Raw genomic sequence first — 56,830 nt, 5'->3', positions numbered from 1 at the left:
TTCTGTTCCGCGACCTTAATCACGCCTACAAGGTAATTGATGGTCCAGTCGGTACCAAGCTTGATGAACTGGCCAACGCGAAGGGGTTGGTGGTGTTGGCACTGTGGGACAACGGCTTCCGTCACGTCAGCAATAACAAGCGTCCGATCTTCAAGCCAGAAGACCTTCAAGGCATCAAAGTACGCACCCCGCCTGACACCATGACAATTGACATCTTCAATGCGCTCGGCGCCAATCCAGGGCCGCTGGCTTTCTCTGAGTTGTACATCGCGCTGCAGCAAGGTGTATTCGATGGCCAGGAAAACCCGCTGATGAATGTGTATTCGTCCAAGCTTTACGAAGTGCAGAAGTACATTTCGTTGACTGGACACAAATACGAAACAACGCCACTGTTGGCCAGCAAGATGATTTGGTCGACGCTATCCAAGGAAGATCAACAGGCAGTCAAGGAGGCTGCAATCGAAGCGGGCAAACTCAATCGAGAGATGTCCCATACCGCGGATATAGATCTGCGCACCAAACTTACCGACGCTGGGGTGCAGATCAACGAGATAGATCAGACTGCATTCGCCGAGAAGACCAAGCCAGTTTATGACAAGTGGTCCAAGCAGTATCCCGAGCTGGTCAAACTGATCGTCTCGGAAGCGAGCAAGCTATGATGACTGCCCATATTTCTAACAAACAATTGGGGCAGGTCAGCTTTCTGGTGCCACTGGTGATCTGGGTTGATCGCGCGATTGTGGCTGCTGGCGTTGTGATTGCCATTGCTGCTCTGGTCGCCATGTTCGTTTCTCTGATGGCTGAGGTCGTGATGCGCTACCTCACCAATCAGGGCATGGGCTGGCCGACAGAGATGCCCAACATCCTGTTCCCTTGGCTGGTTATGGGCGGAATAGTGTTGGCTGCTCAGCGCGGCCAGCATATTGCGGTAACCGCCATTCAGGGAATTATCGGTCGCATCGGCAACCGAGTGCTGCTGGTTGCCCACCAGATATTGATTGCCGCCGCCTTCTTCTATCTCGCCTGGGTCGGTCTTGACGTGATCGAAATTACCGGCAGTGAGGTTTACCCCGTCACTGGTCTTTCGGCGCAGTGGGCCTACCTCGCCATGATCGTCGGGTTTGTCGGCCTCGGTCTCACCGCGCTGACCACCTTGGTACACCTACTGCTTGCCGTTGACCCGCTAAGCGTCCGCGCCCACCAGATAGAGGAGGATGTATGACTCTGGCTATGGTTCTCATATTCGGTGTTTTACTGGTGCTGGCATTGCCTGTTGGCTATGCGTTGGTGATCAGTTCGGGGCTTGCAGCAGTCGCTGTTGGCGGCATGCCCAGTGTGGCGGCGGTGGTAAAGATCTTTCAGCCTACCCAGAGTTTTCCATTGCTGGCGATTCCGTTTTTCATGCTCTCGGGCAGCCTGATGATGGGCGGCACACTGGGCAAGCGTTTGATTGACTTCGCCACCATGCTCGTGGGCCGTTTCCACGGTGGCCTCGGTCAGGTCACGGTGGTCGGTTCGACCGTGTTCGGTGGTGTATCCGGCTCGGCAGTGGCGGAGGCTTCGGCGCTGGGTTCGATGCTTATTCCTTGGCAGAAACGTGAAGGTTATCCGGGCGCATTCGCCGCTGCGGCTACTGCTTCATCGGCGACCATTGCGGGTCTGATTCCGCCTTCGATCCCGCTGATTCTTTATGCAGCTGTATCCAATCAGTCGATCGCTTCGTTGTTCCTCGCAGGTTTGTTGCCCGGCCTGATTCTGTGCGCTGGCTTTATGTTGACCTGCTATCTGTCCGGGCGTTTACGCGGCTTCAAGCGTCTGACCGATAAAGTCACGTTGAAAAGTGTGCTACGCGCCACCTTTGCAGCTATCCCAGCGCTGGCCATGCCTCTGTTTATCGTGGTTCTTCTGCGTGCTGGGATCGCCACGCCGACCGAGGTCAGTGTGCTGGCGGTGTTCTACGGTCTTATGGTGAGCATGTTGGTGTATCGGGATTTGACTATGCGTCGGCTGTACGACGCGCTTGTGCATACCGCAATTACTACCGGCGTGGTGATGCTGGTGATCGCGGCCTCAAACCTGGTGGGTTATGTGCTTACTGTGGAGTCAGTACCTACTGCGGTAGCCGAATGGACGGCGCAAACCTTGAAGTCGCCGTGGATGGTCATTTTGATGATGAACCTGATCATGGTGGTAGTGGGCATGTTCCTCGACTTGCCCGCGGCGATTCTTCTGCTTGGCCCGACTTTTGTCGCTATCGGCAATGCGATTGGTCTCGACCTGACTCAGCTCGGCATCATGATGGCCGTGAACCTCAGTATTGGTCTGTTCACGCCGCCAGTAGGCACTACGCTGTTCATCGCCTCTGCTATCTCGAACGAAAAGGTCGGTGCAGTGGTGCGCGAGCTGTGGCCATTTTACCTCGTGGCAATCACTGTTCTTGGTCTTATCTCCTTTGTTCCTGCCTTCACTATCAGCTGATCGGACACGGCCTCTGTTCAGGTGAGGCCGTATGACCGACGAGGAAACTGTATGAGTACGATTGCATTTGCCGGACTCGGTGCCATGGGCTCGCCTATGGCGAAGAATCTGATTGCCGCTGGCCACCGTGTGCGTGGAATTGACCTCAACCAGGCTGCGCTGGCTTCACTCATTGCGGCTGGTGCCGAACCTGCTGCAGATGCCGCTGCGGCTGTGCGCAGCGCTGACATCTTGATCCTGATGGTAGTTAACGCCGCTCAGGCTGAGCAGGTGCTGTTCGCCGATGGTGTTCTGCAGGCTATGCAAGACGACGCGATTGTCTGCCTTATGGCGACTTGTCCGCCTGCCGCGGTGGAGCGTATCGCCGCACGGGTGATCGCGACGGGTCGCCGTTTCGTCGATGCTCCTGTGTCGGGTGGAACCGCCGGCGCTACGGCGGGCTCTCTTACCATCATGGCAGCCTGCGAGTTCTCGACCTTCGAAGCCGTGAGACCGGTGTTCGAGGGTATTGGCCAGCGGATTTTTCATGTCGGCGAGCGTGCTGGCCAAGGGGCTATGGTCAAAACCGTCAATCAACTGCTTTGCGGCGTGCATATCGCTGTGGTGGCCGAAGCTTTCGCTTTAGCGGCCAAGGTTGGTGTCGATCTTGAGGTGCTGCTCGAAATTATGGCCGGGTCAGCAGCTTCCAGCTGGATGCTCAAAGATCGTGGTCCACGCATGCTGCAGGAGGCTCCGAAAGTCAGCAGCGCGGTAGACATCTTCGTCAAGGATTTAAGCATCGTGCTTGAAGCTGGCCGCGACGCCAAGGCGGCGCTGCCAATTGCAGCGGTGGCACATCAGTTGTTTCTCTCAACCACGGGTCGCGGCGAGGGAAGGGAGGACGATAGCCAGGTGATTCGCAGCTACTACGCCTTGAACGGAACGGTGGCGCAGAATAAGTCTTAACTGGCCGCTATCTTATTTCCCTTACCCCTGAGAGGTTAGTGACCGAGACGCATGCGAGCACAGTAAGTATTCACGAATCGTGTATTCAGGTAATTCTTTAAGGGTGTTGAGTAGCAGAACGCAGTCAATATCATGGTCGGCATACCCAGTAGCCGACCTGCACAAGCGAGCATTGCTATGACTGGCCCCAGAACGCTTTACCAGAAACATATCGACTCTCATACCGTCTGCACCCTCGATGATCAAGGGCATGTGTTGCTGTATATCGATCGTCAGGTGGCCAACGAGTACACCAGTCCACAGGCCTTTAGCGGTTTGCGCGAGGCGAATCGCAAGGTCCGGCGACCGGACGCTACGCTGGCCGTGGTCGACCATGTCAATCCCACCAGTCCTGAGCGGGTCGCGGCGATGGCCGATGCTGGTGGTGCTTTGCAGGTTTCCTATTTTCAGGAGAACTGCCATGACTTTGGTATTGAGTTGTTCAATGTGCTGGACAAGCGCCAGGGCATTGAGCACGTGGTCGCGCCTGAGCAAGGTTTTATCCTGCCAGGCATGGTGGTGGCGGCAGGCGACAGCCACACCACAACCTACGGTGCATTGGGTGCCTTTGGCTTTGGGATTGGCACATCCGAAATCGAGCACTTGCTGGCGACGCAGACACTGGTCTACAAACGCCTGAAAACCATGCGCGTTACTGTGCTGGGGGCGTTGGGCGCGGGCATGACGTCAAAAGACATCATCATGGCCTTGATCCGGCGCATTGGCGCCTCTGGCGCAACTGGATACGCCATCGAATTTGCCGGTCCGGCGATTACCGCGTTGAGCGTTGAAGCGCGCATGACGATTTGCAATATGGCCGTTGAAGCCGGTGCGCGTGGTGCGTTTATGGCGCCAGACGAAAAGGTCTACGCCTACCTTGCTGAAAAGCCCCGCGCACCCAAGGGCCAACTCTGGGAGCAGGCGCTAGCCAGTTGGAGCGAGCTTTACACGGATGCGGATGCCCAGTTTGATACTGAAGTTGTGCTTGATGCGAGCACGTTGGAACCCATGGTCACTTGGGGCACCAGTCCTGATCAGGCGGCCGCCATTGGTGATTGCGTGCCGGACCCGATGCAAGAAAGCGACCTGATTCGTCGTCAGGATTTGCAGCGCGCGCTTCGTTATATGGGGCTTGAGCCTGGAGCGCTGCTGAGTGAGATAAAGATCAGCCACGCCTTTATTGGCTCATGCACCAACGCGCGAATTGAAGACTTGCGCGACGCCGCCAGAGTAGTGCGCGGACACAAGGTCGCAACTCATGTGCGGGCGATGATTGTGCCGGGCTCTACCCAGGTGCGCGATCAAGCTGAGGCCGAAGGCATCGCCCAGGTTTTTATCGATGCCGGTTTTGAGTGGCGCCAGTCTGGCTGCTCGATGTGCCTGGCGATGAATGATGATGTGCTGGCGCCGGGTGATCGCTGCGCCTCCAGCACCAATCGCAATTTTGAGGGGCGTCAGGGCGCAGGCGCACGCACCCATCTTATGAGCCCTGCAATGGTGGCAGCTGCTGCAATACGTGGACATCTGACCGACGTGCGCTCAATGGCTGAGGAGGCCTGATATGCAAGCTTTCAAGACTGTAACCGGGGTCGCCGCACCGATGCTTGCCGCCAACCTTGATACCGATGTCATTATGCCCAAGCAGTTTCTCAAGGGGATTGATCGCAACGGCTTGGATAAAGGCGTTTTCTTCGACCTGCGCTTCTTGCCAGATGGCCAGCCAAACCCTGAATTTGTGCTTAACCAGTCGCCTTGGTGCGATAGCCGCTTTCTGGTCGTAGGTCCAAACTTTGGTTGTGGCTCAAGTCGTGAGCATGCGGTTTGGGGCCTCAAACAGCTCGGTATTCGCGCCCTGATCGGCAGCAGTTTTGCCGGTATATTCTTTGATAACTGCCAGCGCAATGGCGTGCTTCTGATTCAACTCAGCGAGGAGCAAATTCAAGCGCTCGGCCAAGTGGTTGGCCACACGCAGAGCGCAACCATTAGCGTTGATCTTGAGCAGCAGAAAATCATCCTGCAAGACGGTCGCGGCATCGCTTTTGAGATTGATGCTTTGCGCAAACAATCACTGATGCTTGGCCTGGATGCGATTGGTAGCACCTTGCAACGCAGCGATCAGATAGACGCCTTCGAAGCCCGGCATCTGCAAGCCAACCCTTGGCTGGCGTGACTGGCGTGCGGTCGCATTCAGCTGGCCGCACGCAGTCCCGAACCCGGTTACAGTGAAAGCGCTTGAAAGTGCTTGCTCAAGAACTCAACGCAGACGCGCAGTTTGGCTGAGTTGGATAGACGGGTCGGGTAGAGCGCCCAGACGTTTGCGCTCTGGCTGTACTCGGGGAGCACCTGTATCAGTTGACCCGACTCCAGCAGAGGCTTCACATCCCACAGTGAGCGCAGCAAGATGCCTCTGTGGTTAAGCGCCCATTGCAGCACGATTTCGCCGTTGTTTGACGATAATGGCCCGCTGATCCGCACCGAATGCTGCTTGCCGGCGTTTTCCAGATTCCAGACGCCGAAAACGTTTTTGCCCTCCTTTATCACCAGGCAATCGTGGTGCTGCAAGTCGTCGAGGCTTTCAGGTACACCACGTCGCTGCAGGTAATCAGGTGTCGCGCAAAGGATGCGTTTATTGCTGACCAGTTGCTTGCAAATGTGCTGGCCGGGAAGGTCATCGCCTACACGGATTTCCAGATCAAAGCCTTCGCCAACCAAATCTACAACCCGGTCGAAAACCTCCAGGCGGATTTCCAGTTCAGGGTACTGCTCGGCCAGATGTGAAATGGCGGGCGCGACATGATTACGCCCGAAGCCAAAAGAACTGCTGATATGCACCAACCCTCTTGGGGTATGCCGCGCCTGCGAAAGCTCATCGAAGAGGTCATCCAGATCACCGAGAATGCGCACCGCCCAGCGCTGGGCGCGTTCACCATCTTCGGTCAGGGCAATGCGTCTTGTGGTGCGGTGCAGCAAGCGAGTCTTGAGCGCGTGCTCCAGAACCTGGATGCGCTTGCTGACATAGGCCGGTGAAGCCCCTAACTCGTCGGCGGCAGCGGCGAAGCTCTGTTTGCGGATGACCGTGAGAAAAACCCGAAGGTCTTCCGGTAAAGGCAATTGCTCACGAACTGTGTTTAAAGGCTCCATAAATCACCATTTGGTCAGCGATGGAGCAATGCTAGCATGGTGCTTTAACACAGGTGTCCTGGCCCCAGCTACTGGCCAATCTTGGGCGCGTCTGAAAACTGTTCTATGTCGACTGAGTCAAGAAGGACAAAGCTTCGGCCAGCAGCAGCTCCGGCGCTTCCTCGGGAATATAGTGACCGCAAGGCAGAGCCTTGCCCTGAACATTGGTCGCGACCTGGCGCCACTCGTGCATGGGATCAAAGCAACGGCCGACCACACCTTCCGCGCCCCATAACACCAGCAATGGCGTATTGAAGCGTTGGCCTGAGTCGCGATCATGCTGGTCGTGATGCAAGTCGATAGCTGCGCTGGCGCGGTAGTCCTCACAAATCGCCCTTGCCGTACCCGGCAGCTTCAAGCAGCGCAAGTACTCGGCAAACGCCTCATCAGTGAATGGCTGCATACCTGCGCTTCGTGTGCCCATGACACTACGCAGATAAAACTCCGGGTCAGCTTCCAAAAGGCGCTCGGGGAATGGTGCAGGGCGAATCAGGAAGAACCAATGCCAGTACGCGCGGGCAAAGGCTTCGGTGGTTTGTGAGTACATGGCCAGGGTTGGCGCGATATCGAGCATGATAAGTCGGCGCACCGCAGGGCCATGATCCGCGACCATACGATGGGCAACGCGAGCACCGCGGTCATGGGCCAGTACGTCGAAGTGATCGAAGCCCAGCGACTGCATGAGCTCGACATTATCTTGTGCCATCGCCCGCTTCGAGTAAGTCAGGTGTAGTTCATCGCTACTCGGTTTGCTGCTGTCACCGTAGCCGCGCAGGTCGGCTGCAACTACGGTGAAGTGCCGGGCGAGTTGCGCGGCAACCTTATGCCAGATCACATGCGTTTGCGGATGCCCGTGGAGTAACAAAAGGCCAGGCCCGGTTCCACCTATGCGGTAGGTAATACTGACTCCGTTAACCTGACTTTCGCGCTTTTTGAACTCAGCGAACATAGCTAATCTTCCTGGCCGTTAGTGCCTGACATACTAGGCCGAAGCGAGGCTGCTGCAAGCAGGTAAACGTGGTTGGGTTATTTATGAATCGTGTATAACCAGCCTGTTTTCATAGGTATTAGTTGGAACTCGGTTGGCAATCGGCTAGGCATGACTCACTGCAGGCGTTGCGTCTTAGACGCTTCATTCGATGGCCTCATAAGGCAGGCCGACGTAGTTTTCGGCGATGGTTTTACGCCCGGCTTCAGAGCCGACAAAGTAGTCCAGTTCAGTTTGTTGCATGCGTTGGCTGAAGGCATCGGTGTCGGGGAATTTGTGCAGCATTGAGGTCATCCACCAAGAGAAGCGCTCAGCTTTCCAAACACGTTTTAGGCACACTTCAGAGTATCGTTCGAGCAAGTCGGTACGGCCCTCGCGGTAAACCTTGAGCAGGATGCGGTACAGGGTGTTGACGTCACTTGCGGCAAGATTCAGGCCCTTGGCACCGGTAGGCGGCACGATATGCGCAGCGTCGCCAAGTAGAAACAGATGGCCATATTGCATCGGTTCAACTACATAGCTGCGCAGCGGCGCGATAGATTTTTCGATTGAGGGGCCAGTTATCAGGCGCTCTGCAATATCAGCGGGCAGGCGGCTTTTCAGTTCATCCCAGAAGCGTTGATCAGACCAGTCTTCAACTTTCTCTTGCGCCGCGACCTGCACGTAGTAACGGGTGCGGGTGTGGGAGCGCATACTACACAGAGCGAAGCCGCGCTCATGGTTGGCGTAGATCAGCTCTTCGTTTACCGGTGGTGTGTCGGCTAGCACACCCAGCCAGCCGAACGGATAGACCCGCTCGAACTCTTTGAGTACGCCTTCAGGAATTGCCTGTCTGGACACGCCGTGGAAACCGTCACAACCGGCGATATGATCGCAGTCAAGACGTACCGCCTCATTATTGAGGGTAAAGGTTACATAGGGTTTGTTGCCCTTCAGGTCATGCAGTTGGGCGTCCTTGACGTTGTAAAAGGTTTTAGCGTCGCTGGCTTCGCGGGCTTGCATCAAGTCACGGGTGACCTCGGTCTGGCCGTAGATCATCACCGTTTTACCGCCCGTGAGTTGCTTGAGGTCGATGCGCTCACGACGTCCGGCAAAGGCCAATTCAAAACCGTCATGGGGTAAGCCTTCGCTGTCCATCCGCTGGCTCACGCCAGCTATGCGAAGCAGGTCAACCATGCCTTGTTCGAGCACACCGGCGCGAATTCGGCCGAGCACATAATCCGGGGCTTGGCGTTCAATGATGATGTTGTCGATGCCGGCCTTGTGCAGCAGTTGGCCAAGTAGGAGTCCCGATGGACCGGCGCCAATAATGGCGACTTGAGTCTTCATTGTTATTGTCCTCTGCAAGCTGACGATTCAACTTGATGGTGGTGAAGTCGCCTGTATTTTTGGTGGATTGCTTGTGCAATTGAAGGCACTATCCGATTACTTTTATGGACTTTTCGAGGGTTTCTGGCGATGAGTAAAGCGCCGGTCGCTAGCGTTCCTGTGTTCAAGCTGTATGGCGAAACCACTGCCTGGCCAACCCCGGATTTGATTCATTGTGAATCGATACCGGAGCGCAGCTGTCTGCATGATTGGCAGATAAAGCCCCATCGTCATGGCGATCTGGTGCAGCTTTTATATGTTAAGGCTGGCCAAGCGGAACTTGAGGTTGAAGGGCAGATCAACCGGGTGAGTCAGGCATCGCTGCAAGTTGTTCCTGCTTTTAGCGTGCACGGATTTGGCTTTTCCGAGGATGTGCAGGGTTATATTTTAAGTCTTGCCCAACCATTGGTTGACACGCTCAGTGCCGCATTGGAAAGCACACCATTGGCACATGCTGCGTGCTACCCGCTCGGAGCGCAAAAAGGCTATGTGGATGAGCTGTTTGATTCGATCGTGCAGGAGTACAGCGAGCAGGCGTTGGGCCGTGAGTTGATGTTGCAATCGCTAATCAGTGCGTTACTGGTGTGGGTCGCTCGGCATGCACAAGCCTTGGATTGCACCCAGGCGCAGACCCCGGACCGGGGGCGTGATCACTTGCAACGCTTTACTGGCCTGCTGGAGGTGCATTACCGCACACACCGGCCGATTGAGTTTTACGCCAGCGAACTGGGGATCAGCGCCGCCCATCTCAATGCCTTGTGTCGGCGTTTGGCCGGGCAGTCCGCTTTACAGCTGATTAATCAACGGTTATTGCTGGAGGCAAAGCGCAGCCTGGTTTATACCGCGATGACGGTTAATCAGGTTTCCGATAGCTTGGGTTTTTCTGAACCGGCGTATTTTTCACGTTTTTTCAAGCGCGGTTGTGGGTTCACGCCCAAAGCCTTTCGTTTACAGCGTTGAACCTGAATCCTTATGAATATTGATAATCGCATCAAGTTTCGTCATCTGCTGTGCTTCCTTGAAGTGGCGCGTCAAGGCAGTCTTGCACGGGCCGCTGAAGAACTGGCCGTCAGCCAGCCAGCGATTTCCAAGACGCTCAAAGAACTTGAGGAAATGCTCGATAACCGTTTATTCGAGCGCAGCAAGCAAGGCGTTACACCGACTGCTGCCGGGCTGGCCTTTTTGCGCTACGCCGGGCCAAGCGTGCAAGCACTACGCGAAGGGGTGCGCAGTTTGCGTAGTGGTGAACATGAAGCGGGAGTGGTGCGTCTTGGTGTGCTGTCAACGGTAGAAAGCTCATTGTTGCCGGAAGTGGTTCGTCGCCTGCATGAACAACACGCTGCGTTGGTGGTCAGCGTGGTAACGGGCCCGAGTGCTTATCTGCTCGGCCAATTACGGGTCGGCGCGTTGGACTTGGTGGTGGGGCGTATGACCGACAGCCCACAAATTGCCGGGCTTACTTTTGAACACCTATACAGCGAGTCGATGGTGTTGGTTGTCAGCCCCGGACATCCGCTGTTGCAGGTTAACCTGAGTGACCGCAGCCGATTGGGTGATTACCCCGTGGTGTTGCCGCTCGCCGGCACTACTATTCGCCGCTTTGCCGACAGCCTGTATGTGCAGTGCGGCATCCATTTGCCACAGCAGCGCCTGGAAACCTTGTCCATTGCCCTGAGTCGGCGCTATGTGCAATCCAGCGCGGCGGTATGGGTGGCACCGCATGATGCGGTTCGTCAGGATCTGGCGCGCGGTGAACTGGTGCTGCTCGATCTGGGCTTGAAAGAGCCGGGTGGCTCGGTCGGTATCTGCAGTAACCCCTCAACGGCCGATACCTTGGCTGCACAGTGGTGCCGTGAGGCTCTGCGCGCGAGTGCCGTTGAATACCTTGAACAGTACGATGCCTGATCACATGCTAGTCAATCCAGCCAGCTATTTTGATTGCTAGGTCTGACTGTCGAAGGCTATCGCGTATTTGTAAGCTGTGCGGTAATCGGACGACAGGGCACTGCAGCATTTGACGCGCTCAGGTCATAACCATAAGTTGTACCAACTGGTTAATTTGCAGTTTCAAGACTGCTGCCGGATTGTCACGGACGACGACTTGAACGTCGTACGGGCAGAGCACAACAAACATAATAAGCTCAGAGGATTTACCCATGCTTAAACGTCTTGCAGCAGGTTTCCTGCTCTCGTCTACTTGCCTGTTGGCCGCTTTGCCAGCCCATGCCGATTACCCTGAGCGCAACATTCAGGCTGTCGTACCCTGGAGTCCGGGCGGCGCCACCGATAACGTTGCACGCAGTCTGGCGGCACTGGTTGAGAAGGAACTGGGGCAAAGCCTGATTATTTCCAACCGCCCGGGCGGGACGGGTGTGATCGGCACCAGTTTCGTCATGAAGCAACGTCCAGACGGCTATACCTTGCTGATTGGTGCTGAAAACCCTCAGCTTTATCCGCTCCTTGGCTTGGCTAACTTCGATTACAGCGGCCTCGACCTGATCAGCCTGATTGGTCAGAACATGGCGGTTATCGCCACCCCGCCGGACAGCCCTTGGAACAGCATGGAAGAACTGCTGGCAGACGCCAAGGCCAATCCGGGCACCTTGCGTATGGGCAGCACCGGTACTGGTGGTTTGCCTGGCAGCGTGCATGCAATGATTAGCTCGATTCATCCACTTGATGTGCGTGAAGTTACCTTCGCGGGCGATGGTCCAGGTGTGGCGGCATTACTCGGTAAGCACATTGATTTCATGCCGCTGAGCATGGCCGCCGCCCGTGAGCAAGTTGCGGCTGGCAAGCTCAAGGGCTTGGCGGTATTTGGTACTGAAGAGCTGGAAGGCTTACCGGGCGTGCCGCCAATCACCAAGGCTCTGCCGGAAATTGCATCCTATCTGCCTTGGGGCCCGTTCTGGGGTGTGTGGGTGCGTAAAGGCACGCCAGAGCCGATCAAGCAAAAGCTGACCGAGGCATTCAGCAAAACCCTTGCTACTCCTGAGGCGCAAACCTTTATCAAGAACTTTGGTGCGACACCGCTGAACCTCAGTGGTACTGAAGCCCAGGCCTATCTTGACCGCTGGCAATCAGTCACAACCTGGTCGATGTACAAAGCGGGTGCAGTAAAGGTTTCGCCTGAATCGCTGGGCATTCCCAAGCCCTGATCGTTGCTCCGTTGACTGACTTGGATAGCACGCCTGTCTATCCAAGTCAGGAGGTCTGTTATGAATGTTGAATCAAACAATCGGCTGCAACCGCTTGAACGCATGTTCTATTGGTTGCTGCTGATTTTCAGTGCGGCAGTGATTTATCAAGCTGCCAGCATCAGTGGTTTCGAAATAGCCAACTCTCCAGGTTCGTTGCCGATGGGCGCTGGCGTTGCGCTGGGCATATCATCCCTGGTCATCTTGATTGGCTCCTACCGTCGGCAGCCACCAGCCTTGCCTGGTTTATTCGAGCAGATGCTCGCGTTTCGCAGGCTTCACCTGCCCGCTGAAATACTGGTGTTCTCTGTCTTGTGCATCGCCTATGTCGTGGCCATGTATTACTTGGGCTTTTATCCCTGCACCCTGGCTTTTCTGGTGTGCAGTATGATTTACCTGATGCGGGGCAGGGTGCTTTATGCGCTATTGATTGCAGGCGGTTCATTGCTGTTTATCTATGCCCTGTTTTCATTGGTTTTTCACGTTTACCTGCCTTGAGTCGAGAGTGCCTAAATGACTGATACCTTTTCATTCTTGACCATGGCCTGGGCTGATCCCCAGCTGCTGATGCTCACCGCATTGGGCACCTTCGCCGGTATCTATATCGGTGCTATGCCTGGGCTTTCTGTGACCATGGCGGTGTCCTTGCTGGTTTCGTTTACCTTCTCCTGGGAGGTCAATGATGCCTTGGCGCTGATTGTCGGGATATTTGTCGGCGGGGTTTATGGTGGTTCGCGCGCCTCGATTTTGCTCAATATGCCCGGTACTCCGGCAGCAGTAGCAACTTCTTTTGACGGTTATCCGCTGGCCAAGCTCGGTGAAGCGGGGCGGGCAATCGGGCTGACTACCGTAATGTCGGTCATCGGTGGTTTGATCAGTGTGTTGGTGTTGGCGCTGGTTGCGCCGTACCTGTCTGAATTTGCTCTGCAGTTTGCCCCACGTGACTACTTCCTGATCGCCGTGCTGGGCTTGTTGCTGGTCGGCAGTCTGGCCACCAATTCGTTGGCCAAAGGTGTGTTTGCCGCTGCGCTTGGGGTGTTGATTAGCATGGTCGGCATGGACCCTGTTACCGCACAGGGCCGCTTCACAATGGGCAACATGGACCTGCTCGGCGGGATCAATTATGTCGCGGTAATGATTGGCTTGTTTGGCGTGTCCGAGGCGCTGTATCAACTGCACAATCTGAAGCAGATGCCGGTTCGCCAGGATGTCAGCAAAATTGTTCCGCCGTTGCGACTGGTGCTTAAATTCTTGCCCTTGTCGATTCGTACATCCTTGATAGGGGTGTTGGTTGGCGCTTTACCGGGCGCTGGAGGTGATATCGCGGCATTGTTTGCTTATGACCATGCCAAGCGCACAGTGAAAAATCCGTCGCGACCATTCGGCGAGGGTGCTTACGAAGGTTTGGTTGCGCCGGAAACAGCCAATAGCGCAGCGGTGGGCGGCGCCTATATGCCGATGCTGACCTTGGGTATGCCGGGTGATGCTGTGACGGCGGTGATCCTCGGCGCATTGGTGATTCACGGAATTAATCCTGGCCCGCTGATGATGGTGGAGAATCCTCATATCTTCTGGTTCACCGTAGGCAACCTGGCCTTGGCCAATATCTTCCTGCTGGTGTTCGGTCTGATGGGTGTCAAGTTGTTTGCCAAAGTCGTCGAGTTGCCGAAGTCGATCCTGGTGCCGGTGATCTTGGTTCTCTGTGTGGTAGGTACCTACTCGATCAACAGCAATATGAGTGATGTGACCTGGATGCTTGGGTTTGGCTTCTTTGGCTACATGCTGAAACTGTTTGGTTTCCAGATGGGGCCGGTAATCCTTGGGGTCATTCTTGGGCCGCTGATGGACACCTCTTATCGCCAGGCAATGTCTGCAGTTGGCGATAGCCCGGTTGCGCTGTTCTACGAAATGGTCGGCAACCCCTTGTCGTTGGTTTTGTGCTCGGTACTCATTCTGCTACTACTGAGCCGCGTGCCTGGGGTCAAGCGACTCTTTACACGCAACAGCCCAGCGGCCGCTTAGTGCGCTTGCCCGATGTTGGTGGACAAGCTTCGCGTTGTCGCACCCTACGGGACGACACCTGCGACATGGCGCGCGGCGATATAGCCGAACGTCATTGCCGGGCCCAGGTTGATGCCGCCAGATGGATAGAAACCGCCCATGATGCTGGCCATGTCCGAACCCGCTGCATATAAGCCCGCGATTGGCTGGCCATCAGCACCCAGTACAGATGCATTGCCGTCTGTGCACAGGCCCGCGAACGTGCCGAAGCAGCCGGGCTGCACCTTGACTGCGTAAAACGGGCCCTGTTCGATCGGCGCTACACAAGGGTTGGTGCCGTGGTGCAGTGGATCGCCATTCTTACGATTAAAAGCGGTACCGCCGCGCCCAAACTCTGGGTCTTCACCCTTGCGTGCGGCTTGATTAAAACCTTTCACCGTCTGTACCAAGCCTTGTGCATCAATACCGCAAGCCTCAGCCAGTTGCTCAAGGGTCGCGCCACGCTTGAGATAGCCATTGCGCACATGCGGACCCACCGGCAAGGGGGCCGGACGGGCAAAGCCCAGACCATAACGGCGTTGAAAACGATGGTCGCAGATCAGCCATGAGCAAAGCTCCTGATTCGCTGGCACCTGCTCGATCATCGCCGAAACGTAGTCGTAATAGCCGTGTGCTTCGTTGACGAAACGCTTGCCGTTTTGCAGTACGCCGATAATGCCAGGTTTGCCGCGCTCGATAATATGCGGGAAGTGGCCAAACCGACCGTTGCGATACGCAACCTTAGACACCGGCGCCCACGCCACGGGAGACTGCAGATCGGTGCGAACTTGGCCACCAACTGCCTCGGCCAGCCGCAAGCCATCACCACTGCACGACTGGGGCGGTAGGGCCAAGTGCTCATGTTCGGGGCGGGGAAACATGGCCTGTCGTCGTAACTGGTCATGGGGAAAGCCGCCGGTTGCAAGGAGCACGGCGCGTGCGCGCACTGTACGTTGCGTCGTTTGGCAATCAAGCACGGCTCCACAAACCCGTCCGTGCTCTGCTAACAGGCGCACGGCGGGCGCCGACTCGATTAGTTGCACGCCGAGGTCTGCTGCGGATCTGGCTAACCTAGCAACCAGAGCGACACCGTTGACCAGATGCATTGCGCGGCCATAACGAGCGAGATGATAAAGATGGCTAAGGAAGCGTTTGCTCACGTGCAGCAAGGCTTTTGCTGAGCGGGTCATCGACAGGAACGCCGCCAGATCAGCCCCCGCCATAATCGGCATGCCCATAAAAGACGTCTCGGCCATGGTTTTGCGTAAGCGTGGCAACAGGTCGAGCACTGCCGTGGCGTCGTATGGCGCAGCAATCAATTGATGACCGCCGCTGGCTGCACCCGGTGTGTTGCCGTGCATATCGGGAATTGCATTGCCGTCGGCAAATTGCAGCGCCGTGTGTTGCTCGAAGAACTCAACCATCGATGGACAAGCGTTGAGAAACGCATCGACACGCTCGGCATTGAATTGCTCGCCTAATTCGTTTTGCAGATAAGTGCGCGGTTGCTCAATTGACTCGATGATCCCTGCGCGACGTGCAAGCGGGTTGCGCGGCAGCCACATCCAGCCACCGGACCAAGCTGTTGCGCCGCCGAACACCTCGTCTTTTTCCGCGACAATTACTTTCAAGCCATGCCATGCCGCTGTCACGGCGGCTGAAAGGCCAGCAGCTCCAGAGCCGATGACCAGTAAATCGCACTCGAGATCAGTGGACACGAGAGACGGCGGGTTAGCTGTAATAGGCATGGCGCGAAGGTCTCATGTTGCTGAAAATAGAACTATGTTCCACATTCTATTTTGCTTAACCAGAATCGCCAAGCGACAATTGTCTGTGCTCGCTATTTTCAGGTTGGATGGTGGCTACGCTGTACGCTTAATCTACGTTGGATACGCTTTGTTCGATTGTCGAATGAGGGGCAGGCTAACGAACCTGCCAGTTTCCCAGGCTTGAACTATCCCGTTAGAATCTTCGCCAAACTCAGCATGGATTTCAGCACTATGGCCGGCAGTCAGATCGAACGCGCACTCAGCCTTCTGGAAAGCCTCACGCAGGAACCACAAGGCTTGCAGATGCAAAGCCTGGCTGACGATTTGAACATCCCGAAAAGTGCGACTCATCGCATGCTGGCTGAACTGATACGGTTGGGCTATGTCAGGCAGAATCCGGATAGCAGCCGTTATCAATTGTCGACCAAGCTGGTTGCGCTGGGTTTTCGTTATTTGTCTAACGCCGGCTCCGATATTGTTCAATCGATTCTCGATCGATTGGCCGAGGAGTGCGGTGAACTGGTGCGTCTTGGTGTTATTGATAATGAGCGTCTGACCTGGATTGCCAAGGCCCAAGGCGCAAAGGGTGGGCTGCGCTATGACCCGGATATGGGCCGCGATGCACCTTTGCTATATACCGCGTCCGGACATGCCTGGTTGGCAAGTATGGATGACGCATCCGCCCTGGCTTTGGTGGAATCGCAGGGGCCAGTGCTCGATCCTCAGCAGTTGGGAGTCAATGCGCCGCGCAACACCACAGACTTGCTTGCTCGATTACAGGTTGCGCGCCAACACGGCTATGCCTGGGTCGAACAAAGCTCCGCCGTCGGTACCTCGGCAATGGCCGTGGTGGTGAAGAGTCCTGCTGATGGGCGCAGTATTGGTGTGCTGAGCATCGCCGGGCCGAGTGCGCGGCTGACTGAGCCGCGCATGCATGATTTGGCAACCATGTTACTCAGGACTGCCGAGGAGTTATCCGGCGCGAGTCCGGCCTCGGAACTGTTCAGTTAATGCAAAGGCCGCTATCGCGGCCTTAATTTTGTCTGCAGCAATTCATGATCCGGCGGTCAGTTGGTAGCAAACGGCTCTTTTGCGTGCTTGATTTAAAAATGGAACTAAGTTCTAAATAATAAAATGACTTTTCACAACGGACCGGAGGATCGACATTGACCAACCCACTTTGTATCGCCCTGATCGGCGCTGGCTCCATGGGCCAGCAGCACCTTGAGCACTTGGACCCAATGGATCAGGCGCAGCTCTGCGCGATTTCCGATCCCAATCCGCAGGCCTCCGAAATTGCCAAGGCGCGCGGTATTCCTTACTTTGCCAATCATCAAGTGATGCTGGCCGAGGCAAAACCGCAAGCGGCGATCATTGCCAATCCCAACAATCTGCATGTGCAAACAGCGATCGACTGCCTCAATGCCGGGGTTGCCGTTTTGCTTGAGAAACCGGTCGGTGTCGACCTTGATGAAGTTCGTGAGCTGGTCAGGGTTTCTCAAGCCACCGGCGTTGCCGTGTTGGTGGGGCATCATCGTCGGCACAACCCGCTGATTGCCAAAGCTCGACAGATGCTTGAGGGCGGTGCGCTGGGGCAACTGACAGCGGTTACCGCCTTGTGGCAACTGCGCAAACCCGACGATTACTTCGACATTCCATGGCGCCGCGAGGCGGGTGCTGGAATGCTGCTGACCAACCTGATTCATGATCTCGACTTGCTGCGCCATCTGTGCGGCGAAGTGCAGTCGGTGCAGGCCGTGACCAGTAACCGGACGCGTGGCTTCGCCAACGAAGATAGCGTCGCGGTGTTGTTGCAGTTTGCCAATGGCGCCTTGGGCAGCCTGACCGGTTCCGATGCGGTCGTTGCGCCCTGGAGCTGGGAGTTGAGCTCTGGTGAGAACCCGATTTATCCGCAGCATGCGGACCAACCCTGCTATCTGCTCGCCGGCACACAGGGCGCATTGAGCCTGCCGCAGTTAAAGCATTGGCGCTACGACGCAGCAGATGCTGGTTGGCACGATCCATTGTTGGCGCAGGTGCAGCCATATCCTGAGGCCGAGGCGCTGACTCGCCAGCTTGAGCACTTTATCCAGGTCGCACGGGGTGAAGCTGAGCCCATGGTGAGCGCCGCAGATGCAGGACGCACCCTGGCCTTGATCGAAGCCATACGCCAAGCCGCAGAAACAGGGCGGGCCTGCACGCCTGCACAGATCTGAGGTCAAGCCCAAGCAGCTACAGGACCCGTCGATGAGCGAACAAATATTTTCCCTTGCTGCGCTAACCGTGCTTGAACTGTCACCCCCTGAAATGGTGGAAGTGGCTGCCCGCGCGGGTTATAGCCATGTCGGCTTGCGTCTGCTACCGGCTACCGCAGAGGAGCGACACTTTGCGTTAATGACTGATGCCGGGCTGCGTCGCCAGACTCAGCAACGCTTGCGCGACACCGGCATTGGCGTGCTGGATGTTGAGATACTGCGGCTAAAACCTGATACCCGTGTTGATGATTTTCGCTGGTTGATTGAAGTAGGCGCCGAATTTACTGCCAGCGAATTGCTGGTGGCCGGTAATGATCCGGATGAAGCAAGACTGATCGATAATTTTGCCCTGTTGTGCGATCTGGCCAAACCGTATGGTCTTAACCCACATCTGGAGTTTATGCCCTGGACCGATGCGCGTGACCTCGATCAAGCGCTGCGTATTGTTGAGGCGGCAGGGCGCAGTAATGGCTGCGTGCTCGTTGATGCTTTCCATTTTGACCGCTCGGCTTCAAGTCTCGAGCAGCTTGCGCGGGTTGATCCGGCGTGCATGCGCTATGCACAACTTTGCGATGTGCTCGGCCCACGACCGGATGACATGGCGGAAATCCTGCGTCAGGCGCGTAGCGAGCGGCGCTTCCCCGGCGAGGGCGATTGTGATCTGCACGGATTGCTACATGCCTTGCCGGCGCACATTCCATTAAGTCTGGAAGTGCCCGTTCAACAACAAGGTATCAATGCGTTACAGCGTGCTGAAATGGCCCTTGCAGCAAGCAAAAGGCTTTTAGCCGAGTGCCCAGCTTGAACAATCATGCACGGGATATTAGATATCCATAACCTTTTGGTTATGGATGGATGCGATCTTTTCAATATCCATGTGCGATTTTCTGCAGGAAACTGCGCTTGGCCGGTATAAGCCAGCAGTGAGTCTCATTCATTCTAATAAGAGGAAATCGATATGTCTGATGCGCAGAGCCGCTTTGTCATTCGTGACCGCAATTGGCACCCGAAGGCGCTGACGCCTGATTATAAAACTTCGATTGCCCGCTCGCCGCGCCAGGCATTGGTCAGTATTCCCCAATCCGTTTCAGAGACGACTGGTCCTGATTTCTCGCACCTGAAAATGGGCGAGTACGACAACGATTTGCTGCTCAACTTCAACAACGGTGGGTTGCCAGTTGGCGAGCGTATCATCGTTGCTGGCCGCGTTATTGATCAGTACGGCAAGCCGATTCCACACACCTTGGTTGAGATGTGGCAGGCTAACGCAGGTGGTCGCTATCGTCACAAAAACGACCGTTATCTCGCGCCACTTGATCCTAATTTTGGTGGCGTGGGCCGTGCCCTGACCGATCGCGATGGCTATTATAGTTTCCGCACGGTCAAGCCTGGCCCTTATCCGTGGCGTAATGGCCCGAATGACTGGCGTCCAGCGCATATTCACTTTTCCATCAGCGGCCCGGCGATTTCGACACGCTTGATTACCCAGCTGTATTTTGAGGGTGATCCGTTGATTCCGATGTGCCCAATTGTTAAGTCGATCGCCAATCCCGATGCGGTGCAGAGCCTTATTGCCAAGCTTGATATGAGTGCGGCCAACCCGATGGATTGTCTGGCTTATCGCTTCGATATCGTGCTGCGCGGGCAGCGTCAGACTCATTTTGAAAATCGCTGAGGGGAATTGTCATGCCTATTGAATTGCTAGCCGAAACCCCTTCACAAACCGCTGGCCCCTATGTGCATATTGGTCTGGCCTTGGCCGCCGCAGGCAACCCGGCGCGGCCACAGGAAATCTGGAATCAGATGGCAAAACCTGAGGCGCCGGGCGAGCACATCCTGTTGATTGGTAATGTCCATGACGGTAATGGTCATCTGGTTAAAGACTCGTTTCTGGAGTTTTGGCAGGCCGATGATCAAGGCCGTTACGACAGCGACTACGACCTAGAAAAACCCTTCAATTGCTTTGGTCGTACCGCCACCACTTTTGAAACTGGCGGCTGGACACTGAACACTATCAAGCCCGGTGTGGTGAATAATGCTGCGGGTGTGCCGATGGCGCCGCATATCAATATTTCCCTGTTCGCTCGGGGGATCAACATTCATCTGCAAACCCGTTTGTATTTCTCTGATGAAGCAGAGGCTAACGCGGTAGACCCGGTGCTTAACCTGATTGAGCAGCCACAACGGCGTGAGACTTTGGTCGCGCAGCGCTGTGAAGTTGACGGTCAGTTGGCTTATCGTTTTGATATCACTATTCAGGGCGAGGGAGAAACGGTGTTTTTTGACTTCTAGCGAGCGCCTGCCGGAGCAGCTCGTTGGTGCACATTTTACGACGCTGCTCAGTGAAAAAGGCTTTAGTGCCGACCCTGCACAACAGTTAGCCATTGACCATCTCGGTCAGTGGCTTTCGGCGTTTCTGGCCCATCGTTCGCGTTGGCTAAGCAAGCCCGTGGCCGGGGTTTATCTGTGGGGCGGGGTGGGGCGCGGCAAAAGTTTTGTGATGGATGCGTTTTTTGCCGCCGCACCATTGGAAGACAAACGCCGCGTGCATTTCCATGCGTTCTTGCAGGAGTTGCAACAACGCATGCTCGCTTACACAGGTAAAGCCGACCCTTTGGGCCGGGTTGCGGGTGACATCGCCAAAAGCACACGCTTGCTCTGTTTTGACGAGTTTCATGTACATGACATTGGCGATGCAATGCTGCTCGGGCGCTTACTCAAGGCTTTGGTCGATAAGGGTGTTGGTGTGGTCTGTACGTCCAACTATGCGCCTCAAGGCTTGTGCCCCAATCCGCTGTATCGCGAGCGTTTCAAGCCAGCAATCCGTTTGCTTGAGCAGCGCTTTGCAGTTTTACAACTCGATGGCGGAACCGACTATCGCCAGAGCCCAGGCTATTGCTGGGGTGAGTATTTATGGCCGATTGATGAGTCCAGTGCTGTGCTTGGTAAGCGCTTGGCTTTCACCGGCAGCGCTGAATATGACTGCGAAATAGTCCTAAATCATCATCTGCTAAAACTACGCGCCCGGGAGGCTGCAAAGCTTTGGCTGGATTTTAGCGAGCTATGTCGACGGCCGCGTGCCAGTGCGGATTTTCTCTGGTTGTGCGACCAGTATCGGCAACTTGCGGTAACTGGTGTGCCTTGTCTGGATGCCGAGGGGATTGATGTTCAGCAGCGCTTTCTCAATTTTATCGATATTGCTTATGACAGCGGCGTACAACTCTTTTTAGGCTGTGAGGCGGGTTTGGATGATCTGTGCCAGCCGGGCAGTCATGTCGACTTCTCACGGACACGCAGTCGTTTACAGCAACTCTGCCAACTGAAGTATTGAAATTATGTTGCAGATTTTGGGCATCACCGCACCGATTTTTCTGATCATAGGCATTGGCTTTATCGCCACCCGCCTGCAGTGGATCAGCCGCGAGCAAGTGGCCGGAATGGGTCGTTTCGTTATTAGCTTTGCGCTGCCGGCGCTGGTGTTCAAAGCATTGGTCGAGCGGCCGCTGGATGAGGTGTTCGAGCGCAATTACCTGCTGGCATACGGCTTGGCCTCGCTGCTGGTATTTGCGCTGGGTTTTGTCGTATCACGACGCTTGCGCGGTGATTCGCTCAGCGGCAGCGCGATTACCGCGGTCGGAATGTCCATGTCCAACAGCGGCTTTATAGGTTATCCGATTGCCGCCTTGGTGGTCGGTGAGGCCGCTGCTGTCGGGTTGGCCATGGGTGTGTTGATCGAAAACCTGCTGATGCTGCCGCTCGCTTTTGCCTTGGCTGAAGCGGGGCAGAGTCATGGTCTGGGCCTGCGCGCAACCGTAGCTGTCACCTGCAAGCGACTCGTGAGTAACCCCATTATTATCGCGATCTGTTTGGGTTTACTGGTCGCGCTGCTGGGCCTGCATGTGCCTGACATACCGATGCGGGCGGTGGAGATGCTGGCTCAATCTTCTGCCCCGGTGGCCTTGTTCGTGATCGGCGGCAGTCTGGTGGGAATGCGCATTGGCGGCATGCTCACCGATGTGCTGCAGATCAGTCTAGGTAAGTTGGTGTTGCATCCTCTGGCGGTGCTGCTGTGTTTTAGTTTTCTTCCAGTTGAAGATCCGGGCTTACGTGTGGCGGGCGTGTTATTTGCCTGTGCGCCGATGATGAGTATTTACCCCATTGTCGGTCAGCGCTTCGGTTTGCAAGGGCGCTGCGCGGCTGCTTTGGTTGGTGCGACGCTGCTGTCGTTTGTGACCTACAGCCTGTTTATCGGCTGGCTCGCTGGGCCACATTTGTGAATGTAATGTGCGGGATATGTCAGTAAGCCAGGATTGCGATAATCGAGCATTGGTTCGATAATCGCTCACAGGCTAGATGGTCAATAAAGGATAACTACAATGAGCGATGAGCAACGCCAACCGCTGTCAAATCTGGCGCCGCCTATTGTGGTCTCGCCAGCGAAAAGGATTGAAGCACTGACCGGCGACCCTAATTTTATGACCTCGCTGGCCCGTGGTTTGGCCGTGATTCATGCATTCCAAGAGCGCAAGCGGCATCTGACCATCGCCCAAATCAGCCACCGCACCGAGATTCCCCGTGCGGCTGTGCGGCGCTGCCTGCATACGCTGATCAAGCTGGGTTATGCCACAACCGATGGGCGTACCTATTCATTGCTGCCGAAAGTGCTGACGCTCGGGCATGCTTACTTATCTTCGACACCCCTTGCAGTCACTGCTCAACCGATTCTCGATCGCATCAGTGAGCAACTGCATGAAGCCTGCTCAATGGCCAGCCTTGAAGGCGATGAGATTCTCTATATTGCCCGTTCAGCTACGCCGCAGCGCTTGATTTCAGTTGATCTCAGCGTCGGCAGCCGATTGCCTGCGTACTGCACATCGATGGGGCGGATTCTGCTGGCAGGGCTGGATAATCTGACGCTCGATGAATACCTCGAACATGCTGATTTGCAGATCAAAACCAGTCGCACCCTGCATACGCCAGAGGCGCTGCGCGAGAATATCGAGCAGATCCGCCAGCAAGGTTGGGTGATCATTGATCAAGAGCTTGAGATTGGTCTGCGCTCGATAGCGGTGCCGCTTAAAGACTCAGCAGGCCAGGTATTGGCCGCGTTAAACGTCGGGACGCATGTGAGCCGCACCAGTCGCCAAGAGTTGGAAACACGCTTTCTTCCGGTGCTGCTAGAGGCCAGTAAAGAGTTGAGCACTCGTTTGTTTCATTGATAAACCCTTGTACGCAGGCCGTTATGAGTCAGTCGCAGGCTAATGGAAAGCGGTATAGACCAAAGTCTATTTTTGATCGTTAATCGAACGCTGAATCGATTATCGTATTGAGCGAGTCATGGTGGACGCTTAAGTTGCAGGTGCCGCTTTCTTCACCACAATAAGAGACCACCATGACTGCTATAACTTCCCCGACTGCCAGCCTTGATGTGCAGTCATTTATCAATGCCCAGCCTCTTTCGCGTTATCAATGGCGCATCGTTATCCTGTGTTTTCTGATTGTGTTCCTTGATGGCCTGGACACTGCCGCGATGGGCTTTATTGCACCGGCGCTGACTCAGGATTGGGGTGTTGATCGCGCCAGCCTCGGCCCGGTCATGAGCGCTGCTCTGATCGGCATGGTATTTGGAGCCTTGGGTTCTGGCCCGCTGGCTGATCGCTACGGGCGCAAAGTCGTGTTGGTGGTCGCGGTATTCCTGTTTGGTTTGTTCAGCCTGTTGTCGGCGTTCAGCGGCAATGTCGACCAGCTTGTTGTGCTGCGCTTCCTCACCGGCCTTGGGCTGGGCGCGGCAATGCCTAATGCGACGACTCTATTGTCTGAATACACCCCTGAGCGTCTCAAGTCGCTGCTGGTAACCAGTATGTTCTGTGGCTTTAATCTGGGCATGGCGTGCGGTGGCTTTGTTTCTGCTGCGCTGATTCCGGCATACGGCTGGCACAGCTTGTTGTTGATTGGTGGTGTCCTGCCGTTGGCGTTGTCGCTGGTCTTGTTGCTGCGTTTGCCTGAATCCGCGCGGTTTTTGGTGGTGCGCAATCGCGGGGCTGACAAGGTGCGTAAAGTCCTTGAGCCCATTGCGCCAGCTGCCATGCAAGGTGTCAGTGCATTCACGGTTCCCGAGCAAAAAACCGTGCAAAGTCGCAACGTGCTCAAGGTGATTTTCTCAGGCACCTACAGTGCAGGCACGCTGCTGTTGTGGCTGACTTACTTTATGGGTCTGGTGATTGTTTATCTGCTCACCAGTTGGTTGCCGACGCTGATGCGTGACAGCGGCGCGAGCATGGAGCAAGCAGCGTTTATCGGGGCTTTGTTCCAGTTTGGCGGGGTGCTCAGCGCTGTTGCCGTGGGCTGGGCAATGGATCGCTTCAATCCGCATAAGGTCATTGGTGTTTTTTACCTTTTCGCTGGCGTATTTGCCTATCTGGTTGGGCAAAGCCTTGGTGAAGTCACGTTGTTAGCCACATTGGTATTGCTGGCGGGGATGTGTGTTAACGGCGCGCAGTCGGCCATGCCGTCGTTGGCTGCACGTTTTTACCCAACTCAAGGGCGCGCAACTGGTGTGTCCTGGATGCTCGGCATTGGTCGTTTCGGCGCCATCCTCGGAGCCTGGATGGGCGCTACGTTACTCGGACTGGGCTGGAACTTTGAACAGGTGTTGACCGCACTTGTCGTGCCAGCTGCAATCGCTACGGCGGCAGTTGTTATCAAGGGTTTGGTCAGCCACGCAGACGCCACATAAGCGCAAGCCGCCTGTGAGCTCACCGTGCAACGACCACTATGTCAGGCGTTGCACGAGTTGAGTGTTGTTCGATAATCGCACATATAGTCGATTATCGGATTGTTCAGGCTGCATCGGCAGAGTACTTTTTACCCACACGACGTGCTGCCACGTCCCGTCTACCAATCGAGACTTACCATGGCTGACATTATTTCTTTAAGCGAAGCCGTCCAACGCTTCGTCAACGATGGCGACACTGTTGCCCTCGAAGGTTTTACTCACCTGATTCCAACCGCTGCGGCTCACGAGCTGATTCGCCAAAACAAAAAAGACCTGACGCTGGTGCGCATGACGCCGGATCTGGTCTACGACTTGTTGATCGGTGCCGGTTGCGCGAAAAAACTGATCTTCTCCTGGGGCGGCAACCCAGGTGTCGGCTCGCTGCACCGCCTGCGTGACGCAGTCGAGAAAGGCTGGCCACAACCACTTGAGATTGAAGAGCACAGCCACGCGGCCATGGCTAACGCCTATGTGTCGGGCGCCTCGGGTTTGCCTTTCGCCGTTTTGCGTGGCTATCAGGGTTCGGATTTGGCTAAGGTCAATCCTCGTATCAAGTTCATTGATTGTCCGTTCACCGGCGAAACACTGGCCGCCGTACCAAGCGTGCGTCCGAACGTAACCGTGATTCATGCACAAAAAGCCGACCGCAAAGGCAACGTGCTGATTCAAGGCATTCTTGGCGTGCAGAAAGAAGCAGCATTGGCAGCCGAGCACTGCATCGTCACGGTTGAGGAAATCGTTGATGACTTACAGGCACCGATGAATGCCTGCGTGTTGCCAACTTGGGCAATTGCCGCCGTTTGTGTGGTGCCTGGGGGCGCGCATCCGTCCTACGCTCACGGTTACTACGAGCGCGATAACCGTTTCTACCAAGCCTGGGACCCAATCGCCCGTGACCGTGAAACCTTCACCGCATGGATAGATGAATACATCCGTGGCACTGCGGATTTTGCCGAGTACCAAGCGAAAGTGAGCGGGGAGAGCAAGTGATGAGCGACTTCAATACCAATGAAATGATGACCGTCGCTGCAGCTCGCCGCCTCGGTAATGGCAGCGTTTGCTTTGTCGGGATCGGTCTGCCTTCCAAGGCCGCTAACCTGGCGCGTCTGACCCATGCACCGGAAGTCGTGTTGATCTACGAGTCCGGCCCAATTGGTGCCAAACCAACTGTATTGCCGTTGTCGATTGGCGATGGTGAGTTGGCTGAGACTGCCGACACCGTTGTGCCGACAGGTGAAATCTTTCGCTACTGGTTGCAAGGTGGCCGGATTGACGTTGGCTTCCTCGGCGCCGCGCAGGTCGATAAGTTCGGCAATATCAATACCACGGTGATCGGCGACTATCATCAGCCCAAGGTTCGTTTGCCGGGTGCTGGCGGCGCGCCGGAAATTGCCGGCTCAGCAAAGAAGGTGCTGATCATCCTCAAGCAGGGCCATCGTACTTTTGTTGAAAAGCTGGCATTCATTACCTCGGTAGGTCACGGCGAAGGCGGCGATCATCGCAAGCGCCTCGGTTTGCCGGGCGAGGGGCCGGTGGCGATCATCACTGACCTGTGCATCATGGAGCCCGAAGCGGGCAGCAATGAATTTATCGTCACCTCCTTGCATCCGGGTGTGACGCGCGAGCAAGTGATTGAGAACACCGGCTGGCAAATCCGCTTTGCTGAAACGGTAACCACCACTGAAGCGCCAAAATTTGAAGAGTTGACTGCGCTGCGCGATCTTGAAGCACGTACCGCCGTAGCCCATGGCCAAGCCGGGGGTGATGAATGAGTCGCGAAGTATTTATCTGCGATGCCGTGCGCACGCCGATAGGTCGCCTCAATGGCGGGCTTTCAGCGGTGCGTGCCGACGATTTGGCAGCCATCCCGTTACGTGCATTGATCGAGCGCAACCCGCAGGTTGACTGGAACGCGCTTGATGAAGTGTTCATGGGCTGCGCCAACCAATCTGGCGAAGACAATCGCAATGTTGCGCGCATGGCATTGCTGCTCGCAGGCCTCCCGGAAACGGTGCCGGGAGTAACCCTTAATCGCTTGTGCGCTTCTGGTTTGGACGCAGTGGGTTCAGCGTTCCGCGCTATTGCCTTGGGTGAGATGGAGCTGGCGATTGCTGCGGGTGTTGAGTCGATGACCCGCGCACCTTACGTGATGGGCAAGGCGGACAGCGCCTTTGGCCGTGGCCAAAAAATCGAAGACACAACCATGGGCTGGCGTTTCATCAATCCATTGATGAAAGAGCAGTACGGTGTCGATGCCATGCCAGTCACGGCGGATAACGTCGCTGACGAATACTCGGTCTGCCGTGCGGATCAGGATGCATTTGCCCTGCGCAGTCAGCAACGTGCAGCTGCTGCGCAGGCGAGCGGTTATTACGCTGAGGAAATCGTTCCGGTGGTGATCAAAACCCGTAAAGGTGAAACCGTTGTCGACACTGACGAGCACCCGCGCGCGGACAGTAACGCCGAAGCCATGGCCAAACTCAAACCGGTCAACGGTACGGATAAAACCGTCACCGCAGGCAATGCTTCGGGCTTGAATGACGGAGCTTCGGCAATGATTCTGGCCTCGGCTGAAGCCGTGCAGAAGTATGGCCTCACCCCGCGCGCTAAAGTGCTCGGCATGGCCAGCGCCGGTGTTGCACCGCGGGTGATGGGTGTTGGTCCGGTGCCGGCTGTACGTAAACTTCTGGCGCGGCTGAACCTGGATATCAACGCATTCGATGTTATCGAGTTGAACGAAGCATTCGCCGCCCAGGGTTTGGCCGTAACTCGCGAGCTCGGTTTGGCCGATGACAGCGCCAAGGTAAACCCTAATGGTGGCGCTATTGCGCTTGGCCACCCGCTGGGCATGAGTGGTAATCGCTTGGTGCTGACAGCTGTTCACCAGTTACAGAAAACCGGCGGCAAGTTGGGGTTGGCGACCATGTGCGTAGGTGTTGGCCAAGGTTTGGCGCTGGCTATCGAGCGGGTCTGAATATTCAAGGCCAGTAGCGACAAGGATTTTTACTTGCCGCTACTGGCTTGCCCCCGTTCACTGCTATAAAACAGTCACACATTCCTAGACTCAGGAGCACCGGCTTGAACAGCCCGAGCAACCAACTATTCGATGCCTATTTCACCCAGCCCGCCATGCGCGCGATCTTCTGTGATCAGGGCAGGGTACAAGGCATGCTCGATTTCGAAGCTGCGTTGGCCCGTGCGCAAGTGCGCGTCGGCCTGATACCGGCGACAGTGGTTGGCCCAATCGAGTCGGCTTGCAGCGCTAAGCACTTTGATTTCGCGATGCTGGCTCAGGCGATTGTCAGTGCTGGTAACTCGGCGATTCCGCTGGTTAAAGCGCTGGGTAAACGCGTCGCCAGTGAAAGCGTTGAAGCCGAGCGATATGTGCACCTCGGCGCGACCAGTCAGGATGTGATGGACAGTGGTTTGGTCTTGCAACTGCGGGCCGCGATTGAATTGCTTGAGCACGACCTGCAACGTCTGGGTGATGCGCTGGCGCAACAGGCTGAGCGGTATGCCGACACGCCAATGGCTGGGCGCACTTGGTTGCAACATGCAACACCGGTGACGCTGGGTATGAAGTTGGCTGGCATGCTCGGCGCTATTACTCGTCATCGCCAGCGCTTGCTTGAGTTGAAACCACGCTTACTGTGTCTGCAGTTTGGCGGTGCTTCTGGCAGTTTGGCGGCGCTGGGCGATCAAGCGTGGCCGGTCAGCGAGGCATTAGCTGATGAGTTGAAGCTGAATCTGCCCGATCAACCTTGGCACACCCAACGTGATCGTTTGGTTGAATTTGCCAGCTTGCTGGGCATGCTCGCCGGAAGCTTGGGTAAATTGGGCCGCGACCTGAGTCTGTTGATGCAAACCGAGGCGGGTGAGTTGTTCGAGCCAGCCGCGCCGGGCAAGGGCGGTTCATCAACCATGCCGCACAAACGCAATCCGGTCAGTGCTGCGGTACTTATCGGTGCGGCCACGCGAGCGCCAGGGCTGGTCTCAACCATGCTCTCTGCCATGCCGCAGGAGCATGAGCGCAGCCTAGGTTTGTGGCACGCTGAGTGGGAGTGCCTGCCAGAGCTGTGCTGCCTGGTTTCCGGCGCCTTGCAACAAGCCTTGTTGGTTGTACCGGGGCTGGAGGTGCAAGCATCGCGCATGCGTGAAAACCTCGACCTGACTCAAGGGTTGGTACTTGCTGAAGCGGTCAGCATTGCCTTGGCTCAGCGTATCGGTCGCGACGCCGCTCACCATTTACTTGAACAATGTTGCCGCGATGCTGTAGCACAAGGCACACATCTGCGCGCAGTGCTTGGCGCCAACGCCGAAGTAACCGAGCAACTGTCTGCTGCGGAACTGGATCGCCTGCTCGATCCAGCTTTTTATCTCGGTCAGGCAAGGCGCTGGGTTGAACGCGCATTGGCTGAACATCAAAATTTTTGCGAATAGAGGCCTCTGATGTCTGTTGTGCAACTTGCCGATGGCGAACTGAATTACTTGTTAGAAGGTCCGGCTGATGCGCCGGTACTGGTGCTGTCGAACTCGTTAGGCACCGACCTGAATATGTGGGATGTACAGATGCCCGCATTTACTGAGCATTTCCGTGTGCTGCGCTATGACACTCGCGGCCATGGTCAATCGCTGGTGACCAAAGGTCCGTACAGTATTGAGCAAAATGGCCGCGATGTACTTGCGCTGCTCGATGCCTTGGATATCCAGCAAGCTGCATTCTGTGGTTTGTCGATGGGCGGCTTGATCGGTCAATGGCTGGCGATTAACGCGCCGCAGCGCTTGAGTAAATTAGTGGTGTGTAACACTGCGGCAAAAATCGGTTCACCAGAAATCTGGAACCCACGCATTGAAACTGTATTGCGCGACGGCGCTGCTGCAATGTCTGCTCTGCGCGATGCATCAATTGCACGCTGGTTTACCGAAGGGTTTGCCGCCAGCCAGCAGGCCAAGGTTGAACCTATAGTCGGCATGCTCGCACAAACCTCGCCTGAAGGTTACGCCGCCAATTGCGCAGCGGTCCGTGATGCGGATTTCCGTGAGCAGATTGCAACAATCGCATTGCCGGTTCTGGTGGTGTGCGGCACGCATGATGCTGTAACAACACCTGCCGACGGGCAATTTATGACGTCCAAAATTGCAGGCGCGCAGCAGGTTGAATTCCATGCCGCGCACCTGTCGAATGTCGAGGCGGGCGAGTTATTCTCTCAGCGCGTGCTGGATTTTTTGCTGGCTTGATCGGAGTGAATACGATGGACGAAAAACAACGCTATGAAGCAGGCATGCAGGTGCGTCGCGCGGTTCTGGGTGACGCTCATGTTGATCGCAGCCTGGAAAAAATGACGCCCTTTAATCAAGAGTTCCAGGAGATGATTACCCGTCATGCTTGGGGTGATATCTGGACCCGTCCCGGCCTGCCGCGCCACACTCGCAGCCTGATTACCATTGCAATGCTGATTGGCATGAATCGCGAAGGCGAGCTAAAACTGCACCTCAAGGCTGCGAAAAACAACGGCGTGACCCGTGACGAGATCAAGGAAGTGCTGATGCAGAGCGCGATCTATTGCGGGATTCCTGCCGCCAATGCCACCTTCCATCTGGCGGAAGAGGTGTGGGACGAGATGGGTGTCGAGTCGCTGCAAGACTAAGATTACGCGCTTAAATTCAGCTTGCCGCAAATACCGATCAAACAAAGCCAGCGATGAGTGCTGGCTTTGTTATTTGTGCGGTACCGCGATCAGTAAAAGCCGTTGAACTTTAGCGATCCCATTGCGGTGCAAAGTCCGGGTTTACCACGCGTAGGTTCTTCGGCAGTTGAGCAAGCAGGGTGAAGCGTTGAAAATACCGGGCTGTTACCAATGAGCAGCCCGGCTGGAGCGCAAAGTTTCTCAGCGGCTCCTTAGAGGATGTCCAGCGGATAGTTAATGATAATCCGGTTCTCATCCATGTCGCGCTGGGCGAAGTCCTGACGCAGGGTTGAGTTGCGCCATTTCATGTTCAGTGCTTTAAGCGCACCGCTTTGAATTGTGTAGGCCAACTCGGTTTCGCGGCCCCATTCCTTGCCGTCGTTGGTGGTCGCGGTGTGTACATTGTCACCGCTGATGTAACGGTTCATCAGGGTCAGGCCCGGTATGCCCAGCCCGGCGAAGTTGAAATCATGGCGCACTTGCCACGAACGTTCCTGGGCGTTGTCGTAGCTGTTGTTGAAGCTGTCGTTGGCCAGGGTGCCGCCGCTGGTGCCGTTGACGCGCATCCAGTTGTTGTCGCCCGTGAGCTTTTGCAGACCGACATAGAAGGTGTTGCTGGCGTATCTGGCCGAGAACAGTCCTGAAATGGTTTTGTTATCAAGGTCGCCGGCCAGTGCGCTGCCGTCCTCTTTGCCAATGAAGTAACCAATGTTTGCGCCAAGCACCCAGTTGCCCACTGGCTGGCTGTGTTGCAGGTTGAAATACTGTTGTTGGTAAACATCTTCCAACTCGGCGTACCAAACACCCACTTGGGTGCGTTTGTCATTGAATGCATAGTCGCCGCCAGCAAAGTTGAAGCGGTCGGAAAACGCGCCGCCGTAGCTCATGTCATCCATGCTCGCGCTGTCACGTGGGCTGTTCTGGCGGAACTGGCCGCCGTAGAGATTTAAACCATCAATTTCTTTGGACGTCAGCTGCGCGCCTTCGAATGTTTGCGGCAGTGAGCGGCCGTCGTCGGAGCGCAGTATCGGCAGCACAGGCATCCATTCACCCACCTTCAATTCAGTGTTGGAAATCTTCGCCTTGGCAGCAACAGCCACACGGCCGAAGTCGTCCGATGGACCGTCTGGGTGAACAGGCAGCAGCGCCGTGCCGTCTGTGCCATTACCGCCATCGAGCTTGATTGCCAGCATGCCCAAGGCGTCGAGGCCGAAGCCCACCGTGCCTTCAGTGAAGCCGGACTGTGCGTTAAGAATGAATGCTTGGGTCCATTCTTCGGCATAGTTTTGCGGTGCGTTGGAGTCGACGAAATTGCGGTTGATATAGAAGTTGCGCAAGGTGGTGGAAACCTTGGCGTCCTCAACAAAGCCCGCCGCATGGGAAAGCAGGGGCAAGCTGGCACTGGATACGGCAATTGCCAGTGTTGCAGGCACAATGCGTAGGCGATTAGCAGTCATGTTTATTTCCTTGTTTTATTGTTTTGGGTGCGCATGCATGGGCTCATGTGAAAGACGAGCGCAGTTAAGCCACTTCGCTGAGTGAACAGCGCAAGGTGGATTGCTTTGCTTGATTTAAATTGCGTGCGCGAGCGGCTTAATAGCAGTCGCAGCGCCAGGCATCTGAGTTTGCCTGCGCGTCAGGGGCATGCGCCTTGTAAGGTATGGTTGCGGCTAAAACGGGTATCAGTGCAAAGGCTGTTGTGCACTTTGGGAGTACTGTGCAGACACACTGTAGTGCTAGGGGATTTCAACATGGCAATGAACCTTTATTTGTATTTATTGGCACATCGGTGAAGACGGCAGTCGCGAGACACGCACTTCATTGAGGGTTTGATAGTGGAAGTTCATTCCCAATAGCGCAATTCGTTTAGGTCTGTTTTGTTCGTTAATCGAACGGATAATTAACTATTCGGTACATTTTATTTGTTGAAGCCATCATTTTGATTGGTTTACAGGTCGATATTTGTGCGTTTCGCTCACTTTCAGGTGAGTAAAGCCATATGCCAGTTTTGCCTGTTTTTGGGTGTTCGATAATCGAACATAAAGGTAACTGTTTAGTACAAAATGTTTGCGGTCTACCGCATAAGCTCGAATACTCCATGTACCCTGATCCGTATCTGCTCGACAGCGAGCCCTCTGCGGGTACATCAATACATGTCGCGGCAGGTTCGGCGGCGCCAATAAAAACAGGAGTTTGAGCATGCAACGTTCGATTGCCACCGTGTCTTTGAGCGGCACTCTGCCAGAAAAGCTTGAAGCGATTGCCGCCGCCGGTTTTGACGGCGTGGAGATCTTCGAAAACGACTTGCTTTACTACGCAGGCAGTCCGCGCGACGTGCGCCAAATGTGCGCCGATTTAGGTATCGCCATCACCTTGTTTCAACCGTTTCGTGACTTTGAGGGCTGTCGCCGTGAACGCTTGCAGCGCAATCTAGACCGGGCTGAACGCAAGTTTGATCTGATGCAAGAATTGGGTACCGACCTGGTGCTGGTGTGCAGCAACGTTGCGGCTGACTCATTAGGTGATGAACAAATTCTGGTCGATGACCTCAGTCAACTGGCTGAGCGTGCGGGTGCTCGTGACCTGCGCATCGGTTACGAAGCGCTGGCTTGGGGTCGGCACGTCAGCACTTACCAGCAAGTCTGGAATATCGTGCGGCAGGCCGATCATCCGGCACTTGGTGTGCTGCTCGACAGTTTTCACACCCTGTCCCTTAAGGGTGATCCTGCTGCGATTGCAGATATTCCCGGCGATAAGATTTTCTTTGTGCAGATGGCTGATGCGCCGATTCTGGCCATGGATGTTTTGGAGTGGAGCCGCCACTTCCGCTGTTTCCCGGGGCAGGGCGAGTTCGATCTGGCGGGGTTTCTCGCACCTATTCTACGTACTGGCTATCGCGGCCCGTTGTCTCTTGAAATCTTCAATGATGGCTTTCGCGCGGCACCGCCACGGGCCAATGCTGCTGATGGTTTACGCTCACTGCTGTATCTGGAAGAGAAGACCCGCGATTTGCTCGAAAAGCAGGCCCGTGAACTGGAACAAACAGCGCAGCCAAGCCTTGATCTGTTGTTTGATCCTCCCGCCGCCAGTCAATACGATGGCGTGGAGTTTCTTGAGTTTGCCGTCGACAGTGATCAGGGCAGCAAACTGGGCAATTGGCTTGAACGCCTGGGCTTTGCTCGTGCAGGTCGGCATCGTTCAAAAGATGTCAGCCTGATGCGTCAGGGCGATATCAATATCGTGCTCAATGCCGAGCCTTACTCCTTTGCCCATGGCTTTTTCGAAGCCCATGGTCCATCGCTCTGCGCGACAGCCCTGCGAGTGCGTAATGCTAGCGATGCATTGGAGCGTGCGCGCCAGTTCAAGGGTCAGCCTTACCGCGGGTTAGTCGGGCCGAACGAGCGTGAGATCCCTGCGGTGCGTGCCCCGGATGGAAGTCTGATCTACCTGCTCGACAAGTCACCTGCAGGTGCGACCATCTATGACAGCGATTTTATCGTCGACCCGCAGGCTGAGGCGACTGGTAACCTACAACGTATCGATCACATGGCGTTGGCTCTGCCAGCCGATAACCTCGACAGCTGGGTGCTGTTTTACAAGAGCGTATTCGACTTTGAAGCGGATGATGAAGTTGTGCTGCCCGACCCCTATGGCCTGGTCAAAAGCCGCGCCTTGCGCAGTCGTAACGGGAGTGTGCGTCTGCCGCTGAACATCTCGGAGAATCGTAACACTGCGATTTCTCATGCGTTATCCAGCTATCGCGGCTCTGGCGTACACCACATCGCGTTCTCTTGCGAAGACTTGTTCACCGAGATCAATCGCGCCAAGGATGCAGGCGTGCCGCTTCTTGATATTCCACTGAATTACTACGATGACTTAGCTGCGCGCTTTGATTTCGATGATGAGTTTCTCAGCGAGCTGGCTTATTACAACGTGCTTTATGATCGCGACGCCCAAGGTGGCGAGCTATTCCATGTGTATACCGAACCCTTTGAAGGGCGATTCTTCTTCGAACTGTTGCAGCGTAAAAACGGTTATGTCGGTTATGGTGCAGCTAACGTTGCGGTACGGCTTGCTGCCATGGCCAAGGCGCGCAGCGGAGTGAGTGGGAAAAAACGGTTGTAGTGAAACGCGGCATGCAGGCTAACTTCTGAGCCCGGCACCTTGTTAGAACCTGAGGTACCGGGCTTTATTCGTTTGGCCGACACGATCATAATCACGTTTAATCAATGTAAGCGATCAGCCAATTATGACTACAACAACAGGGCTTGCCGACGCTGTTGAAGACGCGCCGCGTAAAAGCCGTAAGAACAACCCAGAGAAAACCCGCGAGAATATTCTCCAGGCAGCTATTACTGAGTTTGTTCAATTTGGTCTGTCTGGCGCGCGAGTGGATGCAATTGCTGAGCGCACACACACCTCCAAACGCATGATTTATTACTACTTCGGTAGCAAGGAACAGCTCTATCAGGCGGTGCTAGAGAAGCTCTACGGCGATATTCGCTCTACCGAACAGAACCTGCATTTGGGGGAGTTGGGGCCAGTCGAGGCAATTCGCCGTCTAGTTGAGTTCACCTTTGATCACCATGACCGAAACGTTGATTTCGTGCGCATCGTCAGTATCGAGAACATCAACTTTGGTCAGTACGTTGGGCAGTCAGAAACTATCCGCACAGAGAGCAGCCATGTACTCAAGTCACTCGGTGAGATTTTAGATCGCGGCGCTGACGTCGGGCTTTTCCGTAAGGGGCTTGATCCGGTTGACGTGCACATGTTGATCAGCTCATTTAGTTTTTATCGGGTTTCCAACCGCCATACCTTTGGCGCAATCTTCCAGATTGATCTGCCCAGCGAAGAAGTCAAACAGCGCCATAAACGCATGATTTGCGAATCTGTATTAGGGTTTTTGCAACGCTGAAAAATAGCGGCGCATAAAAAAGCGGCCTGATGGCCGCTTTTTTTAAGGTCTGTTGCGCTGATTGTTGAAATCAGGCAGCGCCGGAACGCTAACAGACCTTAATGCATGGCTTAGTTGCTGGCGCGGGCTTGCTCAACTGAGTCATACATGGCTTTGACCAAGGCTGGGTCCATGTCTTTCGAGAATTGTTCGATGACTGGTTTGACCTTCTCACGAAAGCGATCCATCTCTTCAGGGGTCACGGTGTTGGCCTGCATGTCTTTCGACAGCTCTGCAAATGCCTCATCCTGAGCCGCAGCTGTGATTTGGCGCTGGTAAGCCGTGGCTTCCTTCGCTGCATCAACAATCACCGCTTGTTCTTCTGCATTCAGCTTGGCCCAGCTCTTCTCACCGATGATGAAGGACTGTGGATTGTAGATGTGCTGAGTGACCGACAGGTACTTCTGCACTTCATTGAACTTGTTGCCCTTGATTACCGTGAACGGGTTTTCCTGACCATCAACAGTGCGCTGCTCAAGGCCTGTGTAGACTTCAGGGAAAGGCATCGGCACTGGGTTTGCACCCAATGCTTTGAAGGTTTCAAGGTAGATTGGAGACTGGATCACGCGGATTTTCAGGCCAGCCATATCTTCCCACTTTGCCACTGGCTGCTTGCTGTTGGTCAGGTTGCGAAAACCTAGATCCCAGTAACCGAGGGTTTTCAGGCCTTTGCCTTCCAAGCGCTTGGAAAGTTCTTGGCCGACTGGACCGTCGATCACCGCTTGAGCCTCGTCAGTGCTGTTGAATAGGAACGGAAAGTCGAGCAGGGCGTACTCTGGAACCTGCGCCGCAAGAATGCCCGAATTGAGTACGGTCATGTCCAGCGTTGCACCTTGCAGGGCAGAAACAGTCTGCAAGTCACCACCGAGCACGCCACCGGCAAACAGGCGAATCTTCATCTTGCCGTCGCTTTTCTTTTTGACCAAGTCAGCGAACTTTTGTGCGCCTTGACCTTGCGGGTGGTCCTTCACGTTCTGGAAAGCAAAACGCAAGGTGTGCTCACCAATCTCGGCATGGGCAGACAGGCTGTTGAGTAGCAGGCCGGCCAGGCAGGCCGAGGTCAGCAGTGGTTTAAACCAGTTGTTCATTGTTAGGCACTCCATCGTTATTGTTTGAGTTACGGGGTTTGCAGTGAATCAAGCGTTCAACCGGAGAAAAACTTCAACGGCCCCAGAACCAGTTGGGGGAACAGAACTAGAAGAATCAGGACGATTACCTGTGCCAGCAGGAACGGCCAGACGCCTCGGGTAATTTCGTCGATGCGCAATTTGGCTACACCGCAGACAACGTTGAGCACGGTGCCCACTGGTGGGGTGATTAGACCAATCGAGGTGTTGACCAGGAACAGCACGCCAAAGTAAACAGGGTCAATGCCCGCCTGTTTCATCACCGGCATCAACACTGGGGTTAAAATCAGGATCGACGGAGTCATGTCCATGACCATGCCGACCAGAATAATCAGGAGCATGACCATCAGCAGGAGCAGGGTTGGGGAGTCGAGGAATGGCTCGAGCAGATCGGTCAATTGGCCGGGCAGGTCTGCGATAGTTACCAGCCATGACGAAACCATGGCCGCCGCGACCAGTAACATCACTACTGATGTGGTTTTTGCGGCGGATAGTACGACCTCAAACAACTGGCTTACTTTCAGTTCGCGGTAGATCACCAGTGACACGAACAGGGCGTAAACCGCTGCAACCACCGCCGCCTCTGTTGGTGTGAAAATACCGAACTTGAGGCCGACAATAATGATGATCGGCAGCCCAATGGCCCAGCTTCCGTCAAGTAAGGTTTTGATTACCTCGCGACGGCTGCGCTTGGGTGGGACTTCCACGTTCTCGCTGCGCGATACAAACCACCAGGCAACAGCCAAGGCGGCGCCGAGCATGATGCCCGGCACGATCCCGGCGAGAAACAGCTTGGAGATCGACACTCCAGAGGCAACGCCAAAAACGATAAAGCCAATGCTAGGCGGAATAATTGGCGCAATGATACCGCCGGAAGCAATCAGCCCTGCTGCACGTTCACGGTTGTGCCCAGCTTGCACCATCATCGGCACAAGCAGTGCCGCCAGCGCAGCTGCGTCGGCAACGGCTGAACCAGACAATGAAGCCAGCAAGCAGGACGCAATAATTGCTACATAACCGAGGCCGCCGCGCTTGTGGCCGACCAGAGCCATTGCAATGTTGACGATACGTTTGGACAAACCGCCAGCGTTCATGATTTCGCCAGCCAGCATGAAAAAAGGTACAGCCAGCAATGGGAAGCTATCGGCGCCGTTAAGCAGGTTCTGCGCGATGATTTGTGCATCGAACAGATCCAGCTGCCACATCAGCGCGACGCTGACCATGAGCAGGGCAAAGGCGATCGGAATGCCTAGCGCCATGGTGCCAAGCAGGGTGCCAAGAAAAAGAGCCAGAGTCATTAGTTGGCCCTCTCACTGGTTGGTAGATGTGTGGATTCGATCTCAGGCTTGCCTTGCGGTAGCTGGCCGCGCAGAGCCAGTACAAAATCGCGGGCGATGATCGGAATTGCAGTCAATCCGAACAGCACACCGACGCCGTAAAACCAAGCCATCGACAGGCCGGAGGCGGGCGCTGCGACATCCAGGTTGATCTGTGCTTGCTGCCAGCTGCCACTGAGTATCAGCCAGGCGATGAACAGCATCATCAGATGGCCGAGAGCGAGACACATGTTGCGCCCCGCCGGAGGCATTTTCTTGATAACCAGATCAAGGCCGAGATGGCCGCGCTCGTGCAAGGCAACCAGGGCGCCGAGAAACACCATCAGCACGAACAGCCAGCGCGACAGTTCTTCAGAAATCGTGATGCCGGAATTGAAGGCATAACGCATGACGACGTTGCCAAATACCATCACCACCATGCTCAGCATGCACAGGACGATAATCAGTTTCAGCAGGCTAAAGTACAGGTTGACGATTCTTGTCATTTTGACCTCGCAAGGCTCGCCAGTGTGCAGCGCAACTGGGGCCATTCTTATTGTTGAACGCTAGGCACTGATTGCTCAGGTCATGGCGTTAAAATGTTCCTGCATACGCTGTGCATCGGCTTTCACACCGCTAAACAATTCAAATGCTTTGACTGCCTGAAACACGGCCATTGTGCTGCCATCCAGCGTGCGGCAACCCAGCGCACGGGCTTCACGCAACAGCTCGGTTTCAAGTGGGAAATAGACAATTTCAGCGACCCACAAATCGGATCGCAATAAAGCCTTGGGTACAGGCATACCCGGCAATTTGAGCATGCCCATTGGTGTGGTGTTGACCAGCCCATTGGCGTTTTGCATCGCATCTGGCAAATCGACACCCGCATGAGCACGGTTGCCAGAAAAGTTCTGGTTTAAGTTGTCGGCAAGACTTTGCGCCCGGCTTTGATCGACATCAAAGATGTTCAGCTTTTGCACGCCTTCACTCAACAATGCATGAGCGACTGCCGCTCCGGCGCCACCGGCGCCCATCTGCACAACCTGAGCACGGGCAACATCACCCAAGCCCCGGCGAAAACCTTCAGCAAAGCCCAAACAGTCAGTGTTGTGGCCGATCCGCTTGCCATCGGTAAATACAACTGTATTGACCGCACCTATACCGCGCGCTTCAGGTGAAAGCTCATCGAGCAGTGGGATAACCGCTTGCTTGCACGGAAAGGTAATGTTGAGGCCCGTGAAACCGGTGTTCTGCGCCGCATTGATAAGTTCGGGCAGGGCGTTTATATCCAGTTTCAAGGCGTCGAGATCAATTAGCCGATACAGGCAACGAACGCCTTGCGCATCAGCTTCATGCTCGTGCAAAGCGGGTGTGCGCGAGGCTTGAATACCTGCGCCTATCAGGCCAGCAAGGACACCGGGAGTATTAAGAGACGGCATTAGGGGTTAGTCCTGCAGAATATGGGCGAAGTGTTCTATAGCCAAGCGGTAGCCATTGCTGCCGAGGCCACAAATCACTCCAACAGCGATTGCTGAAACAAATGAGTGGTGACGAAACGCTTCGCGCTTGTGCACGTTGGACAGATGCACTTCGATCACCGGGACTTCGCTTGCGACTAACGCATCGCGAATGGCAGCGGAAGTGTGGGTCCAGGCGGCAGGGTTGATGACAATTCCGGCGCAACGGCCACGCGCCTCATGTATCCAGGTAATCAGCTCGCCTTCGTGGTTGGTCTGCTTGAACTCAGTCTCAAGGCCGTGTCGTTCAGCGTTCTGGCGACAAAGTTCGGCGATATCGGCCAACGTTTCGTGGCCATAGGTTGCAGGCTCGCGTGTTCCGAGCATGTTCAGGTTCGGCCCGTTAAGGACCAAAATGGTGCGAGGCATTTAAAGGTACTCCACTTTTATTTTTGTGTTTCTGAGTACTAAGCCCAGAACGCTTGAGGAGAAAATGTACCAACCAGTTAGTTTGGTCAACTAGCTTATTAGCTAAGATATAAATACCCAAGCAAGACTTTGCCTCTATTAATATCGGTTAACTGATTGTTTATTAATGATTTATTGGATTTATTTGAGCTTGAGTTAGCATCTGCTGCTATGAAGTAAAGCGTTCGTTTATCGATCAAAATTGCTTGTTGTGATCGTTTTTCGTCTGGAATCGGAAGCTCAAGCTCTGATCAATGCTTGGATGTGGCATTCGCTGGAGGGTGGCATGAAGCCTGGTGTGGAGCGGTGGTTGCAGTCTTGCTCATTCGAACGTTACAACCCAAAGCATGCTTTCTATAGATAACGACTATCAATTCGACTGATTTCTCCTCGCCGAGCTGCTGGCATATCGTTTGTCTCAAGCAAAGTTCTGGAGGCGACCATGTCACACATCAATATCATGTCAGTAGTCGGCAGTGCAGTACCGGCGGCGTTACGGGCCGCAGGATCTATAGCCTGCTGGTATGTAGTAATTGATGGCGTGCAAAAGTCAGGACCTTTCACATCCCTTGATGCTGCCATTGCCAACCAGTCTGTGTGGGAATTTGAGCTGCTCATGCGTCATAAGGACCTCCAGTCATTTGCTGCTTAATTTTTTAGTACAGCCATAGTTTTGCTGTTCCGTTTTACCCCTTGTGTTGCTCCTCCCTTTACCCGCCTTCATGGCGGGTTTTCTTTGTCCGCTATTAATTTGCGATCTATGGCGTGTCGAGGATGTAGCGACCGACGCTGCGCGCTAAACTTGCGCATCAAATGCCAGCGGTGCCTGTTGTGAAGTGGGATATTTTCTGCAGTGTGGTCGATAACTTCGGCGATATCGGGGTGACTTGGCGGTTAGCCAAGCAACTGGTCGCTGAGCATGATCAGAGCGTGCGCCTGTGGGTCGATGATGTCAGTGCCTTTGCACGGATTTGCCCGGCGGCTGATGCACAGCTTGATCATCAAGTGCAGCAGGGCGTGGATGTTTACGCCTGGCATGCGCAATGGTCAGCCATTGAGCCGGGTGATGTGGTGATAGAAGGCTTTGCCTGTCACTTGCCGGATACCTATGTAGCGGCAATGGCTGCGCGTGCGCGCAAGCCGCTATGGTTGAATCTGGAATATCTGAGTGCTGAGGGCTGGGTCGCTGGCTGCCACGGATTGCCGTCAATGCAATCCAATGGCTTGCAGAAATACTTCTTTTTTCCTGGGTTTACTGCGGACACCGGCGGCCTATTGCGTGAGGCAGCGCTGGTTCCTGAACGCCAAGCGTTCCAGGCGGATGCAGCAGCAGGGGGCAATTTTCTGCGTGGGCTCGGTGTAGAGCCGATCGCTGGTGCGCGCCTTATCTCCTTATTCGCTTACGAGAACAAGGCGCTACATAGCTGGTTGGATGCGTTGTCGGCACTGCCGCAAACCACGCAACTGTTGGTGCCTGAAGGGCGAATTCTGGGCGATGTTCAAGCTTGGCTTGGCGATGGAAAGCTGTTAGCTGGTGATTGTCAGGTACGCGGCAAACTGCAAATCAACGTGCTGCCATTCCTTGAGCAAAGCCAATACGACCGCTTGTTGTGGAGTTGTGATTTTAATGCGGTGCGCGGTGAGGATTCATTCTTACGTGCTCAGTGGGCCGGGCGGCCAATGCTTTGGCATATCTATCCGCAAGAGGAGGGCGCTCATTGGGACAAGCTCAATGCGTTCCTGAAACTTTATACTGAAGGTTTATCTGCACCTGCTAGAGAAGCGCTAATTTCACTGTGGCGAGACTGGAATAGTAGACAGTCGATGACTAAAAGCTGGTCTTTCTGGCTGGAAAACGCTGACGAGCTGACCATTCATGCAGAAAAATGGTGTCTAGAACAGGCTTCTTGTGCAGATCTTGCTGCTGCGCTGGTGCAGTTTCAGCAAAATTGGATATGATACGCCACCTAGAATTCTGTAACTCCATTCATATCCGGATATTAGTATGAAAACCGCACAAGAAATGAAGCCCAACAGTGTGGCTCTGATCGACGGCCAACCTTGGCTCATCCAGAAAGCCGAGTTCACCAAATCCGGTCGTAACAGCGCCATCGTTAAAATGAAGCTGCGCAACCTGCTTACCGGATCTTCGACAGAAACCGTTTACAAAGCTGACGACAAGCTTGAGCCTGTGATCCTCGACCGTGTTGACGTAACTTACTCGTATTACAGCGAGCCTAACTACGTGTTCATGGACGAAGAGTTCAACCAGTACGAGTTGAACAAAGAAGACCTGGAAAGCGTAATGCCTTACATCGTTGACGGCATGACTGACGTTTGCGAAGCGGTCTTCTTCGAAGGCAAAGTGGTATCGGTTGATCTGCCAACAACTATCGTTCGTCAAATCACTTACACCGAAGGCTCCGCTCGCGGCGACACTTCTGGCAAAGTGATGAAGCCTGCCAAACTGAGCAACGGCACTGAAGTCAAAGTTGCTGACTTCTGCGAGATCGACGACTGGATCGAAATCGACACCCGTACTGGCGAATACAAGTCGCGCGCTAAAGCTCCAGTCTGATCTGAGCTTTAAGCCGTCGTGAAACCTGGCACATGTCATGTGCCGGGTTGATGAGATGGTCATCCCGACACCCTGCGAAGGCTCCGCTTTCGCAGGGTGTTTTTGTTTGCAAAGCATGCTCGTGTGCGGCATAACAGCTGGCTGTTATCGACTTCAGCAAGCATGCGGCCAGAACACGCCGGGTCGAGAGTTGTTTCGCAACAAGTGTTCCCCTCAGCACCAGTGGCACGCTTAATCTGTAGTCGATGCGACACGAAGTTGTTGCGCTTCGACACCCGGACCTGTGTCAATGCCGTTTAAAGGGCAAGTTCGTTAATATTGTAAGGATTAATCGGTCAAGGCTTTTACAAGAGGCCATCGACCACCTTAGTGGTTGTGCTTAACCTGCACGGCGACGTTTCCCCCGATCCTTCGGGAAACCCTCGGAACTCATTATTTTCTGCATGTGGTATTCCCTTCTATGACTCGTTTAAAAGGCTCGGATCTCCTGGCCCTTGGTTTTATGACGTTTGCGCTTTTTCTAGGCGCAGGCAACATCATCTTCCCGCCGAGCGCTGGTATGGCGGCAGGCGACAACATGGGTATGGCGGCGTTTGGCTTCTTGCTTACGGGTGTCGGTCTGCCCCTGCTAACCATCGTTGCACTGGCCCGGGTTGGTGGCGGCATGGCGCTGCTCACTGCGCCACTGGGCAAGGCTGCGGGCATTGCCTTTGCGGTTGCGGTTTATCTGGCTATTGGCCCGCTGTTCGCAACCCCGCGTACCGCAGTGGTTTCGTTTGAGATGGGCGTGGCGCCGTTCACCGGTGAAGGCGGCACACCGCTGCTGATATATACCTTGGCGTATTTTGCGGCGGTGATGTTCTTGTCGCTCAATCCTGGCCGGTTGGTCGATCGAATCGGTAAGTTCATCACCCCTGTCTTGTTGGCTGCCTTGTTGGTGCTTGGCGGCGCGGCATTACTGGTGCCAGCAGGTGAGATCGGTCAAAGCACTGCGCAATATCAGTCCGCACCCTTTGTGCAGGGTTTCTTGCAGGGTTATCTGACCATGGACACCTTGGGAGCCTTGGTCTTCGGCATTGTTATCGCCATGGCGATTCGTGATCGTGGCGTGACAGATAGTAAGCTGGTCACTCGCTACTCGATCATTGCTGGATTGATTGCCGCAACGGGGCTGTCACTGGTGTATCTGGCTTTGTTCTACCTCGGTGCGACTAGCCAGGGTATTGCCGGTGAGGCGCAGAACGGCGTGCAGATTCTCACTGCATATGTGCAGCACACCTTTGGCACGACCGGAAGCCTGCTGCTTGCCGTGGTGATTACCTTGGCCTGTCTGACCACTGCGGTTGGCTTACTGACTGCTTGCGGTGAGTTCTTCAGCGAGTTGTTGCCGGTACTGCCGTATCGTGTGGTGGTGTTGGTGCTGGGTGTATTCAGTTTGTTGGTAGCGAATCAGGGGCTGACTCAGTTGATTAGCCTGTCGGTACCGGTCTTGGTTGGGTTGTACCCGCTGGCCATCGTGCTGATTTGCTTAAGCCTGCTTGATCGTTTCTGGCTATCTCCACGCCGGGTGTTTATCCCTGTGATGTCGATTGCATTTATTTTCGGTTTTGAAGCTGCGTTGTCAGCCGCTGGTTTTAAAAACCTGGTGCCGAGTTTCTTCTCGACGCTACCGCTTTCTGAGCAGAGCTTAGGCTGGGTGTTGCCAGTATTGGCAACGCTGCTGCTGGCAGTGATCGTTGACCGCATTGCAGGGCGTAGCGCTGCTGTAGCTGTCTAGGCGTCGGCCTGATGCTAAAAAGCCGCCCATGAGGCGGCTTTTTATTGCGGTTTTGTTGTCAGTCTCGACTCAATTATTGATGAGGCTGAGGAACTCACTGCGTGTTGCTGCGTTTTCGCGGAATTCGCCGAGCATCACTGACGTGACCATTGAGGAGTTTTGTTTCTCAACACCGCGCATCATCATGCACATATGCTGGGCTTCGATGACCACCGCAACACCGAGCGCGCCTGTGACTTGCTGAATGGCTTCGGCAATCTGGCGGCTGAGGTTTTCCTGAATCTGTAAGCGGCGTGCGTACATATCAACGATGCGCGCAATTTTCGACAGGCCCAAGACTTTTCCGCTTGGGATATACGCCACGTGTGCTTTGCCGATAAACGGCAGCAGGTGGTGCTCGCACAACGAATAGAGTTCGATGTTCTTGACCAGTACCATTTCACTGGCATCAGAGCTGAACAGTGCGCCGTTGGTAACTTCTTCCAGTGTTTGCTGGTAGCCGCGGCAGAGGTACTGCATGGCTTTTGCAGCACGTTTAGGGGTGTCGAGCAGGCCTTCGCGGGAAACATCTTCGCCAAGCTGACCGAGAATCTGGGTGTAGTTCTGTTCCAGGGACATGGATCTTCCTGTTGGGACTAACAAATATGCACAGACGCGCAGGGTAGGGTGCTGATTGCCGACTGGCAAGCGCGGCGTACGCCAAGCTGATACAGATTTAACGTCAACGGGTAATACCGCTGGCTAATCTTACAGATTATGGCGCATTTATTCCTCGTCGCGGCCATCCATCATCGTGCGCTTGAGCACTACGTAAACAGCTCCTGTACCGCCATGCTTGGGCTGGCAAGAGGTGAAGCCGAGAACCTGCGGATGCTGACGAAGCCAGGTGTTTACGTGGCTTTTGATCATGGGCTTGCGGCCGTCGACGCGCACAGCTTTACCGTGGGTCACGCGCACGCAGCGTACTTCGAGCTTGCAGGCCTCAGCTAGGAACTCCCACAAGATGTCCCGGGCTTTCTCAACGCTCATGCCGTGTAGATCCAAGCTGCCATCGAATGCAATCTGACCAAGCTTCAGCTTGCGCATCTGGCTTTCCTGCATGCCGTTTGCCGCCCAGTAAAGCGGGTCCTCGGGGCCGACATCGATCACGAATTGGTCCGACAAACCATCAACCTTGGTTGTGTTTGCGCGCACTGTAGCGTTCTGGCGTAGCGTGGCCAGCTTGGATTTATCGAGCTTGGGCTTTCCGGTATCGGCGCGATCATGCTTGATCGGTCTTACGCCTTTAAGTTGAGCCTGAAATAATGAAAAGTCATCGTCTTGCATTGTGGCCTCCACACTGGCCACTAGTGTAACCAAGGCAGCTACATTCCTGCTGCCTTCATGTGTGTTGAATGGTTAAAAATATGAAGTGCTTAGTCAGGTGCGACTGAATTAAGGATTACTTGCGCTTTTTCATCAGGTGGCGAGACATGCTCAAATCGCCAGAGCCGCGTAATCGGCGGCGACAGGTACGCCAGAGCGAAATACCAAGCCACAGCAACAGCAAGCCAATAACGATTAGTACTGCAGAGCCAGCAGGTGAACCATTCAGGCTGTCCAGCGCCTGCGGTCGGCCGAGTAGGGTGGCTGCTCCAGCCATGGCGAGGAGTACTCCAGCCGCGGCAAACAACGCGGCTAGCGCTAAGGCGAAACGCATCCGCCAGTTTCCCGGTTCTCGTGGACGCAGGCGACGGGCGTTGAAACCATCGGATTGCTTCATTCCGATTTCCTTTTGGGTATCGGCGTGTGACAGGCACAGGTTCTAGTGGTTCAGAACTTTAGCTGGATGGACTGTATCAAAATCTATTGCTGCTACTTGCCTCTCATTAGCTCAGTAAGGCGCTTGCATCTGCAACCACGGCTGCAAAGTTGTCAGCGAGTGCAATCATTTCAACGCGGTGCATCTCGGCGCCGCTAATCACTTGGCCATCAAGGGTCGGCAAGTCCCGTGTAGCACAGGCAGCATCAACCATGGTGCAGCGGTAACCATAATCTTTGGTGGCGCGTACTGTACTGCTGACGCTGGAGTGGGTCATGAAGCCGCAGACAATTAAGTCCAGTCGCCCCAGCGCTTGCAGGCGTTCATGCAGTTCGGTACCTGAGAATGCGTTTGGCAGGCGCTTTTCAATAATCGGCTCACCTGCCAATGGAGCAAGCTCAGGAATGTGGTTGCCGCGCGGGCCGCGTGGATCCAGGACGCCGTCAGGAATACCTAAATGCTTAACGTGCACGATGGGGGTGCCAATGGCCCGTGCTGCGTCGAGTAGCTTGGCGATCTGCGCCACCGCCTGCTCGACTTGCGGTAATTTCAGTACACCGCTGCGATACTCTTCTTGGGTGTCAATAACCAGCAGAGTCGCGGTCTTCAAGGTGGCAGGGGCATGGCTACGGCCAGTTAGCTGCAGTAGCGTTTGGGGGTGCGACATTAAAAGGCTCCTTGTTGACTCTAACGGCAACATTCATTGTCTGCCAGTCTGATGCTGCTGTGAACCTCTTACTGCATTAACGGTTGAATGCAGCCGCAAAGTTCAGTCGCTTGGTCAGGTCTGGAGACTGGAATTGTTGGACAGTTTGCTGCTTGTAAATGGTTGTGGTGCACAGCTAATGACACACTTTGTGATCAGCTTTGTGCATCTGTATTGGGGCGAATAATGGCAGTAAGCCAGCCCAAAAAGCCAGTGCTCAGCCCGCACAATTGCCTGATCACTCAGATTTCTGTTGCTGTTTTGTTGTTGATTAAAAAATATGAGCTGTTCGAGCCAGCTATCCAGCTTTAATGGGCACATACACATGCCTTCAGGCACGGGGCGATTCTTATACTGAATTTTGGCCAAGGTTGCATTAGTGGCACTGTTATTAATTGCCTTAGGCTGCGTTCGCAGTGCCTTGCTATGTACTGTTAAACTGGCGCTTCATTTTTAAAGGAGAGAGTGTGTGACTGACGTTTGCGCTGCCCAACCTACTCGTCTACGGACAATTCGTGACTACATTCGCCGGGCTGTGTCTCGTTTTCAGTCCGAAGAGCTGTTTTTTGGGCACGGTGCTGATAACGCTTGGGATGAGGCGCGTCAGTTGGTGCTGGGGGCTTTGCATCTGCCTTACGAAATTGCCGACAGCTATCTTGATTGCCGTCTTGAAGATGAAGAGCATGCGCTCCTGCAACAGCTACTAACTCGGCGTATTGACGAGCGTGTTCCTACTGCGTATTTGCTTGGTGAAGCATGGTTTTGTGGCTTGCCTTTCCTGGTTGATGAGCGGGTTTTGGTGCCGCGCTCACCGATTGCGGAATTGATCAATAATCGATTCAATCCTTGGCTTGCAGGCGAGCCCACACGAATCCTTGATCTGTGCACCGGCTCCGGCTGCATCGGTATTGCCTGTGCTTATGAGTTTCTTGAGGCAGAAGTGATATTGGGCGATCTGTCGTTCGAGGCACTTGAAGTCGCCAATCAGAACATCGAGCGGCATGGTATCGAAGACCGGGTATTCACCGTGCAGGGTGATGGCTTTGATGGTTTACCGGGCCAGCGCTTCGATTTGATTGTTTCCAACCCGCCTTATGTCGATGCAGAAGACTTTGCCGACATGCCTGATGAGTACAAGCACGAGCCTGCTTTGGGCCTGGCTTGCGGCAATGACGGTTTGGATCTGGTGCGACGTATGTTGGCCGAGGCGGCTGATCACCTGAACGAGAAAGGATTACTGATTGTTGAGGTCGGTAACAGCCAGGTTCACGTTGAGGCACTTTACCCAGAAGTCGACTTCACTTGGCTGGATTTCCAGCAAGGTGGTCACGGCGTGTTCTTGTTGCCTGAAAAGCTTTGCCGCGAACATCAGCAATTGTTCCGCTCGCGCTTAAATGCCTGAGCGTTGAGCGGGCCCGGAGATTGGGGGCCGACTAATGCGTTGCGATCCAAATCAATAGGCCTGCCTGAAACACGCTAAAGGTTACCAGGCAGGCGATGGTAAAGCGCAAGCTACCATCTTCGCGTTTGTACTGCGCGGCCCGTTCATCCATTTTCCGTAGCTTGGTTTCTTGTTCGTTGAGCGCTTGATCAGCGCGTTGCAGCATTGCGGCTGCTTCAAGCGTTTCGACTATTTGTACCTTTTCACTGTGCCAGTCGCTATGCAAAACGCTGACGCGTGCAGCGCTATAGCTCGCTTTTAGCTGAAGCGGGTCTTGGTATTCAATGGTGAAACCTTGGGTTTGTAAGAAATGGTCGCGGCGGGCACGGGCGTCATCCGTTGGCGCATATTTGATGGGTAATGCACCGCCCTCGACCAAATAGTGGGCGCAATGTTGTTTTGCCCAGGCAATACCTTGAGCAACTAGAAAACGGCCTAATCCACGATTGATCGGTTCTAGATGCAAGCCTTTATCAGGGCCGAAGCGCAGTTCACGAGCACGATGATCAATCCATACTTCCAGCGTATTGATGTGTTTGCGCACCGCTTGATCGGGCAGGGTGATCGTCAGGCGTAGCATGCTCAGTTGCGGGCTATGTCGTTCAACTCGACCTAATTGCACAAAACGTAGCGGCCGCGCGCCGGTATGGCGATCGACCGGCTGGGCGGTGAGCCTTAGCAGGCGAAAGTGTTCAGCCTTCAGTTCAGTCCAAGGGTGAACTTTTTCCTCTGGCTCAATTGTTGCCCCTTCAGTGGGCTCTGCCGGGTTTGCAGTGGTCATCTGTGGCGATCCTGTGCGCTGGTCTGTTCTAAGCGTTGCGCTTGCTCAGGAGTTATCGGCTAGTTTGTAGGAAACTGGAGGGGATCAGCTACGAATGTTCTGAATAAAGTCGGTTATCTGTTCGGTCAGCATGCGCGCCAAGGGCAATTTGGGGTTGTTGTACGAGGCCAATTGCGCTTTCAAATTGAGGGGGACAATGCGCATCGCATGATTCATGCCTTCAATCAGTGCTAGCTGCGCATCAGGCTTCGCCTCTTTGAGCATCAGCGCGTCTGCGACATCAACCTGAATGTCATGATTACCTTGAAGAATCAGTGCTGGTATCTGTAACCGAGAAAATGCCTGCGATGGATCTTGCTGGAACAGGCTAATCAAGTAAGGTTGAACGGCTGGGCGAAACAGCACCTGCATATCGTCAGGAATGTTATCGATGGTGTAGCCAGCTTTCAGTGCATCGAGAATTTGCATGCTGATTGCCAGCTGCTTGGGCGGCAGGCGGTGGCTGAGTTGCTCGCGCAGCACTTGGTCGATTGGTCGGGCACTGCCTGCAATTGAAATCAATGCATCTGCCTCAGCATCCGGAGCGGCCAAGCTGGCAATCAATGCGCCTTCGCTGTGGCCAATCAATACCAGCTTATTGAAGCGTTTATCGGCTTTCAGTTGGCGGCTCCAGCCCACGGCATCTTCAACATAGCGTTCAACACTGAGGTTACGCTCATCGGGAGTAGCGGGTTGACTCTTGGCTACGCCGCGCTTGTCGTAGCGCAGGCTGGCTATTCCGTGCTTGGCCAGCGCGTAGGCAAGCTTGCGCAAGCCGTCATTATTACCGCCACCTGGGTTGTTGCCGTCACGATCGGTCGGCCCAGAACCTGCGATTAGCAGGGCGACAGGTATCGCCTCGTTGCTTTGCGGGGTAACCAAGGTGCCAAATAATTCGCCCTGACTGGTTTGCAAGCTGACAGGACGCTGGGATATAGGCGTCGGTGCTGCATGGGCAAGGCCCGCTAATAGAGGAAGCATCAAGAGAACAATTCGCAGCATGTTGAGGGCACTGTCTAGTAAGGTTGGGATATAAGGGCTGGCGTGACTGTTAAGTGCTTTAAGCAAGATCGATGAGGGCATCTTGGTATCAGCGAACTATTCGACGCGTATTATGCAACAAGGTTCGAGGATGAAGTGTCGCACCTGTGCAGGTATACTTGCGCGCTTCATTAATGTCCTGCTTGCCATGATAGACGTTCAGTGCCTCAGGCTTACCGCTGGCATTGTCGCGACCAGATTCATGGTGCGGTGCAAGGTTAATAATATCGCGGAGCGTTTTGCACATGTCCGGCAATACCTACGGCAAGCTGTTCACCGTCACCAGCGCAGGCGAAAGCCACGGCCCAGCACTGGTTGCTATTGTTGATGGCTGCCCTCCGGGGCTTGAGCTTTCGCTCGAAGACATGCAGCGCGACCTTGACCGGCGCAAGCCTGGCACTAGCCGCCATACGACTCAGCGTCAGGAAGACGATGTCGTCGAAATCCTGTCTGGGGTTTTTGAAGGCAAAACTACTGGCTGTTCGATTGGCTTGTTGATTCGCAATACTGATCAGAAGTCTAAAGACTACTCCGCGATCAAGGATGTGTTCCGTCCGGCGCACGCGGACTACAGCTACCATCATAAGTACGGCCTGCGCGATTATCGTGGCGGTGGTCGTAGTTCGGCACGTGAGACGGCAATGCGAGTTGCTGCCGGAGCTATCGCCAAGAAGTTTTTGGCGACTCAAGGCATTGTGGTTAGGGGCTATATGAGCCAACTCGGGCCTATCCCGATTGCGTTCAAGTCTTGGGACAGCGTTGAGCAAAATGCATTCTTTTGCCCTGACCCAGACAAAGTTCCTGAGCTTGAAGCCTATATGGACCAGCTGCGCCGTGATCAAGACTCCGTGGGAGCAAAGATCACCGTCGTCGCAGAAGGTGTCATGCCGGGCTTGGGTGAACCGATTTTTGACCGTTTGGACGCTGAGCTCGCACATGCGTTGATGAGCATCAACGCGGTTAAAGGGGTTGAGATTGGCGCAGGTTTCGACAGCGTTGCCCAGCGTGGTACAGAGCACCGTGATGAGCTGACGCCTGAAGGATTCCTCAGCAATAATGCCGGCGGTATTCTTGGCGGTATTTCTTCGGGGCAGCCAATCATTGCGCATCTGGCGCTTAAGCCGACATCCAGCATCACCACGCCGGGGCGCTCGATTGATATCAATGGCAATGCTGTCGAGATGATCACCAAAGGCCGTCACGACCCTTGTGTCGGTATCCGTGCAACCCCGATTGCCGAAGCGATGATGGCCTTGGTTCTTATGGATCACCTATTGCGTCACCGTGGTCAAAATGCAAATGTCCAAGTCGCAACGCCGGTCTTGCCGCAGCTGTGAAACCCGTTGTCTACCGGCTTGAGTCAGGTGTTGCAGCAACCCAACGCCTGACTCAATCAAGTGGCTGGCTAATCGCCTTGGCACAGCGCTAAATGTCGACTGCATTGCCGTATTGGCGGTTGTCCGGGTTTTACTTCTTCTACTTTTCGCTGCTCGGTGCTACGGCACCGTTTTTGGCCTTGTATTTTGACCACCTGGGTTTTGCGCCCGCGCGAATAGGTGAACTGATCGCGATCCCCATGTTGATGCGCTGCGTTGCACCAAATATTTGGGGCTGGTTGGGCGACTACACTGGTCAGCGCTTGGCAATTGTGCGATTCGGCGCGGTTGCGACGTTGTTTTGTTTTAGCGGTATTTTGCTCGATAAAAGCTACGTTTGGTTGGCGCTGATCATGGGCCTGCATGCTTTTTTCTGGCATGCCGTGCTGCCTCAATTCGAGGTCATCACCCTTGCGCACTTGCGTGAGCAAACTGCGCGCTACAGCCAGATTCGGCTGTGGGGCAGTATCGGATTTATCGTGGCGGTGGTGGGGCTGGGACAGCTATTTGAGTGGGTCAGTCTCGATGCGTATCCGTGGGCATTGATCTTGGTCATGAGCGGTATCGTTTTGAGCAGTTTCTGGGTGCCTAATGCGCAGCCGCAAAACCGTCCGCATAATCCTGCTGATGGCGGCTTTATCAAGCAACTGCAGCGGCCCGGCATCGCGGCGTTTTACCTCTGCGTTTGCCTGATGCAGCTGAGTAATGGCCCGTATTACACCTTTCTGAGCTTGCACTTGGAAAACCACGGTTATAGCCGTGGCGCAATCGGCGTGTTATGGGCGCTCGGTGTGCTCGCTGAAATTATTCTGTTTATGTTTATGGCTAAACTGCTGGTGCGCTTTTCATTGCGTAAAGTATTGCTGGCCAGTTTTCTGATCACCGCTGTACGTTGGTTGTTGCTGGGGAATTTTGCCGACCAATTGTGGTTGTTGCTGATTGCCCAGCTAATGCACGCAGCGACTTTTGGCAGCTTTCATGCTGCGGCGATCCATTTTGTACAGCGTAGTTTTGCTGATCGACAGCAAGGTCAGGGCCAGTCATTTTATGCAGCGACCGCTGGCATCGGCGGCGCATTGGGCGCACTTTACGCAGGCTACAGTTGGAATACTTTAGGCGCGGCGTGGACCTTTTCGCTCGCCAGCCTGGCAGTACTTGCTGCTGCCATCATCATCGCCACTCGTTTGCAGGAGGATCGGCCGTGAGCCTTGATCAGCAACCAGAGCCACAGCAACCAGCGCCACAGCAGCCCGAACATCATCACTTGAGCCGCGAGCACCTGACCCAGCAAATTATTGATGCTGGACGTTTTCTCTATGGCAAAGGCTGGTCGCCAGCGACCAGCAGTAATTATTCAGCACGTTTATCTGATGACAAGGCGCTGCTGACCGTGTCGGGACGGCACAAAGGCGAGCTGGGTTTCAATGACGTGCTGGCCACAGATCTTGAGGGTAATAGCCTCGAGGAAGGTAAGAAACCTTCCGCTGAAACGCTGCTGCATACCCAGCTGTATAAGTGGCGCAAGGATATCGGTGCAGTGCTGCATACTCATTCGGTGGGTGCCACGGTACTTACGCGTATTACCGAAGGTGACAGCCTGCAATTTGAAGATTATGAGTTGCAGAAGGCCTTCACAGGTGTAAGCACTCATGAGTCAGTAGTAACGGTGCCAATTTTTGATAATGATCAGGATATAGCGCGTCTGGCAAGCAAGGTTCAGCCTTGGCTTGAGGCCCATCCGGGCTGTGTTGGTTACCTGATCCGTGGCCATGGCTTGTATACCTGGGGCGCACAAATGAGTGATGCTCTGCGCCAAATTGAAGCCCTTGAGTTTTTGTTTGAGTGCGAACTACGACTGCGCACTCTGCAACAGAATTAATTCATTGCAGGGCTGACGCACAATTATTGCCCTGAAGACGTACAAGGAACTCAGATTATGAGCATGCTCAGTGTTTATCACGAGTCGTCCCCCGAACTGCCGAACAAAGTACTGACCCACCTTGAAGACATCGCCAGCACGCTCGATAGCGTCGGCGTGCGCTTTGAGCGTTGGCAGGCGAGCGCGCCAATTACTGCGGGTGCCAGTTCTGAAGAGGTCATAGCGGCGTACCGTAGCCAGATCGATCAACTCATGACCGAGCGCGGTTATGTCACGGTCGATGTCGTCAGCCTCACTGCAGATCACCCACAAAAGGCTGAGCTACGCGCCAAGTTTCTCGACGAGCATCGCCATGCTGAAGATGAAGTGCGTTTTTTTGTTGCAGGACGCGGGCTGTTCACCTTGCACATAGAGGATTGGGTCTATGCCGTTCTGTGCGAGAAAAATGATCTGATCTCAGTTCCCGCGGGCACGCGTCATTGGTTTGATATGGGGGAGCACCCCCACTTTGTCGCGATCCGTATGTTCAACAATCCTGAAGGTTGGGTGGCGCAATTCACTGGCGATGACATCGCCAGCAATTTCCCTGGTTTGGACGACTAAATCGGTTGCTGCGTCTTAAGTCTCACGCAGCAACTGGACATGATTTATTTCGCTCAACAGGCTAAGCCCAGCCTTTGGTTGTTGGCGTATTAGGAGCAAGCATGCCAATCAAAGCAATTCTCACCGATATCGAAGGCACAACCAGCGCCGTTAGTTTTGTCTTCGATGTGCTGTTCCCTTTTGCCGCAAAGCATCTGCCAGATTTCGTTGTACAGCATGCGCAAGACCCGGCTGTTGCCGAGCAATTACAGGCTGTGCGGGTCGAGGCGGGAGAGGTCGATGCTGACACGGTTCGTGTGATCGATATTCTGCTTGAGTGGATTGCTGCTGATCGCAAGGCAACCCCGTTAAAAGCCTTGCAAGGCATGGTTTGGGCGCAGGGCTATGCCAGCGGTCAGCTCAAGGGGCATGTTTATTCCGACGCCGTTGAAGCACTACGCCGCTGGCATCAGGCCGGTTATGCCTTATACGTCTATTCATCGGGTTCGATTCAGGCCCAGCAGCTGATCTTTGGTTGTTCCGAGGCGGGGGATTTGCGCCCGTTGTTCAGTGGCTATTTTGACACAACTTCCGGGCTGAAGCGTGAGGTAGGCTCGTACCAGAACATCACTCGGGCGATTGGGTTGCCAGCCGATGAAATCGTTTTTCTGTCTGATATTGTTGAAGAGCTCGACGCTGCACAGCAAGCCGGTATGCAAACTATTGGTTTAGCGCGCGAGGGCGGTGAGCTGCTCGGCCATGAAACGGTTGCCAGTTTCGCGGTGATTGATCTCGACCGCTTTTAATTCAGGCGCTTAATTTCAGAAGCATTACGCGCGTGAGCGGATCTTCGCGGCTTTAAAAACCGCTTTCGCGCAGCAATACTGCAAACAGGTGGGTGACACCTTCTGCAAGTAAGCTACGTTTGGCGCCTTCGACTTGGATATCACCCAAGGTTTCACGCTGGCCGTTTGGAGCTTGGTCTAACTGAATCAATACATGAAACAGTGACTCGGTCGGTGTCAGATCATTACTGTTCTGTTGGGTGCTCAGCGGGCCACCAAAGCGTGAGGCGAGCATGGGGCTGGCTAGCTGATTGCTGCGCGTGCTGCCGATGGCGATTACCTTGCCCGATACAGGGGTTGGTTGCCCTTTGGCATAGAAGCGCACAGCATCGCCAACACTCAGGCGATGCACCTCATCCTGCTCGACATAACCATCGGCCTGCCAGCGGTCCGTCGCGATCAATACGCCGATGGGTTCTTTGTTGCTGATCCATTGACCTGCTTTCCAATCCGGATTGACATCCAGCCATTCGCCCTCGAAAGGCGCTTTTAATACCAGTCGGTCGATCTCCGATTGTGCCGAGCGCGCTTGCTCGTATTCTACCCAGAGCCTTTGCCGGGTGGCTGCTTGCAGGCTTAAGCCTGAGCTGTCAGCTTGCAGGCCGGTAAGCTGATTCTCAATGTTGCGCATGCTGCTTTCACTTTGGCGCAGCTTGGAGGTGATGTCTGGCTGATCGAGAACGGCCAGTTGGTCACCGGCACTGACTTTTCCTTTGGGGTGGATTTGCTGAATGTATGCCGGGTATGGCGAAAACACCTGCAACTGTTGTTCCGCACGCGCGACGCCATGGATATGAATCTGCGAATGCCAAGGTAATGCCAAGAGAAGAGTGATAGCTGCAAGGATTGAAACGAATATGTAGCGTCGCCCTTGAGGCACTTCGCTGCGGTTTTGCCACCAATGTTTTAATTCTCGCCAGACCGGCATAAAGATGAACCATGAAAGCTCTACGATGAATAGGAAGATGCCCAGCAGTTTGAAAAACAGCAAGTAGACCGCAACTGCAATCCCTAGAAACAGAATCACCCGGTACAACCAGGTCGCGAAAGCAAAGGCAATTAAAGCGCGGCGCCTGCTAGTGCTGAAGGGCTCGGGCCAAGGTTCATCCAGACCCAATATGCTGCGCCGCAAAAAGATCCGTGCTTGTGCCGATGAGCGCTCATGTAAATTGGGGAAGTCGAGGATATCCGAGAGGATGAAGTAGCCGTCAAAGCGCATAAACGGACTGACGTTCAGCGCAAGGGAAAGGATCCACCCCGTGGTCGCCAGATAAAGCAAGCCATTACGTAGCGGCCCTGGATCGCACAGCGCCCAACCCAATGTGGCGAGCCCGGCCAGTGACAACTCTGTGATGATCCCGGCGCTGGCGATCGCTAGGCGTTGACGAGACTTGCCGAGGCGCCAGCTTTCCCCTGTATCGGTATAAAGCATCGGCCATAACACCACGAATGCGACGCCCATATGGGCGACACGCAAGCCCAGTCGCGTTGCAACCAGTGCGTGGCCCATCTCGTGAAGGCTTTTACCGACGATCAAGGCCATTGCGAAACCGAGCAGGCCTTCCATTGAGAACGACTCGACCACATCGTGAGTAAAGGTGTCCCACTGGTGCATGACCAATACGATGCCGGTCAGGCTGAGGAGTAAAATTGCCAGCCCTGTTTGGGCACTGAACAGCCAGCCGAGTGCGTGGTTAAGCCTGCTTAAATGGCGTTGCGGCCTGAGCAGCGGTATACGAAAGAATAGATAGTGATGCAGCCACCATTTCCAACTCAGGCCTTTGTTGCCTTCGCTGCGTTTGCTGAGGCGGTCTGTGGCTTGCATGTTTGGGCGCAGGAGCTGGTTTTGCTCAAGAAACTGGCTGAACTCCAGCACTTGATCCGGATCAGGTTGCAGAGCGGTTTCGCGGGCTATTTGCGAACTGATCTGCTTCGGTG

General features: G+C 54.8%; 55 protein-coding genes (1 of these 55 cut by a window edge). 38 read left to right on the top strand and 17 right to left on the bottom strand.

Translation table 11 applies throughout. The features are described from left to right. From ACN0UH_RS12540 to leuD, 6 genes are all read left to right on the top strand, one after another. Window positions 1–659: the 3' portion of a TRAP transporter substrate-binding protein gene (locus ACN0UH_RS12540; protein WP_417662352.1), read on the top strand. Its footprint begins 316 nt before the window's first position; only the last 659 of its 975 coding nucleotides appear in the window; its start codon lies beyond the left edge, outside the window; it ends in the stop codon at window positions 657–659. Further along, the gene (locus ACN0UH_RS12535) at window positions 656–1,222 is read left to right on the top strand and encodes a TRAP transporter small permease (protein WP_417662351.1); all 567 of its coding nucleotides are present in this window, start codon (window positions 656–658) and stop codon (window positions 1,220–1,222) included. Before ACN0UH_RS12540 ends, ACN0UH_RS12535 begins: the two co-directional genes overlap by 4 nt. Then, on the top strand, window positions 1,219–2,478 hold the full coding sequence (locus ACN0UH_RS12530; protein WP_417662350.1) for a TRAP transporter large permease: 1,260 nt from the start codon (window positions 1,219–1,221) through the stop codon (window positions 2,476–2,478). Before ACN0UH_RS12535 ends, ACN0UH_RS12530 begins: the two co-directional genes overlap by 4 nt. A gap of 51 nt (window positions 2,479–2,529) precedes the next feature. Continuing rightward, window positions 2,530–3,423, top strand: a complete 894-nt coding sequence (locus tag ACN0UH_RS12525; RefSeq protein WP_417662349.1) for an NAD(P)-dependent oxidoreductase — start codon at window positions 2,530–2,532, stop codon at window positions 3,421–3,423. 177 nt (window positions 3,424–3,600) lie between these two features. Then, on the top strand, window positions 3,601–5,022 hold the full coding sequence (gene leuC, locus ACN0UH_RS12520; RefSeq protein ID WP_417662348.1) for a 3-isopropylmalate dehydratase large subunit: 1,422 nt from the start codon (window positions 3,601–3,603) through the stop codon (window positions 5,020–5,022). Between the two features lies 1 nt (window position 5,023). Continuing rightward, entirely contained in the window at window positions 5,024–5,632 is a 609-nt protein-coding gene (leuD, locus tag ACN0UH_RS12515; RefSeq protein WP_417662347.1) for a 3-isopropylmalate dehydratase small subunit, read from the top strand. 47 nt (window positions 5,633–5,679) lie between these two features. Here leuD and ttdR read toward each other — a convergent pair whose 3' ends face one another. From ttdR to pobA, 3 genes are all read right to left on the bottom strand, one after another. Continuing rightward, window positions 5,680–6,603, bottom strand: coding sequence for an L-tartrate utilization transcriptional activator TtdR (ttdR, locus tag ACN0UH_RS12510; protein ID WP_417662346.1), 924 nt, complete (start codon window positions 6,601–6,603; stop codon window positions 5,680–5,682). A 103-nt stretch (window positions 6,604–6,706) separates the two neighbouring features. Continuing rightward, window positions 6,707–7,591 (bottom strand): alpha/beta fold hydrolase, encoded by an 885-nt coding sequence (locus ACN0UH_RS12505; protein ID WP_417662345.1) that lies wholly within the window; start codon window positions 7,589–7,591, stop codon window positions 6,707–6,709. Window positions 7,592–7,774: 183 nt separating this feature from the next. Beyond that, window positions 7,775–8,959 carry a 4-hydroxybenzoate 3-monooxygenase gene (pobA, locus tag ACN0UH_RS12500; protein WP_417662344.1) on the bottom strand — a complete coding sequence of 395 codons (1,185 nt, stop codon included), beginning with the start codon at window positions 8,957–8,959 and terminating at the stop codon, window positions 7,775–7,777. A 129-nt stretch (window positions 8,960–9,088) separates the two neighbouring features. Here pobA and ACN0UH_RS12495 point away from each other — a divergent pair, with 129 nt between their 5' ends. The 5 genes from ACN0UH_RS12495 to ACN0UH_RS12475 all read left to right on the top strand — a co-directional run bounded on the left by ACN0UH_RS12495 (window position 9,089) and on the right by ACN0UH_RS12475 (window position 14,217). Further along, on the top strand, window positions 9,089–9,958 hold the full coding sequence (locus ACN0UH_RS12495; protein ID WP_417662343.1) for a helix-turn-helix domain-containing protein: 870 nt from the start codon (window positions 9,089–9,091) through the stop codon (window positions 9,956–9,958). Between the two features lie 12 nt (window positions 9,959–9,970). Further along, window positions 9,971–10,903, top strand: coding sequence for a pca operon transcription factor PcaQ (gene pcaQ / locus ACN0UH_RS12490; protein WP_417662342.1), 933 nt, complete (start codon window positions 9,971–9,973; stop codon window positions 10,901–10,903). 251 nt (window positions 10,904–11,154) lie between these two features. After that, entirely contained in the window at window positions 11,155–12,156 is a 1,002-nt protein-coding gene (locus ACN0UH_RS12485; RefSeq protein ID WP_417662341.1) for a tripartite tricarboxylate transporter substrate binding protein, read from the top strand. A gap of 60 nt (window positions 12,157–12,216) precedes the next feature. After that, complete coding sequence (locus ACN0UH_RS12480; RefSeq protein WP_417662340.1) at window positions 12,217–12,693, top strand: tripartite tricarboxylate transporter TctB family protein; 477 nt, start codon at window positions 12,217–12,219, stop codon at window positions 12,691–12,693. Between the two features lie 15 nt (window positions 12,694–12,708). Then, the gene (locus tag ACN0UH_RS12475; RefSeq protein ID WP_417662339.1) at window positions 12,709–14,217 is read left to right on the top strand and encodes a tripartite tricarboxylate transporter permease; all 1,509 of its coding nucleotides are present in this window, start codon (window positions 12,709–12,711) and stop codon (window positions 14,215–14,217) included. Window positions 14,218–14,261: 44 nt separating this feature from the next. Here the strand turns inward: ACN0UH_RS12475 and ACN0UH_RS12470 are convergent, their stop codons facing one another. Next, window positions 14,262–15,983 (bottom strand): FAD-dependent oxidoreductase, encoded by a 1,722-nt coding sequence (locus ACN0UH_RS12470; protein ID WP_417662338.1) that lies wholly within the window; start codon window positions 15,981–15,983, stop codon window positions 14,262–14,264. 252 nt (window positions 15,984–16,235) lie between these two features. Here ACN0UH_RS12470 and ACN0UH_RS12465 point away from each other — a divergent pair, with 252 nt between their 5' ends. From ACN0UH_RS12465 to pcaC, 15 genes are all read left to right on the top strand, one after another. Continuing rightward, on the top strand, window positions 16,236–17,015 hold the full coding sequence (locus tag ACN0UH_RS12465; RefSeq protein WP_417662337.1) for an IclR family transcriptional regulator: 780 nt from the start codon (window positions 16,236–16,238) through the stop codon (window positions 17,013–17,015). 155 nt (window positions 17,016–17,170) lie between these two features. After that, complete coding sequence (locus ACN0UH_RS12460; RefSeq protein WP_417662336.1) at window positions 17,171–18,220, top strand: Gfo/Idh/MocA family protein; 1,050 nt, start codon at window positions 17,171–17,173, stop codon at window positions 18,218–18,220. A 31-nt stretch (window positions 18,221–18,251) separates the two neighbouring features. After that, window positions 18,252–19,064 (top strand): sugar phosphate isomerase/epimerase family protein, encoded by an 813-nt coding sequence (locus tag ACN0UH_RS12455; protein WP_417662335.1) that lies wholly within the window; start codon window positions 18,252–18,254, stop codon window positions 19,062–19,064. A gap of 153 nt (window positions 19,065–19,217) precedes the next feature. Then, complete coding sequence (gene pcaH, locus ACN0UH_RS12450; protein WP_417662334.1) at window positions 19,218–19,934, top strand: protocatechuate 3,4-dioxygenase subunit beta; 717 nt, start codon at window positions 19,218–19,220, stop codon at window positions 19,932–19,934. 11 nt (window positions 19,935–19,945) lie between these two features. Continuing rightward, window positions 19,946–20,551 (top strand): protocatechuate 3,4-dioxygenase subunit alpha, encoded by a 606-nt coding sequence (gene pcaG / locus ACN0UH_RS12445; RefSeq protein WP_417662333.1) that lies wholly within the window; start codon window positions 19,946–19,948, stop codon window positions 20,549–20,551. Then, window positions 20,541–21,590 carry a cell division protein ZapE gene (zapE, locus tag ACN0UH_RS12440; RefSeq protein ID WP_417662332.1) on the top strand — a complete coding sequence of 350 codons (1,050 nt, stop codon included), beginning with the start codon at window positions 20,541–20,543 and terminating at the stop codon, window positions 21,588–21,590. Before pcaG ends, zapE begins: the two co-directional genes overlap by 11 nt. Window positions 21,591–21,594: 4 nt before the next feature. Next, window positions 21,595–22,536 carry an AEC family transporter gene (locus tag ACN0UH_RS12435; protein ID WP_417662331.1) on the top strand — a complete coding sequence of 314 codons (942 nt, stop codon included), beginning with the start codon at window positions 21,595–21,597 and terminating at the stop codon, window positions 22,534–22,536. Between the two features lie 99 nt (window positions 22,537–22,635). Beyond that, window positions 22,636–23,478 carry an IclR family transcriptional regulator gene (locus tag ACN0UH_RS12430; protein ID WP_417662330.1) on the top strand — a complete coding sequence of 281 codons (843 nt, stop codon included), beginning with the start codon at window positions 22,636–22,638 and terminating at the stop codon, window positions 23,476–23,478. Between the two features lie 173 nt (window positions 23,479–23,651). After that, window positions 23,652–24,995: an MFS transporter gene (locus ACN0UH_RS12425; protein ID WP_417662329.1), complete on the top strand. Its 1,344-nt coding sequence runs from the start codon at window positions 23,652–23,654 to the stop codon at window positions 24,993–24,995. A gap of 177 nt (window positions 24,996–25,172) precedes the next feature. Beyond that, entirely contained in the window at window positions 25,173–26,024 is an 852-nt protein-coding gene (locus ACN0UH_RS12420) for a CoA transferase subunit A (RefSeq protein ID WP_417662328.1), read from the top strand. Next, window positions 26,024–26,806 (top strand): CoA-transferase subunit beta, encoded by a 783-nt coding sequence (locus ACN0UH_RS12415; protein WP_417662327.1) that lies wholly within the window; start codon window positions 26,024–26,026, stop codon window positions 26,804–26,806. Before ACN0UH_RS12420 ends, ACN0UH_RS12415 begins: the two co-directional genes overlap by 1 nt. Next, window positions 26,803–28,008 (top strand): 3-oxoadipyl-CoA thiolase, encoded by a 1,206-nt coding sequence (pcaF, locus tag ACN0UH_RS12410; protein WP_417662326.1) that lies wholly within the window; start codon window positions 26,803–26,805, stop codon window positions 28,006–28,008. Before ACN0UH_RS12415 ends, pcaF begins: the two co-directional genes overlap by 4 nt. Window positions 28,009–28,112: 104 nt before the next feature. After that, entirely contained in the window at window positions 28,113–29,474 is a 1,362-nt protein-coding gene (locus ACN0UH_RS12405; RefSeq protein WP_417662325.1) for a 3-carboxy-cis,cis-muconate cycloisomerase, read from the top strand. Window positions 29,475–29,483: 9 nt separating this feature from the next. Continuing rightward, window positions 29,484–30,272, top strand: a complete 789-nt coding sequence (gene pcaD, locus ACN0UH_RS12400; RefSeq protein ID WP_417662324.1) for a 3-oxoadipate enol-lactonase — start codon at window positions 29,484–29,486, stop codon at window positions 30,270–30,272. Window positions 30,273–30,286: 14 nt separating this feature from the next. Further along, the gene (gene pcaC, locus ACN0UH_RS12395; RefSeq protein WP_417662323.1) at window positions 30,287–30,682 is read left to right on the top strand and encodes a 4-carboxymuconolactone decarboxylase; all 396 of its coding nucleotides are present in this window, start codon (window positions 30,287–30,289) and stop codon (window positions 30,680–30,682) included. A gap of 251 nt (window positions 30,683–30,933) precedes the next feature. Here the strand turns inward: pcaC and ACN0UH_RS12390 are convergent, their stop codons facing one another. Continuing rightward, window positions 30,934–32,178, bottom strand: coding sequence for an OprD family porin (locus tag ACN0UH_RS12390; RefSeq protein WP_417662322.1), 1,245 nt, complete (start codon window positions 32,176–32,178; stop codon window positions 30,934–30,936). A gap of 742 nt (window positions 32,179–32,920) precedes the next feature. Between ACN0UH_RS12390 and quiC the strand changes: the two genes are divergently transcribed. Next, complete coding sequence (gene quiC / locus ACN0UH_RS12385; RefSeq protein ID WP_417662321.1) at window positions 32,921–34,846, top strand: 3-dehydroshikimate dehydratase QuiC; 1,926 nt, start codon at window positions 32,921–32,923, stop codon at window positions 34,844–34,846. 124 nt (window positions 34,847–34,970) lie between these two features. Then, window positions 34,971–35,639: a TetR family transcriptional regulator gene (locus tag ACN0UH_RS12380; RefSeq protein WP_417662320.1), complete on the top strand. Its 669-nt coding sequence runs from the start codon at window positions 34,971–34,973 to the stop codon at window positions 35,637–35,639. A 110-nt stretch (window positions 35,640–35,749) separates the two neighbouring features. Here ACN0UH_RS12380 and ACN0UH_RS12375 read toward each other — a convergent pair whose 3' ends face one another. From ACN0UH_RS12375 to aroQ, 5 genes are all read right to left on the bottom strand, one after another. Next, entirely contained in the window at window positions 35,750–36,766 is a 1,017-nt protein-coding gene (locus tag ACN0UH_RS12375; RefSeq protein WP_417662319.1) for a TRAP transporter substrate-binding protein, read from the bottom strand. Window positions 36,767–36,822: 56 nt separating this feature from the next. Next, on the bottom strand, window positions 36,823–38,103 hold the full coding sequence (locus ACN0UH_RS12370) for a TRAP transporter large permease subunit (protein ID WP_417662318.1): 1,281 nt from the start codon (window positions 38,101–38,103) through the stop codon (window positions 36,823–36,825). Further along, on the bottom strand, window positions 38,103–38,627 hold the full coding sequence (locus tag ACN0UH_RS12365; RefSeq protein ID WP_417662317.1) for a TRAP transporter small permease: 525 nt from the start codon (window positions 38,625–38,627) through the stop codon (window positions 38,103–38,105). The genes ACN0UH_RS12370 and ACN0UH_RS12365 overlap by 1 nt, the downstream gene beginning before the upstream one ends. A 75-nt stretch (window positions 38,628–38,702) precedes the next feature. Continuing rightward, window positions 38,703–39,560, bottom strand: coding sequence for a shikimate dehydrogenase (locus ACN0UH_RS12360; RefSeq protein WP_417662316.1), 858 nt, complete (start codon window positions 39,558–39,560; stop codon window positions 38,703–38,705). A 6-nt stretch (window positions 39,561–39,566) separates the two neighbouring features. Beyond that, entirely contained in the window at window positions 39,567–40,007 is a 441-nt protein-coding gene (aroQ, locus tag ACN0UH_RS12355; protein WP_417662315.1) for a type II 3-dehydroquinate dehydratase, read from the bottom strand. Between the two features lie 481 nt (window positions 40,008–40,488). Here aroQ and ACN0UH_RS12350 point away from each other — a divergent pair, with 481 nt between their 5' ends. From ACN0UH_RS12350 to brnQ, 4 genes are all read left to right on the top strand, one after another. Beyond that, window positions 40,489–40,698: a hypothetical protein gene (locus ACN0UH_RS12350; RefSeq protein ID WP_417662314.1), complete on the top strand. Its 210-nt coding sequence runs from the start codon at window positions 40,489–40,491 to the stop codon at window positions 40,696–40,698. A 161-nt stretch (window positions 40,699–40,859) separates the two neighbouring features. Further along, the gene (gene earP, locus ACN0UH_RS12345; protein WP_417662313.1) at window positions 40,860–42,005 is read left to right on the top strand and encodes an elongation factor P maturation arginine rhamnosyltransferase EarP; all 1,146 of its coding nucleotides are present in this window, start codon (window positions 40,860–40,862) and stop codon (window positions 42,003–42,005) included. Between the two features lie 46 nt (window positions 42,006–42,051). Next, on the top strand, window positions 42,052–42,624 hold the full coding sequence (gene efp / locus ACN0UH_RS12340; RefSeq protein WP_087516591.1) for an elongation factor P: 573 nt from the start codon (window positions 42,052–42,054) through the stop codon (window positions 42,622–42,624). Between the two features lie 460 nt (window positions 42,625–43,084). Beyond that, complete coding sequence (gene brnQ / locus ACN0UH_RS12335; protein WP_417662312.1) at window positions 43,085–44,401, top strand: branched-chain amino acid transport system II carrier protein; 1,317 nt, start codon at window positions 43,085–43,087, stop codon at window positions 44,399–44,401. 69 nt (window positions 44,402–44,470) lie between these two features. Here brnQ and folE read toward each other — a convergent pair whose 3' ends face one another. The 4 genes from folE to ACN0UH_RS12315 all read right to left on the bottom strand — a co-directional run bounded on the left by folE (window position 44,471) and on the right by ACN0UH_RS12315 (window position 46,869). Continuing rightward, entirely contained in the window at window positions 44,471–45,019 is a 549-nt protein-coding gene (gene folE, locus ACN0UH_RS12330) for a GTP cyclohydrolase I FolE (protein WP_417662311.1), read from the bottom strand. A gap of 147 nt (window positions 45,020–45,166) precedes the next feature. Continuing rightward, window positions 45,167–45,727, bottom strand: coding sequence for a Smr/MutS family protein (locus tag ACN0UH_RS12325; protein ID WP_417662310.1), 561 nt, complete (start codon window positions 45,725–45,727; stop codon window positions 45,167–45,169). Between the two features lie 115 nt (window positions 45,728–45,842). Next, a complete protein-coding gene (locus ACN0UH_RS12320; protein WP_417662309.1) occupies window positions 45,843–46,163 on the bottom strand; it encodes a hypothetical protein in 321 nt (106 codons plus the stop codon). 106 nt (window positions 46,164–46,269) lie between these two features. After that, window positions 46,270–46,869 carry a cysteine hydrolase family protein gene (locus ACN0UH_RS12315; protein WP_417662308.1) on the bottom strand — a complete coding sequence of 200 codons (600 nt, stop codon included), beginning with the start codon at window positions 46,867–46,869 and terminating at the stop codon, window positions 46,270–46,272. A gap of 508 nt (window positions 46,870–47,377) precedes the next feature. Here ACN0UH_RS12315 and prmB point away from each other — a divergent pair. After that, complete coding sequence (gene prmB / locus ACN0UH_RS12310) at window positions 47,378–48,310, top strand: 50S ribosomal protein L3 N(5)-glutamine methyltransferase (protein WP_417662307.1); 933 nt, start codon at window positions 47,378–47,380, stop codon at window positions 48,308–48,310. 31 nt (window positions 48,311–48,341) lie between these two features. Here the strand turns inward: prmB and ACN0UH_RS12305 are convergent, their stop codons facing one another. Continuing rightward, window positions 48,342–49,130: a hypothetical protein gene (locus ACN0UH_RS12305; protein WP_417662306.1), complete on the bottom strand. Its 789-nt coding sequence runs from the start codon at window positions 49,128–49,130 to the stop codon at window positions 48,342–48,344. 84 nt (window positions 49,131–49,214) lie between these two features. After that, on the bottom strand, window positions 49,215–50,171 hold the full coding sequence (locus ACN0UH_RS12300) for an alpha/beta hydrolase (protein WP_417662456.1): 957 nt from the start codon (window positions 50,169–50,171) through the stop codon (window positions 49,215–49,217). A gap of 284 nt (window positions 50,172–50,455) precedes the next feature. Here ACN0UH_RS12300 and aroC point away from each other — a divergent pair, with 284 nt between their 5' ends. The 5 genes from aroC (at window position 50,456) to mtnC (ending at window position 54,853) form a co-directional block, all read left to right on the top strand. Further along, the gene (gene aroC / locus ACN0UH_RS12295) at window positions 50,456–51,547 is read left to right on the top strand and encodes a chorismate synthase (protein ID WP_417662305.1); all 1,092 of its coding nucleotides are present in this window, start codon (window positions 50,456–50,458) and stop codon (window positions 51,545–51,547) included. A 92-nt stretch (window positions 51,548–51,639) separates the two neighbouring features. Beyond that, window positions 51,640–52,791 carry an MFS transporter gene (locus ACN0UH_RS12290; RefSeq protein WP_417662304.1) on the top strand — a complete coding sequence of 384 codons (1,152 nt, stop codon included), beginning with the start codon at window positions 51,640–51,642 and terminating at the stop codon, window positions 52,789–52,791. Between the two features lie 59 nt (window positions 52,792–52,850). After that, a complete protein-coding gene (locus ACN0UH_RS12285) occupies window positions 52,851–53,465 on the top strand; it encodes a methylthioribulose 1-phosphate dehydratase (RefSeq protein ID WP_417662455.1) in 615 nt (204 codons plus the stop codon). Window positions 53,466–53,522: 57 nt separating this feature from the next. Next, window positions 53,523–54,068: a 1,2-dihydroxy-3-keto-5-methylthiopentene dioxygenase gene (locus tag ACN0UH_RS12280; protein WP_417662303.1), complete on the top strand. Its 546-nt coding sequence runs from the start codon at window positions 53,523–53,525 to the stop codon at window positions 54,066–54,068. Window positions 54,069–54,169: 101 nt separating this feature from the next. Further along, window positions 54,170–54,853, top strand: a complete 684-nt coding sequence (gene mtnC / locus ACN0UH_RS12275; RefSeq protein WP_417662302.1) for an acireductone synthase — start codon at window positions 54,170–54,172, stop codon at window positions 54,851–54,853. A gap of 52 nt (window positions 54,854–54,905) precedes the next feature. Here mtnC and ACN0UH_RS12270 read toward each other — a convergent pair. Next, window positions 54,906–56,830 (bottom strand): HlyD family efflux transporter periplasmic adaptor subunit (locus ACN0UH_RS12270; RefSeq protein ID WP_417662301.1); only part of this gene is annotated, 1,925 nt, incomplete at its 5' end.

The organism is Pseudomonas sp. (genome assembly GCF_048265905.1).
In the GTDB taxonomy this organism is placed as follows: Bacteria; Pseudomonadota; Gammaproteobacteria; order Pseudomonadales; family Pseudomonadaceae; genus Aquipseudomonas.
Note: the sequence above shows the minus strand (reverse complement) of the source record. Positions and strands in the feature narration are given on the sequence as shown.

Bases quoted from the DNA above. Each gene is read 5' to 3' on its own strand.
- ACN0UH_RS12535 (WP_417662351.1), top strand. From the start codon at position 656: ATGATGACTGCCCATATTTCTAACAAACAATTGGGGCAGGTCAGCTTT.
- ACN0UH_RS12530 (WP_417662350.1), top strand. From the start codon at position 1,219: ATGACTCTGGCTATGGTTCTCATATTCGGTGTTTTACTGGTGCTGGCA.
- ACN0UH_RS12525 (WP_417662349.1), top strand. From the start codon at position 2,530: ATGAGTACGATTGCATTTGCCGGACTCGGTGCCATGGGCTCGCCTATG.
- leuC (WP_417662348.1), top strand. From the start codon at position 3,601: ATGACTGGCCCCAGAACGCTTTACCAGAAACATATCGACTCTCATACC.
- leuD (WP_417662347.1), top strand. From the start codon at position 5,024: ATGCAAGCTTTCAAGACTGTAACCGGGGTCGCCGCACCGATGCTTGCC.
- ttdR (WP_417662346.1), bottom strand. From the start codon at position 6,603: ATGGAGCCTTTAAACACAGTTCGTGAGCAATTGCCTTTACCGGAAGAC.
- ACN0UH_RS12505 (WP_417662345.1), bottom strand. From the start codon at position 7,591: ATGTTCGCTGAGTTCAAAAAGCGCGAAAGTCAGGTTAACGGAGTCAGT.
- pobA (WP_417662344.1), bottom strand. From the start codon at position 8,959: ATGAAGACTCAAGTCGCCATTATTGGCGCCGGTCCATCGGGACTCCTA.
- ACN0UH_RS12495 (WP_417662343.1), top strand. From the start codon at position 9,089: ATGAGTAAAGCGCCGGTCGCTAGCGTTCCTGTGTTCAAGCTGTATGGC.
- pcaQ (WP_417662342.1), top strand. From the start codon at position 9,971: ATGAATATTGATAATCGCATCAAGTTTCGTCATCTGCTGTGCTTCCTT.
- ACN0UH_RS12485 (WP_417662341.1), top strand. From the start codon at position 11,155: ATGCTTAAACGTCTTGCAGCAGGTTTCCTGCTCTCGTCTACTTGCCTG.
- ACN0UH_RS12480 (WP_417662340.1), top strand. From the start codon at position 12,217: ATGAATGTTGAATCAAACAATCGGCTGCAACCGCTTGAACGCATGTTC.
- ACN0UH_RS12475 (WP_417662339.1), top strand. From the start codon at position 12,709: ATGACTGATACCTTTTCATTCTTGACCATGGCCTGGGCTGATCCCCAG.
- ACN0UH_RS12470 (WP_417662338.1), bottom strand. From the start codon at position 15,983: ATGCCTATTACAGCTAACCCGCCGTCTCTCGTGTCCACTGATCTCGAG.
- ACN0UH_RS12465 (WP_417662337.1), top strand. From the start codon at position 16,236: ATGGCCGGCAGTCAGATCGAACGCGCACTCAGCCTTCTGGAAAGCCTC.
- ACN0UH_RS12455 (WP_417662335.1), top strand. From the start codon at position 18,252: ATGAGCGAACAAATATTTTCCCTTGCTGCGCTAACCGTGCTTGAACTG.
- pcaH (WP_417662334.1), top strand. From the start codon at position 19,218: ATGTCTGATGCGCAGAGCCGCTTTGTCATTCGTGACCGCAATTGGCAC.
- pcaG (WP_417662333.1), top strand. From the start codon at position 19,946: ATGCCTATTGAATTGCTAGCCGAAACCCCTTCACAAACCGCTGGCCCC.
- ACN0UH_RS12435 (WP_417662331.1), top strand. From the start codon at position 21,595: ATGTTGCAGATTTTGGGCATCACCGCACCGATTTTTCTGATCATAGGC.
- ACN0UH_RS12430 (WP_417662330.1), top strand. From the start codon at position 22,636: ATGAGCGATGAGCAACGCCAACCGCTGTCAAATCTGGCGCCGCCTATT.
- ACN0UH_RS12425 (WP_417662329.1), top strand. From the start codon at position 23,652: ATGACTGCTATAACTTCCCCGACTGCCAGCCTTGATGTGCAGTCATTT.
- ACN0UH_RS12420 (WP_417662328.1), top strand. From the start codon at position 25,173: ATGGCTGACATTATTTCTTTAAGCGAAGCCGTCCAACGCTTCGTCAAC.
- ACN0UH_RS12415 (WP_417662327.1), top strand. From the start codon at position 26,024: ATGAGCGACTTCAATACCAATGAAATGATGACCGTCGCTGCAGCTCGC.
- pcaF (WP_417662326.1), top strand. From the start codon at position 26,803: ATGAGTCGCGAAGTATTTATCTGCGATGCCGTGCGCACGCCGATAGGT.
- pcaD (WP_417662324.1), top strand. From the start codon at position 29,484: ATGTCTGTTGTGCAACTTGCCGATGGCGAACTGAATTACTTGTTAGAA.
- pcaC (WP_417662323.1), top strand. From the start codon at position 30,287: ATGGACGAAAAACAACGCTATGAAGCAGGCATGCAGGTGCGTCGCGCG.
- ACN0UH_RS12390 (WP_417662322.1), bottom strand. From the start codon at position 32,178: ATGACTGCTAATCGCCTACGCATTGTGCCTGCAACACTGGCAATTGCC.
- quiC (WP_417662321.1), top strand. From the start codon at position 32,921: ATGCAACGTTCGATTGCCACCGTGTCTTTGAGCGGCACTCTGCCAGAA.
- ACN0UH_RS12380 (WP_417662320.1), top strand. From the start codon at position 34,971: ATGACTACAACAACAGGGCTTGCCGACGCTGTTGAAGACGCGCCGCGT.
- ACN0UH_RS12375 (WP_417662319.1), bottom strand. From the start codon at position 36,766: ATGAACAACTGGTTTAAACCACTGCTGACCTCGGCCTGCCTGGCCGGC.
- ACN0UH_RS12370 (WP_417662318.1), bottom strand. From the start codon at position 38,103: ATGACTCTGGCTCTTTTTCTTGGCACCCTGCTTGGCACCATGGCGCTA.
- ACN0UH_RS12365 (WP_417662317.1), bottom strand. From the start codon at position 38,627: ATGACAAGAATCGTCAACCTGTACTTTAGCCTGCTGAAACTGATTATC.
- ACN0UH_RS12360 (WP_417662316.1), bottom strand. From the start codon at position 39,560: ATGCCGTCTCTTAATACTCCCGGTGTCCTTGCTGGCCTGATAGGCGCA.
- aroQ (WP_417662315.1), bottom strand. From the start codon at position 40,007: ATGCCTCGCACCATTTTGGTCCTTAACGGGCCGAACCTGAACATGCTC.
- ACN0UH_RS12350 (WP_417662314.1), top strand. From the start codon at position 40,489: ATGTCACACATCAATATCATGTCAGTAGTCGGCAGTGCAGTACCGGCG.
- earP (WP_417662313.1), top strand. From the start codon at position 40,860: ATGCCAGCGGTGCCTGTTGTGAAGTGGGATATTTTCTGCAGTGTGGTC.
- efp (WP_087516591.1), top strand. From the start codon at position 42,052: ATGAAAACCGCACAAGAAATGAAGCCCAACAGTGTGGCTCTGATCGAC.
- brnQ (WP_417662312.1), top strand. From the start codon at position 43,085: ATGACTCGTTTAAAAGGCTCGGATCTCCTGGCCCTTGGTTTTATGACG.
- folE (WP_417662311.1), bottom strand. From the start codon at position 45,019: ATGTCCCTGGAACAGAACTACACCCAGATTCTCGGTCAGCTTGGCGAA.
- ACN0UH_RS12325 (WP_417662310.1), bottom strand. From the start codon at position 45,727: ATGCAAGACGATGACTTTTCATTATTTCAGGCTCAACTTAAAGGCGTA.
- ACN0UH_RS12320 (WP_417662309.1), bottom strand. From the start codon at position 46,163: ATGAAGCAATCCGATGGTTTCAACGCCCGTCGCCTGCGTCCACGAGAA.
- ACN0UH_RS12315 (WP_417662308.1), bottom strand. From the start codon at position 46,869: ATGTCGCACCCCCAAACGCTACTGCAGCTAACTGGCCGTAGCCATGCC.
- ACN0UH_RS12305 (WP_417662306.1), bottom strand. From the start codon at position 49,130: ATGACCACTGCAAACCCGGCAGAGCCCACTGAAGGGGCAACAATTGAG.
- ACN0UH_RS12300 (WP_417662456.1), bottom strand. From the start codon at position 50,171: ATGCTGCGAATTGTTCTCTTGATGCTTCCTCTATTAGCGGGCCTTGCC.
- aroC (WP_417662305.1), top strand. From the start codon at position 50,456: ATGTCCGGCAATACCTACGGCAAGCTGTTCACCGTCACCAGCGCAGGC.
- ACN0UH_RS12290 (WP_417662304.1), top strand. From the start codon at position 51,640: ATGTCGACTGCATTGCCGTATTGGCGGTTGTCCGGGTTTTACTTCTTC.
- ACN0UH_RS12280 (WP_417662303.1), top strand. From the start codon at position 53,523: ATGAGCATGCTCAGTGTTTATCACGAGTCGTCCCCCGAACTGCCGAAC.
- mtnC (WP_417662302.1), top strand. From the start codon at position 54,170: ATGCCAATCAAAGCAATTCTCACCGATATCGAAGGCACAACCAGCGCC.